This is a genomic window from Maribacter sp. UBA3344 (genome assembly GCF_002362375.1).
Classification (GTDB): Bacteria; Bacteroidota; Bacteroidia; order Flavobacteriales; family Flavobacteriaceae; genus Maribacter; species Maribacter dokdonensis.
In genome coordinates this window covers 115,344-173,014 of sequence record NZ_DERI01000024.1, presented here as the reverse complement: position 1 = coordinate 173,014, position 57,671 = coordinate 115,344, and the positions used below count along the sequence as shown (strand labels likewise).

Below are 57,671 nucleotides of genomic sequence, written 5' to 3'. Positions count from 1 at the left end.
TTTTCTTCCGTTGAATTTTCTTGTAGCTTTTGTTGTTTATCCTCAGACATAATCCTATGTTATATGCTTACAAGATAGTAACAACCCTAGTACTGGCAAAGAATTGATTACTCTTTTTAAATCTATTACAAAACCCAATTTGATAGGAAATTTCAATAAATAAGGTCTTGAGATGGTTGGTGAAGTGAATTGGGTACTTATTTATTCCAGATTTCCCAAGATTTTTCAGCTTGATATTCTAGCATGTTGTAACCATTACAAATGGTTGCCCCATTTGTTTTACCGGCTGTTAAGAATGCTGTTTCTTCAGGATTGTAAATGAGATCGAACAACAAATGTTCTTCGCTGATTTTTCTGTAGGGTATATTTGGTTTTTTTTCAATGTCGGGAAATGTGCCTACGGGAGAACAATTAATGATCAACGTATGTTCTTCTATAATATCATCCGTCAATTCATCATAGGTGAATCCATTATTTTTACCACTTCTGGAGACAAAAGAATAGGTGATATCTAATTCTTTAAGAACGTAGGCTATAGCTTTAGAAGCCCCGCCCGTACCTAAAATCAATCCTTTTTGATGGTGCTTTTTTAAATGTGGTTCAAGTGATTTTTTAAATCCATATGCATCTGTATTAAAGCCTTTAAGACCTTCTTTACTGACTTTTATGGTGTTCACTGCACCAATTTTTTTAGCTGCGGGATCAATGTCGTTTAAAAAATCCATGACCTCTTCTTTGTATGGTATGGTAACGTTCAGCCCTTTTACATTTTTAGTATTCTTGAAGATTGCTGGAAAATCTGAAATTGAGGTTAGGTCAAAGTTTTGGTAGACATGGTCGTTTAAGCCCATTTCTTCAAATTTCTTTTTAAAATACCCTCTTGAAAATGAATAGGAAATATTTTTTCCTATTAAGCCATAATTAGCTTTCTGTTCTTCTGTTTTTTCCATACCAATCTAAAAGTAGCAAAATACTAATACCGATTATTATAAAGAAAATCGCGATCCAATTTTCTACAATGGTCAAATCCGGAAGAAAACGCTCATAATTCATAATTATTTGCTTTCCATTAGAATCTAATATGAGGTTTCCGTCAAAATCTGTTTTATAAATTGTCTTTTTCCATGGCCAGACCACGCCTAATGATCCTGTGATAAAGCCAAGAATTGTTGCCGTGGTTACATGCTTGTAATGTTTTAATACATAGGTTAACAAGTGTGATAAGGTTACAAGGCCGGTTGCAGACCCCAAAGTAAAGACAGCAAGTATTTTTAATGTATGTAAACGCTCCGTATTGTTCGTAAAACTAAAATCACCGACCAATAATTCTGAAAATGTATCGTATAATGCGTTAACTGAATCTACTAATAACAATACGTAATTGCCTAGTAAGATTAAAATGAAAGAACCTGATAGACCGGGCAAGGTCATACCTGAAACACTGATCATGCCACATAAAAAGATAAATAGTAGATTGTCATTTTCTTTTGCCGGACTAAGAAAACTTATTGCAATGCCTACAGCTAGGCCAATGAACGCGGCGGTAAAGGTTTTCTTTTTCCAATAGTCGAAATCTTTACCTATATAATAGATGGATCCTAGTATCATGCCAAAGAATGTGGCCCAAACGTAGAGTTCCCGTTTCACTAGAAAATAATCTAACACTTTTGAAATGCTAAAATAACTTACCAGCATGCCAAAAATAAGCAATGTTAAGAATGAGCCGTTAATATAGCGGTAGAAACTTTTAAACCTGCCATTGACAAATAGCTTAAATGCTTTTGCATTTACTTTTTGTAAAGAGTAAATAAATTCTTCGTAAAAACCACCTACGAAAGCAACTATACCACCCGATACGCCAGGAACCTTATTGGCGGCGCCCATACAAAGTCCTTTAACAACCAAGAAAAATTTATCGGTAAAGGTACGGGGTGTGTTCATGTAGGTTATCGCATTACTTCTTTGAAGCGGATTTTTCCAATATAAAAATAAGGGAAAAACCGATGATAGCAGCTACGATGGCAAAAGTTAATTGATTGTCACCTTGAAAAGCAAAAGGTGAAATATTTTCATCAATTATGATTTCTTTTTTTCCAATTTGAATAATTTCTATGATGTTTTTCCAAGGCCATATTTTATTTAAAGAACCTAAAATAAAACCAGTTAACACCGCAAGTGTGGCATCTTTATAATTGGTAAACATCCATTTTAAGATTCTGGCAAAACTTAAAATACCAAAAGCAGCACCAAAAGCGAATGTAATAATAACGCCAAAATCTTTTTCATTGACGGCTTCTAAAACAGTTCTGTAAGACCCAAGTAATACTAGAATAAAGGATCCGGAAATACCGGGTAAAACCATTGCGCAAATAGCAATAGCCCCAGATAGGAAAATAAAGGGCAAGCTACCAGAACTTGCAGAAGGGGGTAGGGTCGTAATATAAAATGCACTTGCAGTTCCTACAACAAATAGTACAATGGCAAGTATATTCCATTTTTTAATGGATTTTGCAACGAATATAACACTTGCTAAAACCAAGCCAAAGAAGAAAGACCAAGTAGGTATAGGGTGCTCTTCTAAAAGCCAGGCAATTATTTTTGATAAAGAGAAAATACTGATCATCATACCTATGACCAAGGCCAAAAGAAAGTTGCCGTTCAATTTTTCCCAAAAACTTTTAAAGCCTTCTTCCTTTAAAACTTTTAGGGTCGTTAGATTGAGGTTGTTGATAGAGGTGATGAACTCTTCGTAAATACCTGTAACAAAAGCTATTGTACCTCCAGATACCCCAGGTACCAGTTCAGCAATGCCCATTGCCATTCCTTTTAAAGAAATTACGGTATAATCTTTAAGTTTTCTATTTTCCATATGGTGTAGAACCTTTTCTACTTGGTTTTATTGTATTTTTTTACAATTTCCTGGGTCCATTCAGATTTGCCATATTGAGGGAAATTTTCAGTGAACAGGTGAAGCTTTTTCTGTTTTATATCAATCTTTAAAGCATCCATTAGCATAATTCGTGCGTTTATAGGATCATTTGCCAATAGTAGATAACCTACAGATCTATATAACAATTTTAAACTTTCAGGGTAAAATTCCCTTCCTTGGGAAAGTATTTGAACAGCAGCTTCGGTTTCACCGTTGATTCTTACGACCTCTGCCCATTTTAGCCAAGTATCCAATTCGTAATTGCCTAAATCTACGGCTTGTTTAAAAGCAAAGTCAGCTTGGTCGTAATTCTCTAGCGCCATGTGTATTTTAGCACATTTTTTCCAATACTGTGGGTTTTCACCATCTATATTCAACGCTTTGTTAATATAGAATACCGCTTTTTCAAAATCTCTTTTATTGTAGTACAAATTGGTGATGGCCAACCAGCCTTTGTCCAATAAAGGATCTTCGTGAACTGTTTGGTAGAAATAATACTTGGCCATATCAGTATCCTTTAATTTTTCATAGCATTTTCCTATTCTTAAAAATGCATGTGAGGTTGGATCTTCAATGGATATGGTAGTTTCGTAGTTTTCTATAGCTTCTTTATATCTGCCTAATTTTTCAAGAACTTTGCCTTTTTCAAAATAAGCCCCAATAAATGTATCGTCTGAAATAATGGCAAAATCATATGCGGTCAAAGCTTCACTATACATTTCTTTATAGTAATACTGTTTGCCCAATTGGTGCCAAGCAACTTCACAATATGGATTTTTTTCTAAATAACCATTTAAATATACAATGGCACCTTCATAGTCTTCTAAGAATTCAAAACAGTATACTACATTATATAGCGATGAATAATCTTGCTCATCGAACTCTACACATTTCATGAAGCTTTCTTTGGCACTATCAAAGTTGTCCATAAATAAATACTCCATGCCCAAAAGGCTATACACATCAAAACTGTTATTGGTAATACTAAGCGCTTTTTGCAAAAGCTCTATTGCACCTTCATGATTATCCAATTTGGATAAAATATTGGCACGTTGTATATAAATTTCTTCGTTATGATTGTCAAGTAACTGCAATTCATCTAAAAGGGCTTCAGCCTTTTCCATTTGGTTTTCAAAAACCATCACCTCTACTTGAAGCAACTTAAGTTCAATAGAACCCGGATGTTGTTGCAGCCCAATTTTTATCCCCTTTTTAGCCAAGGAAATTTTACCATGGTTTAAATAGTGGTGTATAATATCTTCAAAATCTTCGGCATCAAAGAAGTAGACATCATCTGTCTTTAACATTGATTCAAATTTCGTAATTGGCTTGTCCGGTCTCTCGTTAGATTCTAACGCCATAGGCACTATTTAGTTTTACAAGATATATTAAAAGTAAGTGTTTGTAAGGGCTTTCAGCCATTGTGCCAATCTATATTATTAACAAATTAGTTAACAACATTGATTTACATAGCGTTAAGTAGCGCTAAAATAATGGCACATCCTTCTCTAATTTCCAATTCTGATATGGTCAATGGTGGAGAAATACGTACGGCCCTATTTTCAAACAATAGCCAAAATAAAATCAAATTTTTATCCTTGGCTCTTAGTACTAGTTCATTGGCCGTTTCTGGTGAATCCATAATTAGGGCCAGCATGAGACCTTTGCCTCTGACCTCTTTTATCTTTGGATGTTTTAAAAGTTCTTTAAAGAGTTGTTCTTTTTTTAATGTGTCTGCTATTAACGAAGAATTCAGTAATACGTTCAAAGTAGCTAAGCTAGATGCCGCAATTACCGGATTGCCGCCAAAAGTAGTTATATGTCCCATTTTAGGATTATCACTTAGACTGTGCATAATCTTTTTGCTTGCTGTAAAGGCACCTACAGGAAGACCAGATGCCATTCCTTTGCCAATTACAAGTATATCTGGCACACAGTTGAAATGTTCAAATGCAAACAGCTTTCCCGTTCTGCCAAAACCAGGTTGTATTTCATCCAATATTAATAATGCACCAACAGCTGTACAATGATCCTTAACTTTTTTTAAATAATTGTTCTCCGGTAAAATAAAGCCGGCACCACCTTGTATGGTTTCCAATATGACACAGGCCGTTTTGGTAGTGATCTTTTCTAAATCTTTTTCGTTGTTGAATTTTATATGGTAAACATCGGGCAAGAGTGGTCGGAAAACACTTTTGCGTTCTTCAAAATCCATTAAACTGAGGCTACCCATCGTATTGCCATGATATGCGGATTTTGCAGCAATAATTTCTGAGCGACCTGTATATCGCCGCGCCAATTTTAATGCTCCTTCAATAGCTTCCGTGCCGGAGTTCACCAGATAAGTTACCTCTAAAGGTGCAGGCAATTGTTCGGCCAATAGCTTTGTGTAGTCGGTTGCCGGTGATTGTGCATACTCACCATACACCATAACATGCATGTATTTTTCAACTTGATGTTTAATGGCTTCCACTACTTTGGGGTGACAATGCCCAAGTGTACAAGCGGAAACCCCCGCCACAAAATCTAAGTGTGCATTACCTGCTGTATCATAAATATAACTGCCATTTGCATATGAAACCTCCATTCCTAAAGGATACGGAGAGGTTTGTGCTTGGTATTTTAAAAAGTCCTTGTTCATGTGAAATATTTATTTCACCTTTTTAGGTTTTACAGATTTTTTGGGATCTGTTGCTTTGTCTTGCGCAGGTATGTTGTTGACAGGGTCAGATTCGTTTTGACTACGTTGCTGTTCTTCTGCATCAATATCAATGGGGTTGTCTATACCATTAATAACCACGAGTTTCAGGTTATTATCGTCTTCATCAAATATATCTTCCTTGGTTAGTATGCGCTCATCGCCACGCCATACAAATCCTTTTAATATTCTACTGTTTTCCGGTAAATCTTTTTCGGGGAAGATATCGCCATCTGGATCGGTGTAAAAGGTCAGATCTTCTATATCATTATCTACCATGGTGATTCTGATTTTACTGCAGACCGTTTTGTCAATTCCAATAAGTTCATCATCATCGTTATACATATAATATACCACCTCTGTATTTTGAACCAGATCAATTAGTTTTAGCTCGTTATCAATGAACTTGCCGAACAAATTAATTCCTTTAGCTTGATTGTAGCCTGTCATGCTTACACTGTCTAAAGAAATTATAAAGGCGTTCTTTAGTACTTTTAAAGAATCTAGCTTTTCGGTTTCCAAGTTCGATTTTAAATGAATACTATCGCCTGTCATCTGGTTGGCACCGTTCCAAATAATGGGGTTTTTTATCAATTGAGTAATGCCTGTCTTTTCCTCGGAATGAATACTGTCGCACTTACCGCTCAAATCTGTTTTGTAAAATTTTGCATTTCTAAACGCTCTTAGAACACGATCTTCTGGTTTGCCGGTGACCATTAAGGTATCTCCATGTACATACAGCGAATCTCTTTCTTGAACAGAAATAGAAACAGCTCTCTTGGTAGCGAAAACAGAATCTTTAGCTTTGAACACTTCTGCATAATGCGCTCTTATGATACCTTTGTTAATAGTATCTGTTACGGTAATGTTATTGGTGGCCGAAGCAAATTCTTGTACTTTGTTGAAGTACACACTGTCACCTTCAATAATACGATTGTTATAATCTATACGCGTGTTTTTGATACCATAGCCAGTTTCTACCTTGGTGTCGTAAAACCCTCTTTCACAATAAATTTTATACGTTTCTCCGTTTATGGTCGACGGCCCGTACATGTAAGCATTTTTAGAAGTTGTATAGTAATCTAGCTGTTCAGAATCTAAAGTGTATTCCGGGTTTTGAACATGAACACTATCTAAGAACTGATACTTTTTGAGTTCCATAAAATACTTGCCAATTTTACTAGTCAATGTATTTGCGGAATCAACTACAGTACCATTATCTTGATAAAATGCTTCTTGTTTTTCACGATCTAAGCGAAGGGTATCTGTTCTTAACGTCATGTCAGAATTAGTAAGAACTACATTACCCCAAGCCTTTGCCAGTTTTACATCGCCCAAATAGTTGATTTTTTTACTGGTCATTTTTATGGAGTCACCCTGTTTTAAAATGACATTGCCAATAGCTTCTAAACGGTTTTCTAATTGGTAGTAAATTGCTACATCGCACCACAGATCGGCACCTTGGTGTTCAAATTGTACTTGGCGTGTATCTTTACTGAATATAGAGGCGCCTGGGTATTCAGCTTCGTTTTTAGTGAAGTTGGCACCGTAAACAATATTAATTTGCTTGGGTTCTTCTTCATTGCCATCTTGCTGGGCAATACCAAAAAAAGAACAGGCAAAGAACAAAAGAACAACTGAATAAATCTTTTTCAACCTAAAAATTTTTTCAAAAATAGGATATTTTAAAAGAGCCTTACCATGGTTAAGATACTTTTGACATTTACTTGTGCAAAAGTGACTTTTGTACAAAGCAATTTATACCGTGTTATTATTTATAATCCAGGTCAGAAATTATATCATTTTTAAAACACCTCTTATGTATCCTACAGATTCTGACAGTCCATAAATGGCGTGGTTGGCGTCTTTCTCATATTCTATAGCAACAATACCGGCATAATTAATCTTCTTTAAAGTACTTAAAATGGCAGGTAAGTCCATTTTGCCGTGGCCTAAAATGGTTTTTTGACCTTTTTCTATTGGCGCATCTATATCCTTTATGTGGACATCAAATAATTTATCTTGATATTTTATAAGTTCTTCTGCCGGGTCAAGTCCTAGCCTAAAAGTATGACCAACATCTATGCATAGACCTATTCTGGAATCTAAGCCCTTAATTTTTTCATAGACACTTTTTGGGGAGGGAAAAACTACATCCTCCGGACCGTGATTGTGTATGGCCAATTTGATACCCGTCTCTTTTACCTTTTGCTCTACCAATGGTAATAAATCATGTTCCGGTGCTCCAATAATCATAGGCAAACCTGCATTATCAGCATAATTGAAATAGGTTTCCACATCTTCAGGTGATTTCATATAAATGACCCCACCGCCATATAAATTGAGTCCCCTTGCAGTAACTTTTTCACGTATAAAGGTGAGTTCTTTCTTGTCTGCTTCGTATGGTAAATGAAAGCTTTTAAAGGCTACATCTTTTAAACCTAAGCGCTCTGTGATATCTATGAGTTCATCTAAGCTATATTTTCTAAGTGTATAGGAAGCCAATCCAATGCTAAGTTGATGATTGGTATTGTTTGCTGTTTTTTTACTGTTCGAGTTAGCTGTAAAAGATGCAGTACCTAGTGCCAAAGCTCCTAATCCACTGGTTTTGATGAAATTTTTTCGTGATAAAGCCATACTTTAAAAATTGGTTAATGGTTTTTGATTCTTTTTAAATTTCTGCCCAAAACCCGAGTTGCTTGGTTCAAACGGCTCATCTAATATTACATTTACTCCTTCCTTAGGGATATTGTCCTCTTTGCCTAACGCCCAATATATTCCGTTCATGGCAATTTTGCGCATTACGGGAAGTTTAAAATCATAAGGGTGACCAAGGGTAGTGAAGAATACTCTTGCAGGTTTGCCAGAAGTTCCAGTATAGCTTTTTGTCCAAGCAACGGGGTTGTCCAAAGAAAATTGGTCTAGTTTGCCATTCATTTCGTGTTGAGATTTGGTGGAATGCCCCATTAAAATAGGTTTACTATCGCCCTGCAATTTCCAATCTCCGCCATCAACATGGTATAACCATGAATATGCTTCAAATTCAGAAAAGCCGTTTAAAATTGGATTATCACTTTTACCTTCTTTAATTGAAATATCCGTGACAGGAAATTTGCCATCATCAAAGTGACCATGGTGCGTAATCCATTGTTGCCCAAAAACTTTTGCGGGCCATTCTTCATTATATGTTGTTAAAGTAGAGTCATTATCATATTTAAATGCATGGGTAGTTGTTCTAAAACCCACAATTGGTTTGCCCGATTCTACATAATTGGTTATGTAATTTAGTTCTTTTTTAGGTAGGTTTCTAAAACGCATGAATACGACCATTAAATCAGCAGTTTCCAAAGCTTCTAATCCTTCAATATGGTCAGTTCTGTTGGGGTCAATAAATCCTGAGCTGTCAATAGAATAGGCAATGGAGACTTTTGCGCCTAATTCTCTCTTTGCCAATTTTGCCAACATAGGAAACGTTTCCTCTGACCTGTACTCTTCCTCGCCAGTGACAAAAACAATGTGTGGAGCTTTAATTTCTTCTGAAATGATTTCTTTTTTACTTTTTGTTTTTTCACCACAAGCTATTAATATGGTTAAAATTAGTAATGTAGCATATTTGAATTTCATATGGTCTCTATTTTATTGAATCAGTTCATAGGATGCTCTTGTAACAACTCGTCTGCGGTATAGAACTTATTACGGTCTTTAGTGGCTTCCCTAATTTCTTTTACCTTGTCAGGATCGATGACCGATGCTTTATTGCCAAATGAATTTCTAACATATGTTAGTACAGCAGCAATTTCATCATCATTTAACAGCCCTTTGAAAGCCATCATGGGTACTTGACCTTTGTAATGGTTGCCCATGATATTCATTGGTCCGTAAAGTCCGTGAAGTGCTAATTTTATCAATCTTTCTTCATTGCCCAAAACCCATTCTTGCCCCACTAGTGTTGGGTAACCGGCTTTTTGTAATCCGGTACCGCTTTCTTGATGACAAGTTATACAGTAACCCTCGGTTTCATATATTTTTTTTCCTTTGGCAAAAACTTCTAAATCTGCACCCTTTAAATGTGATGCTAATAATTCTTCTTTATTAGTTTTTAGGAAGTTACCTGTTAATCTAGTTTCCGCAAAATTGAACGCATCGGTCATCCATTCATCTAGTGGATGTTGTTTTGCGACTTCTAGAATTTCCATTCCTTCAGATTTTGGCAACCATGATGCTGCTGTTATAGCTTCTAACCTAACTCTACCGTGGGAGTCATTTGCAGCACTCTTCAGTAATTCTTGTGCATTGTTCAATTGATGCCCCATATACCTTGTGACCCTAACTGCGGCAGATCGTACTCTGTGGTCGTTAGATTTTAACAATGACTCCAGTAATGGTTGGTCTACCTTGTTCATTCCCCAAGATACCCACAAACCCTCTATCCTATGATGTTCATAATTGGGGTCGTTCTTATCTAAGCTGGTAATCCAAATTTTTAAATAGTCCAATACCTCTGTCGCATTTCTTCCCCTTAATTCCCTACGGGTTCTATAGCGTGTTCTGTATTCTGGCAATTTTAAATTCTCAAAAAGTTGGGATATTGTTGCACCATCAATTTGTGCAGGTATTATCAAAGGTCTAGAAGGGTAAGTAATCCTATAAATTCTACCATGTACATGGTCACGTAATGGGTCACGGGCATTGTGTTGCATGTGTCCAATTAATACATTATGCCAATCTACTAGATAAAGTGAACCATCTGGAGCAAATTCTAGCTCAACCGGTCTAAAATTAGGATCAGTGCTTGTTATTAAATCTTGTCGGTGTTTGGTAGTATAACCGGTGCCGTCTTCTAACATTCGGTGTTGTTTTAATCCTAGGAAGCCAATGGAATTGGCTAGTAACATATCGCCCTGTATTTCTTCCGGAAAGTGGCTGCTTGAAACAAATTCCAGACCAGAAGTTGGTCTTACACGATGTGCTTCTTCGATCAACTCTTCCGTTAACGGTGATGAAATTCCGTAGATGGGCTTTAAAGAACTGGGCATCATCCAATTTACTTTAGGACCAGAGGTGTGCAAAAAGAAATCTTGCCCCCAATCATCAAAAGCAATACCCCACGGATTAGGAACAGGCACTTGCAAGGTTCGCTCCAAATGTTTACGCTGTGGATTATATCTATAAAACCCACCGTTGGTAGCACGTACCGGACCGTATGAAGTTTCTACGTTGGTGTGAAGAAATATGCCCTCTGACATATAAAAAGCGCCAGAAGGGTCTGCACAAAAAGCAGAAATGGCATGATGGGTGTCATGATCATCAAACCCGCTTAGTATAGTTTCTATCGTATCAGCTTTATCGTCACCATCAGTGTCTTTAAATAATTTTAGGGTAGTGCCTTGGCTTACATAAACACCTTCCGCAGAGAACTCAAATCCAATGGGTAAATGTAAGTTCTCGGCAAATACTGTTTCCTTATCAGCTTTGCCATCGTTATCGGTATCTTCTAAAATAATAATCTTGTCGTTTGGCTTGGCATCGCCCGGTCTGTAATGTGGATAAGAGGGTAGGGTAGCAACCCATAAACGACCTTTGTTATCAAAGGAAATTTGTGCAGGATTTGCCAAATTGGTGAATTCCTTTTCCGAGGCAAACAATTCTATTTTATAGCCCTTTGGTACGGTCAATGTTTTTAGAGCTTCTTCTCCGTATTTGTAATGAATAGCATCTCCTTCGCTCAAATTATAATTGCTGGTTACTGGGGGCAATTTGCTTGTTAATGCATCTGCAGCTTTAAGGTTATATGTATTTCCCTGTGCTGCCACCCAGATAGCAGTATCTCTGATCGCTGTTAATTCTCTTGTTTTTCTTATTTCATACGGATAATTGTCTGGTCCGTAGGGTGCGTGTCTTCTGCCAAAAACATGCACGCCATTGGGTATCTTATAATCATTGTGCCAATAGAAATTTTTTTCTAGAACAGCTTCTTTAATTGCTTCTCTCTTATTTTCTAGTTTTACGGAAGTATTGCCGGTAAGTTGATCAGCTAAGAATTTGGCAAAAGTTTCATAGCCTACTTTATTCATTTGTGCGCCATCAATGGTGAAATCATCATTGGTATTTTTAAACCATTTTTTTGATGCTTCAAAAACGTTAATAAAAGGTATGTTGTTTGCTTTTGCAACTTCGCTCATTGCAGCAGTATATAAATTTAGATTCTTATTCTCTAATTGACCATTAGGGACATCTATATGGTCTGATAAGTCTTCAAAAGCAATAGGGGAAATCAATACCAATTGCGGTGCAGTGGTGCCATTATAGCGTTGTTTTAATGAATGCTTTATGAATGCATCTAATTCTTTTTTGTAATTATCTAAACCTTCAGCGCCTTCAAATGATTCATTGTAACCAAAAAAGGCCAGGACAATATCAGCTTTAAGACGAGTTAGCCATTCGTCTGGCGTTTCAAACTCTCCTTCACTTCCAGAATTTTGTGCAAGTTCTGTTTGAAAATTCTCTGCACCGGGAAAAGCCCATGGGGAAACGCGACCAGAATGTGGCCTAAAGCCTGGGGTGTCTCCGGCATCGCACATATTTCTTATAAAAAGGGAATCTGTAGGATAACGCAAATGAAATTCTGTTTCTAAGCTTCCATACTCCATCATTCTAGATCCCAAGTTATTTCCTATAAGGACAATTGAAGAATGCGGTTTTATGTCAATTATTGGAGGAGTACTTTCTTTACAGCTTTCAAGGATTAGAATGCCTTTGAACAGTAGAATACATCTAAAGATGATATTAAAGATTTTTGACATTGATGAAAAGGTTGGTGGTGGTATGTTCTTTTAAAGATAGGTATAAAAAAACCACTCGAAAGTGGTTTTTTATGATATAATATTGATTAGAAGTTTCTATAATCGCCTTGTAAAAATGCATTTGCTTCTTCTTCGGCAAACTTGGCATTTTCACTATCCCAGTGCAATACTTGGTTGGGGAATCTACCGGCAATGACACCTAATAATATAGTTTCCGTTAACCTTGATGCATATGAAAATGGTGCTGTAGTGGTATCTGTACCTAGACAAGCATCTACAAACTGATGATAATGTTTAGGACCTTCAGTATCATAATTACGAATAGGTTTGCCCATATTGTTCGCTTTTTCCACTGCTTCTATTTCTGCGGAAATGTCTACGTATTTACCGTCTACTATTTTTTTAGGTAGTTGCATAAAGTGAGGTAGCAATAACCTTCCTTTTTCTCCAATGAACATAGCACCTTGATCTGGTAGTGTGCCTTCATCTGCAGTTTTAGTTTCTAAGGACATTTTATCTTCCATACTATCCTTGGAACTATCATCTTTGGCGAATATATTTTCCGCACCCGGTAAAATTAAATCCTCATGATCTTTTGGTGCACCGGGACCGTCGTACCAAACCCATTTTAATGTTTCTGTAGTAAATTCAGTTTGTGGAAACTCATAGGTTACTACATTGTTTTGAGGAAAGCCAAACCCATTAGGTTCCCTGCATTCATTTTTTATGGTTTTGGGTACCTGTAAAGCCAGTGCGTTATAAGGGGTGTCAAAAATATGAACTCCCATATCGCCCAATGTTCCACAACCATAATCAACTAGTTTTCTCCAATTCCCAGGGTGGTAAAAACCTTCTTTATATGGTCTCTCTGCTGAGGTGCCCAACCATAGATTCCAGTCTAACGAATCAGGAACCGGGTCAGAACCTGTAGGTTCAGGTCCGTCATAACCCCAATCTTTTGGGGACCATGCACGAACCGTGTGTACCTTGCCTATAATACCAGATTGAATCAATAAGGTGGCAAGTTTATAGTCATAAAATGAATGAACCTGAATTCCCATTTGAGTGACCAATCCTTTTTCTTGAGCTAGTTTATTCATAGCCCTGGCCTCTGATACATAATGGGTGAGGGGTTTTTGACAATATACGGGTTTGTCCATTTCCATTGCCATCATAGAAGCGGGAGCATGGGTGTGATCAGGTGTAGATACAACTACTGCATCTATTTCATCACCCATTTCTTTCAACATTACTCTGTAATCTGTATACGTTTTTGCATTTGGGTGAAGTTCTTTTGCTGCAGCCAGATTGTTGGCGTCAACATCACAAAGTGCAGTGACATCCACTTTATTGTGAGATGAAATGGCTTTTAAGTCTTCTGCCCCCATATTACCTACACCAATATGCGCCGTACGTAATCTGGTCAGTTTTTTTACTTCTTTTTTACAAGACCAGAGTCCAGATGGTAATAATACAAATGTGGACAATGCCGCTGCGTTCTTTAAAAAGTCTCTTTTGTTCATTGGTGTGGTGGTTATAATTTTTTGATTTTTATATTTCTGAACCAAATAGGGCTAGAATGATCTTGAAAACCGATATAGCCAGTTTTAAACTTGCCGTAATCTTCGCTGTTTTTCCATTTATCTGAATTCTTTTTTTCGTACCAGGCTTCATCCCATGGAACAAAGGAAACTACTTTTTTACCGTTCAACCAATGTTCTACCTGGTCTGGGGTGAAAATTATTCTTGTAGTATTCCATTCGCCAACAGGGTGCAGAATTTTCCCTTCAGGGTCTGCTGCGTGCATGGCATAATCAGATGCGGTCTGTTGTAATGGCTTTAGTTCTTCCGGGTTGTCAGTATACCCTAAACTTAAATTGTAATCTGTAAGGTCGTGAATGCTTGCGTAATTTTCGTCATCTATCAATTGGTATTCAGGAGCAACTTCCGGTGGGCTATCATACCCTTCTTTTAAATGGTAGAAAATGCCACTGTTACCACCCTTTGGTAGTTTCCATTCTACGTAGAGTTCAAAATTGTCAAATTCTTCAGCTCCATATATAATATCCGTGCCGCCGGTGTAGTCTTGTTCCTTACCTAATTCGGTGTCAAATTGTAGTTCTCCGTCTTTTGCTATCCAGCCAGGTGGTAATTCTTTTCCGTTATAAGCTCGCCATCCTTTTGTAGATGTGCCATCAAATAGGGTGATCCATTCGTTTTCGGTTTGTTGTTGGGTAACGGTTTGTTCTTCAGCTTTGTCTTTTTTTTCTGTTTTACAAGCTATTGTCAATACAAGAAAAAAAAGCAAAGTTGAGCAGGTGGTTTTTTTCATTTTTTTGAGTTGTCGTTAAGTTGTTGTTGAATTGTAAAATGTAAATTTTACATAAACTTGAAAATACAAAAAAAAAGAATGGCGATAAAGGTATTTCCCTATATCGCCATTCTCAAAAGTTGAACAACCTGTTCTAGCCGCTTAATGCTTATCTTAGAATTGTCTGCGTTCTATCTGGACCCACAGAAACAATTTTAATAGGCACTTCTAATTCTTTCTCTAGAAAATCTATATATGCATTTAATGCTTTTGGTAATTGATCGGCAGAGGTCATTTTGGTTAAATCTTCTTTCCAACCATCCATTTCAGAATAAACGGGAGTTACATTCTCTGCTTCAATGTTATATGGAAAATGCTCTATTTGTTCACCTTTGTAATTATAAGCGGTACAAACTTTTAGTTTTTCAAATCCACTAAGAACATCTCCTTTCATCATCATTAGCTCAGTTACGCCATTAACACGAACCGCATATTTTAAGGCAACCAAATCTAACCATCCACAACGTCTTGGTCTACCGGTAGTAGCTCCAAATTCATTACCTACACGGCCCATAGTTTCACCATCCTCGTCAAAAAGCTCTGTAGGGAAAGGACCGCTACCAACTCTTGTTGTATACGCTTTAAAAATACCTTTTACCTCTCCGATTTGATTAGGGGCTACACCTAAACCTGTACATGCTCCTGCTGCAGTAGTATTTGATGAGGTTACAAATGGGTATGTACCAAAATCAATATCTAACAATGATCCTTGTGCACCTTCCGCCAATATTTTTTTACCCGCTTTTTGAGCTTGATATAGATATTCTTCGCTATCTATAAAGGTCAATTTTTTCAATTCTTCTACAGCTTTGAAGAAATCTGATTCTAGCTCAGCCAAATCATATTGAATGTCTACGTCATAAAAGCTGATCATGGCTTCATGCTTATTGGCTAGGCTACGGTATTTATCTTTCCAGTCGTTTAATTCCAGATCACCGATACGCATACCGTTTCTACCGGTCTTATCCATGTATGTAGGACCAATACCTTTTAAAGTAGAACCAATTTTTGCTTTTCCTTTAGATGCTTCTGAGGCTGCATCAAGTAAACGGTGGGTAGGTAAAATTAAATGTGCTTTTCTTGAAATGAATAATTTAGAATTTACATCTAAATTAAACTTCTTTAATGCATCTAATTCTTTTTTAAAGATAACAGGGTCTATAACCACCCCATTACCAACTACGTTTACCGCATTTTTGTGAAAAATACCTGAAGGAATAGTGTGTAAAACATGCTTAATACCATCAAATTCTAAAGTATGACCGGCATTTGGTCCGCCTTGAAAGCGAGCAATAATGTCATAATTTTCGGTTAATACATCAACTATCTTACCTTTTCCTTCGTCACCCCATTGTAGGCCTAACAATAAATCTACTGCCATCTAAATATTATATACTTGGTTAGTCTTATTTTATTTCTTTTTTACCTGCATCTTTGGCAGGAGTATTTTTAGTCCCATAAAAATATAGGGAATGTGTATTTATCTTAATATCAAAAACTTCTTCAATTGTTTTTTTGATAGATTGTATTCTAGGGTCGCAAAATTCCATTACTTCACCCGTATCCGTTAAGATTACATGATCGTGCTGACGGTCAAAGTATGATTTTTCATATTGCGCCTGGTTTTTACCAAATTGATGCTTGCGAACCAATTTACAATCTAATAGAAGTTCAATGGTGTTATAGAGAGTTGCCCTACTTACACGATAATTTTTATTCTTCATTTTGATGTAGAGTGACTCTATATCAAAATGCTCATCACTTTCGTAAATTTCTTGTAGAATAGCGTAGCGTTCGGGTGTTTTTCTATGTCCTTTGTCCTCTAAAAAGGTAGTGAAGACGTTTTTTACAATTTCTTGATTTTTATCAGAAGACATATTTACTGCATTAATGCACAAAGGTACAGTTAAATTTTAATTTCCTTTTTCTAAATACGGGTAACTTTATCAATACCGTTGATGTTCATAAGATTATCGGTCAATTTTTTCAAGACAGCTTTGTTTTTGACTACAACCGTAATCTTACCTTTAAAGGTGCCACCATCTGTACTGAAATTTAAATTTCGCATATTTACGTGCATAATATCAGAAATAACTTCTGTTATATCACTGACCAAACCTAAATTGTCAATTCCCGTCATTACAATATCTGCTTGGTATTCTTGTTGAGAAGAATCGATCCATTTTGCGCTAATAATTCTATACGCGTAATTAGATTGTAACGATATGGCATTTGGACAGTTCTTTTTATGAACTTTAATTCCTTCTGAAACACTTACAAAACCAAAAACATCATCACCAGGAATAGGGTTGCAGCATTGAGATAGTTTATACTCTAGTTTTTCTTCTTCTTTACCAAAAACCAGCATATCATACTTAGATGTAATTTCATCTTTGTTGATGTCTTCCGGTGTTGGAGATTTGCGCATTCTGTTCTTGAAGAAACTAATGAATGCATTACTGTAAGATGATGCAAAGTCTTTAATCATGGCATTGTCTATGGAGCCAATGCCTACACGATAGAATAAATCTAAACTTGTCTTTAACTTAAAGAAGGTCACCATTTTGTTTATGGAATCTTCATTAAGCGTAATCTTTTGAGATTTTAGTTTACGGCGTAAAATCTCTTTTCCATCTTCGGCTACAACTTTTTTCTCTTCTCTAAGTACAGATTTAATTTTAGCACGGGCTCTGGCAGTAGTAGCATAATCTAACCAGTTTTGATTTGGTTTTGCCTGGTCAGATGTAATGATCTCTACTTGGTCTCCACTTGAAAGGGTGGTATTTAAAGGTACCAGTTTGCCGTTTACTTTAGCCCCACGGGTTCTCATGCCCACTTCAGTGTGGATATTGAAAGAAAAATCTAACGGTGTAGCGCCTTTAGGTAAAGACCTTAATTCTCCTTTTGGGGTAAAAACAAAAATTTCTTTTGAATATAGGTTTAGCTTAAATTCCTCTACAAAATCAACAGCATTGGTATTTGCATTTTCCAAAGCTTCTTGAAGTTTGTTCAGCCAAACTTCTATTCCTTGTTCTTTTTGGTCGCCATGTTTGTATTTAAAATGCGCCGCATACCCTTTTTCGGCAATTTCGTGCATTCTTTCACTTCTGATCTGTACTTCTACCCATTTGCCTTTTGGTCCCATAACGGTAATGTGTAGGGCTTCATATCCGGTAGATTTAGGAGATGATATCCAATCTCGCAATCTAACGGGGTTGGGGGTAAAGTGATCCGTAACTATAGAATAGATTTTCCAAGCTAAAAACTTCTCGTTCTGTAAGTCAGATTTGTAGATGATTCTTATGGCAAACTTGTCATAGATTTCCTCAAAAGTGACATTTTGGGCAATCATCTTTTTGCGCATAGAGAAGATAGATTTCATCCTCCCTTTAATGATATAGTTAAGCCCTTCCTTTTTTAAAGAATTATCTATAGTGCCAGAAAATGCATCAATATAGGCTTGCTGATCTTCTTTGGTGTCTTCTATTTTATCCTTGATGGAGTTGTAGACTTCCGGTTCCGTATACTTTAAACTTAGATCTTCTAGCTCTGTCTTAATGTTGTAAAGACCAATTCTATGTGCAAGAGGAGCATAAATGTACAAGGTTTCAGAGGCAATTTTCACTTGTTTATGCTCTGGCATAGAATCCATAGTGAGCATATTGTGATAACGGTCGGCTATCTTTATGATGATAACCCTAACATCATCATTTAAGGTCAAGAGCATTTTTCTGAAATTCTCCGCTTGTTGGGAGATGTTCATGTCTTTTTTTAAATGAGATATTTTTGTGAGTCCATCAACAATCCGCGCCACGGTTTCACCAAACATACGATCAATGTCGTCTAAGGTATACTCTGTATCCTCAACAACATCATGTAATAGGGCAGAGGCAATGGAAACCGCATCAAGTCCAATCTCCGAAGCTACAATTTTTGCCACCGCTATGGGGTGAAAAATATATGCCTCGCCAGATTTTCTTCGCTGGGTTTTGTGCGCATCAACAGCTACTTCAAAAGCGCTACGTATTAGTTTTTTATCCTCATCGGTTAAGGTTTGATAACTAATTCTAAGTAACTCTTTGTACTCTTGAGCTATGAGCTTGTTTTCCTCTTCTATTGCTGCCTGTGTCATACTAGATTAAAAATAAGATAATCTTAAATGATGGGCAACAAAAATTATGCCTTTAAATTACGAATGCGATCGATTAACGGTGGGTGGGAATAATGCATAAATACATATGCCGGATGTGGAGTTAGGTTGCTAAGACTGTTTTTTGATAACTTCTTTAGTGATGCTACCAATGGTAAAGCTGCGTAAGTTTGTTTAGCATAATCATCTGCTTGATATTCAAATTTTCTTGAAAAATGATTCATTAGCAGTCCTGTAATCTCAGAAATAGGGCTATAAAGTATACCAAAGCCGATCAAGGCGGCATGAAAACTAGGTCTGTCAACACCAATTGCCAATGATACTTCTGGATTGTTTATGAAAAGTGATAGGATTAATAGCATAACCCCCGTAAGTAAAACTGAAGTCGCCAAATTATAAATGATATGTTTTCGTTTGTAATGACCTATTTCATGTGCCAAAACGGCAACTATTTCTTCTTCCTCTAAATCATTGATCAAAGTGTCATACAGAGTTACGCGCTTTTCTTTTCCAAAACCAGAAAAATAGGCATTGGCTTTTGTTGAGCGCTTAGATCCGTTGATTACAAAAATATTCTGAAGGTCAAAACCAACTTCTGCGGCATAGTTTTCAATTTTACTTTTTAAACTACCGGCTTCCAAAGGTTCTTGTTTGTTAAATAACGGCACAATAAGTTTGCTATAAAATAAATTCATGAACAACGTGAAAATGGTAATCAAAGCCCAAGTGTAGAGCCAGAAATTTGTGCCGGCCCATTGAAAAAACCAAAGAATCAGAGAAAGTATTATACCACCAACGATTATGGTCATTAGCCACTGTTTAAGCTTGTCTATGAAAAATGTCGCTTTTGTTGTTTTATTGAATCCAAACTTTTCTTCAATTACAAAAGTTTGATAATGAGAAAAAGGTAGGTTAAGGATGTCACTACCTATCATTATAATTCCGAAGAAAATCAATGCTTGGACTATACTGTAGTTACTAATGTTTTGAGCCACTTGGTCAACCCAGGCAAAACCACCAAATAGTAAGAACGCTAATATTAATACTAGGGAAAATACAGAGGTAATAATTCCGAATTTATAATTGGTAAGCTTATAGGCTTGAGACTTTTTGTATTCTTCAGCGTTGAATACATCGGCAACTTCTGTGGGAATAGGGTCTTTAAAACGCTTTGCGTTTAAATAATTCATTACCGTGGCAAGTATAAATTCACCTACCAGTATAAATAGAATACAATAAAAAACAATCGTTTGGTCCATATAGCGTAATTGAAAACGAAAACATTAATAGAAAAAGTATAAAATGCTATGTGTTTAATTTACGTTGCCGTTTTGCTTCAAATATAAGTATTGCTGCAGATACCGAAACATTCATAGAATCTATTTCACCCTCCATGGGTATAATGATATTTTGGGTGGAATTTTGCAACCATTCATTGCTGAGACCAGAGTGTTCTGTGCCAACAACTATGGCAGAGGGTTCTGTAAAACTAACGGTAGAGTAATCTTTGGAGGCAGTTAGCGCTGCACAAAAAACCTGAAAGCCCTCTTTTTTTAAGTAGGAAATAATTTCACTAGTACTGCCCGTTTTTACGTTTCTAGAAAAAACACATCCTACACTTGATCGTATAATATTTGGATTATAAAGATCGGTCTTTGGGTTGGCAATTAAAACCGCATCAAGATTAGCAGCATCTGCAGTTCTAAGTAAAGCGCCTATGTTGCCCGGTTTTTCGGGTGCTTCTGCAATTAGGATCAGTGGGTTCTTTGTGTTGAACTCTAAAGATGAAAGTTGGTGGTCTTTACTTTTTGCAATAGCTATTACACCTTCGGTAGTATCTCTGTATGCTAATTTTTTATATACATCTGCACTAACGGATATTAATTGATCTGCATTAAAAGTAGGTAAGAGGTTACTATTCTCTATAATGTCTTCACAGAATAATACTGACTCTATAAAGTAACCGGCACCAATAGCAATCTGCAGTTCTCGCAAACCTTCTAAGACAAAGAGTCCGGTTTTTTTTCTTTCCCTTGATTTTTCTTTTAGTACCAAAACCTTTTTTATCAAAGGGTTTTGTGCGCTGCTTATATGTTTTGTTACCTGCATGTAGTACAAAAATAGTTCAATTTGGTAAGTACTTCATATTTTCTCGACTAACGATTTTTAAAACAATAAAAACAGAATTAAAATGATGAACAAACTTTACCTTTTGGTCTTGGCCTTAGCAGTATTTTCATGTAAGCAAGCTCCTAATAAAGAAAAGGCTGCAGCCCCTGTAGATGAGGTTGTGAAAATGGTAGATTCGGATAAATATCCAACTGAGTTGAATAAAGTTTTTGAAGCTCATGGAGGATTAAAAGCATGGAAAAGTTATAAAACTTTAATTTTTGAAATGCCCAAAGAAGGTTTCAATGAAGTTCAAACTATTGATCTTCACAAGAGATTCGATAAGATATCTACACCTGCTAATACTATAGGGTATAATGGAAAAGAAGTTTGGCTTTTGGACAAAACTGGTGATTATGAGGGTAAACCAAAGTTCTATCATAATTTAATGTTCTATTTCTATGCTATGCCATTTGTATTGTCCGATGATGGTATAAAATATGAAGAAGTAGATGCTATGGTTTATGACGGTGTGTCTTACCCAGGTTATAAAATTTCTTATAATGCAGGGGTTGGGTCATCTTCTACGGATGAATATTATATTCATTATGATGCAGATACGTACCAAATGAAATGGTTGGGCTATACCATGACTTATTTTAGTGGTGAACCATCGGACAAAATTAGTTGGATCAACTATGCTGAATGGAACAAAGTTGATGAGGTGTTATTGCCTAAGTCAATTACTTGGCATAAAGTTGAAGAGGGAAAGGTTAAGGAACCTGCTAAAACCGTTAATTTTGAAAACGCAAGTATATCTACTCAGGCACAGCCAAAAGGGTTTTATTCCAAACCTGAGAATGCTGTAACGGTCCAGTAGGTCTTTTCTCAAAATCATATAATTTTTTTAAAATAGGTGCCATTTTTATGGCACCTTATTTTTTATGCCTAACTTGGAATTTATCTAATTTTAGACGGATATGAATGTACTTTTTTTCGGTATTACCAAAGACATTGTGGGTAGTTCTGAGATTAACTTTAATGACGAATTAAAGCCGGCTAACGTTGGCTCGTTAAAGAAGAGATTAATAGATGCTTACCCTGAGTTTTCAAAGCTGAATTCGCTAGCGGTTGCCGTTAATAGCGAGTATGCAGATGATACTTTGGTTTTGACCGGTAATGAGGAAATTGCAATTATACCACCTGTAAGCGGAGGCTAATGAAGAAAGTAATAGAAATTGTTAATGATATAGATACGGCAAAGGTATATGCAGAGTTGAGCGATGCCAAAAGTGGCGGAATTTGTGTTTTTGTAGGTGCTGTACGCGAGTTTACCAATAATGAAGAAGTGGTTGCCCTGGAGTTTGAAACGTACCAGGCAATGGCATTGAAAGAGATGGATAAAATTGCGGATAAAGCTTTTGAAAAATGGACTTTGAACAAGGTAGTCATGCGACATGCCGTAGGTGAAAAAGGGGTTGAAGAGCCCGTTGTTGTTGTAGGAGCATCTTCTGCGCATAGGGATGCTTGTTTTGAGGCATGCAGGTTTTTAATAGATACACTAAAAGAAACAGTTCCTATATGGAAAAAAGAGAAATTCAAAAATAAATCTGTCTGGGTTTCGGCACATCCGTGATTTTTGGAAAAGAGAAGTTAGAAAATAGAGAATAGAAATTAGATAAAAGAGTAAAGAGATTGGAGTATAGATGTTATTGAACTCGAATTTGATTCTTGAACTTGTATTTTTAAAAGTATGTTAGTAGATAACCATAATAGAGCAATTAATTACCTGAGATTGGCAGTGACAGATCGTTGCAACCTGCGTTGCAATTATTGTATGCCAGAAGAGGGGATAAACTTTGCTAAAAATGATAAGTTGTTTACTATAGAGGAGCTTGAGAGGTTAAGTAAAATTGTGGTTTCACAAGGAATAGATAAGATAAGAATAACTGGTGGTGAACCTTTTGTACGCAAGGATCTCATGGTTTTGCTGAGAAGCTTATCTAAATTAAACAGTCTAAAAGATATCTCCGTCACTACCAACGCTACTTTAATAGGTCCATATATAGATGAATTAAAGCAATTGGGCATTAAGAACATTAACGTAAGCATGGATGCCATTAATCGTGAGACTTTTGAACGAATTACACGTCGCAATCAGTATGATGTTGTATATAATAACATGATTCGTTTAATAACCGAAGGGTTTAATGTTCGTATCAATTTTATTGCGTTAGATGGTCAGAATACAGATGATATTTTACCCATGCTTGAACTAACTAAACATTACAATGTTTCGGTTCGCTTTTTGGAAGAAATGCCTTTTAACGGTGGGTCTAAAGAATTTCAGACTATAAAGTGGGATTTTAAAACTATCCTAGGGCATATTAAAAGCGCACACCCAGATTATTATAAATTGGAATCTCCAAAGACATCAACGTCTATAAATTATAAAATTCCAGGTTTTAAAGGAACTTTTGGAGTAATTCCATCTTTTAGTAGAACATTTTGCGGTAGTTGTAATCGTTTAAGAATTTCGGCAACAGGTGATGTTATTACTTGTTTGTATGCTAAAGCAAGCGCAAATCTTAGAGATATAATGAGAGCGGATGATATGGAGGAAAATATCAGAAAAGAAATTTTAAAGGCTGTAGGCAGTCGTGCTAAAACTGGTTTTGAGGCGCAAGAAAAATATAAGGACGTATTCAGTAATTCAATGACTTCAATAGGCGGCTAATGCAGAAGAAATTATCACATATAGATGAATCTGGGAGTGCTACCATGGTAGATATTTCTCAAAAAACAGCATCGGTACGTACTGCCATTGCTAGTGGTACTATACAATTTCCTTCAGAGGTTTTTAAATCTTTGTCTGATCAAGATTTTGTTGGTAAAAAGGGAAGTATTGTGCAAACTGCTGTTATTGCAGGTATACAAGGTGTAAAGAAAACGTCTGAGCTTATACCTCTTTGTCATCAGATAAATTTGTCTAAAATCAATATCGATATCACTCCTTCTGTAAACGCTTTTCAAATAACATGTACTGTAAAATGTAATGAGAAAACGGGAGTGGAAATGGAGGCATTAACTGGTGTATCAGTTGCTGCTTTGACCATATATGATATGTGTAAGGCACTTTCTCAAGATATTGTAATCGGTACAATTCAACTAGAACAAAAAACAGGAGGAAAAAATGATTTCCAAAGATAAGTTATATGGGCTAGTGCTATCCGGAGGGAAAAGTACTAGGATGGGAGAAGATAAGGGTTTGATCAAATATCATGAACTTCCACAACGTGAGCATTTATATTCATTGTTGAATGAGGTTTGTGACCAAACATTTTTAAGTATCCGCAAAGACCAAAAAGATGAAATTTCAAATGCTTTTGATACCATAGTTGATAAAGATGAGTTTCGCGGACCCTATAATGGTTTGCTTTCTGCACATAAAGCCCACCCAGATGCAGCTTGGTTGGTTCTGGCCTGCGATCTGCCTTTAATGGATAAAAAAGCTTTGGAAGAATTAATAGCATCAAGAAATACGGGCAAAATAGCCAGTGCTTTTGCCGACAAGCAAAACCCGTTGCCAGAACCGCTTTGTGCTATTTGGGAGCCAGAGGCTCTAAAACAATCGGTCGCCTACTTAGAGGCGGGCAATGGTTCATGTCCTAGAAAATTTTTGATCAATGCAGATGTTCATTTGGTATTCCCAGAACATAAAGAAGTATTGTTAAATGCGAATTCCAAGGCAGAATATGAAGAGGCATTGCTAAAAATTTCATTATGAACCAAGATCGTTACCAGAGGCAAATCACCTTAGCGGGTTTTGGAATTGAAGGGCAACAGAAATTACAGAAGGCAAAAGTACTGGTAGTAGGTGCTGGCGGTCTAGGTATTCCTGTATTAACTTATTTAAATGCCATGGGGGTAGGTACCCTTGGTGTTGTAGATGCAGATGTAGTTTCATTATCCAACCTTCACCGTCAAGTGCTGTATACAGAAGCTATGGTGGGTATTTCTAAAGTTGAAGCGGTTAAAAGTCAATTATCTGCCCAAAATTCATCTACCGAAATACGAACATATCATACTTTTTTGACTGTTGATAATGCTCTTAAAATTATTGAAGGATATGATATTGTTGTTGATGCTACAGATAATTTTCCGACAAGGTATCTTATAAACGATGCTTGTGTTATATTGAATAAACCATTTGTCTACGGGGCTTTGCATGCTTTTGAAGGGCAGGTAAGTGTTTTTAATTATAAAGGCGGACCAACATATCGTTGTTTGTACCCTACCATGCCGGCTGCCGATGCTGTACCCAATTGTAATGAAAACGGAGTCTTGGGAATTTTACCGGGAATCATTGGAAACTTACAGGCATTGGAAGCAATAAAAATAATAACGGATCTAGGGGAAGTTTTAACTGGTATTTTACTTTTGTGTGATACACTTACCCAACGTACCCAACGTATTAGATTTAAGTTACAGCCTGGTCATAATGAGATTAAGGTTCTGGAGAAAAGTTATGAATTTAACTGTGATTTACCATTAAAATCTATTGAAGCCAATGCCCTTCAACAGCTGCTTTCAGAAGGGGCTATTGAATTGTTAGATGTTCGTACACCAAAAGAGTATCAAAGGCAGCATATTAACCAAGTTAAGCACATACCTCTAAGCGAGTTGACAGATAGAAGTAGCGAGTTGAATTTAGAAGAAACTGTATACGTTATTTGTCAGTCTGGCGTGCGCAGTAAAAAGGCAATAGCCACGCTGCAAGAACTATATCCTGGTAAAGATTTTGTAAATGTGGTCGGAGGCATGAACCAGATGAAAAATTATGTTGATACCTATTGAGCAATTACTGCTATTATGTGTTGGTTTTTTTATCATAGCTACCTTATATTCTTCGGTCGGTTTTGGTGGTGGATCTAGTTATTTGGCGCTATTGACTCTTTTTTTGACCAGTTTTTTTGCCATTAGGTCCATAGCATTGGTTTGTAATTTGGTGGTGGTTTCCGGTAGTACCTATCTTTATTTTAAAAATGGACATGCAAAATTCAAGGATTTTCTGCCGTTTGTGTTAACTAGTATTCCTTTGGCATATATTGGAGCTACCTTTCGTCTTAAGGAAAGTGTGTTTTTTATTATTCTTGGGTGCTCCCTTATCCTTTCAGCTTTATTCTTGGCTATTCAGACATTTGAATTGAACAAGACAAAGAAAGAGGTACATGACTATCCAAATTATATGAGTTACTTATTAGGTGCTGGAATAGGTTTTTTATCTGGATTGGTAGGAATTGGAGGCGGTATTTTTTTGGCTCCGATCTTAAATCATTTACGATGGAAAAAGGCTATTAAAATTGCTGCCCTTGCTAGCTTCTTTATATTGGTCAATTCTATCTCTGGTTTACTTGGTTTAATTACCAGCAATGCACTTTCATTACCTTTAAAAGAAACCATATGTTTGGTTATAGCTGTTCTTCTTGGGGGGCAATTGGGTATTCGCATTAGTTTAAAGAAGTTTTCTGCCAATGGAATTAAAAGAGTAACCGCACTTCTTGTCTTTGTGGTGGGTGTAAGGGTATTGTTGGTCAACGGTTTAAGTTTGTTTTCATCTTGATTTGATGATGTCCATTTAATAGAAGTTTACATTATAATTTTACCTTTAATTCTATGATTGCATTTAAAGAAGCATTTGAAAAAGTAATTGATCATCGCTTAGACTTGGGAGCAGAAAAGGTGAAGCTGATAGACAGCTTAAATAGAGTTTTAGCTGAAGATGTTCTTGCGGATCGTGATTTTCCACCTTTTGATCGGGCTACCAAAGATGGTATTGCTGTTCAATTTTCAAGTTTGTTGGAAAACGGGCATGCTTATACTATAGAAGGGGTAGCTGCGGCAGGTGTTGCCCAACAAACTTTAAATGATACAAGTAAATGTTTAGAGGTTATGACGGGTGCGGTAGTTCCTAAACATTGCGATACCGTGATTATGTATGAACATATCACTATTAAAGATAACAAGGTTACCATTAACGAAATAGTTACCAAAGGCCAAAATATTCACTACAAAGGCAGTGACGAAAAGGCGGGTGCCGTAGTTCTTTCTAAAGGAATTAAAATTACACCTGCTGAAATAGGTGTTTTGGCTTCTGTGGGTAAATCTGTAGTCAAGGTAAAAGTGAACCCGAACATTTGTACCATAGCAACCGGTAATGAATTGGTTGAGGTTTACCAGTTGCCAGAACCGCATCAAATTAGAAAATCAAATATGCTGACCATTGAAGCGGCATTATTGAATAGTAAAATACCTTCAAGTTCGTTACACCTTTTAGATGATAAAGAAAGTATTAAAACTGCATTGGAGAAGGCGCTGATTAAAAATGACGTTCTGTTATTAAGTGGAGGCGTATCTAAGGGTAAGTTTGATTTTATTCCGGATGTTATGGAATCCCTTGGTGTAGAAAAGGTGTTTCATAGGGTAGCACAAAGACCCGGGAAACCTTTTTGGTTTGGTGTACATGCTAAATTAAAGACTGTGGTTTTTTCATTTCCCGGTAATCCTGTCTCTACTTTTGCTAATTATCATCTATATTTTTTACCGTGGTTGTATGCTTCTTGGGGTATTCAGATAGAAAATTTGTATATTAAGCTAGGTGTTCCTTTAAAAATAGTACCGCCATTAACTAGATTTATACATGTAAAAACGGAGTTGAAAGAAGGAGTTGTTTGGGGGGCACCGGTCATAGAAAATGGCTCAGGTGATTTAACCAGTTTGACCAAGGCCGATGGTTTTGTTTGTTTAGAGCCAAAGGAAAATGCTTATGAAGTAGGAGAGGTGGTACGCTTTGTAAAGACCAGATAATAACCAATTAAATCTTTTGATATGAATCCAATATTAAAAAACGTTTTGGCTGTCGTTGCCGGAGTTATTATAGGCAGTGTGGTGAATATGGGAATAATTATGATAAGTGGTTCTATTATTCCACCACCTGAAGGAGGAGACATTACTACTATGGAAGGGTTAAAGTCAACAATGCATTTGTTTGAACGCAAACATTTTATCTTTCCTTTTTTGGCACATGCGTTAGGTACATTGGTAGGAGCTTTCGTAGCCGCTAAAATAGCTGCTGGTAAAAAAATGCTTATGGCACTTTTGGTAGGGTTGTTTTTTTTGATAGGAGGTACGGTCAATATAGCTATGCTTGGCGGACCAATGTGGTTTACGGCTTTAGATATTATTGTAGCCTATATGCCAATGGGATATTTAGGATATGTGCTAGCTAAGAGATAATTGTATAGAATATACTAAATAAAAGAGGCTGCCCTGAATAAGGCAGCCTCTTTTGTTCAATGTTGTAATTGGGAATTATTTGCCTTCGTATTTACCCATGTAGCGTTTCCAAAGTTCAGTTTGGTGTGTCTCTAAAGAAACTGTTCTGCCGTCTATGAAAGCGTGGGTTAAAATGTTTCCGGCCATATCAAGAGCATCACCTTCAGAAATAAATAGAGTAGCGCTCTTACCGTTTTCTAAAGTACCATATTGGTCATCAATACCTAATATTTTAGCTGTATTTCCGGTCAGTAGTTGAACGGCTTTTTCCTTGTCCAACCCCTGTTGCGCGGCTTGACCCGCATAGAAAGGTAAATTCCTAGTTTGAAAGTTTACCGCGTCTGAATTTTGAATTCCCACTAATAAACCAGCATCTACTAACAATTTAGGAAGTTTGTAGGGAAGGTCATAATCATCATCATCAAACACTGGAAGATTATGCGTATACTGTACTAAAACAGGAATATCATTACTCTTTAAAAATTCGGGAATTTTATAAGCATGGTATCCCCCGATCAATACAACTTCTTTTACACCATTTGTTTTTAAAGTGTTTACAGCGTCTATAATTTGCTTTTCGTCATCTGCATGAACATATAGTTTTTGGGTACCGTCGAAAATACCTTTCATAGCTGCATAAGCGGGGTTTACTTCTTTAGGAGTAGTCTTGCCATAAGCTTGTGAATTTTTAAGAAAGGTAGCAATGGCTTCTATTTCTTCCGCGTAGTCTTTATTTGGATGGTAACCCGGGTCTTCACCTGCCCACCAACGACCTTGCTTAAAGGTACTTGGCCAGTTTAAATGAATACCGTCATCAACCTTTATAGCGGCATCTTCCCAATTCCATGCATCAAATTGTACAATACTTGAAGTGCCTGAAATTAAACCTCCAGAAGGTGCTATTTGCCCAATTAAAACTCCATTGGGTCTCATGCTTTCTACTACTTTAGATTCTGCATTGTAAGCTATTAAGCTTCTAACATGTGGAATAAAATCGCCAATTTCATCTTCATCTTTTGAAGCTCTCACGGCATCGATCTCAACTAGTCCCAATGTTTTCGCTGGCGCTATAAAGCCAGGATAAACATGTTTGCCTGTTGCATCTATTACTTTGCCTTTTCTTGCAATTCTCATTTTAGAATCACCCACAAAAGTAATCTTGCCATCTTCGAACATTATAAGTGAACTTTCAATGACTTCGCCATTACCCAAATGAGCCGTTGCTCCTTCAATGGTAATAGCTTCGGTTTGTTTATTGCCCGGTGTCTGTTGCGCTATAGTCGGTAATACCAAGCCAAGGGCAATGATCAAGGTTATTAATTTTTTCATTTTTAAAGTTTTATATATTTTGAATACTTCTTATACTATTAAAGGCTTTCGCAAGTGAAATCTCTTTTGACACTTTGTTTAGGACCTTGGGTTTTTTTACCACTGCTTTTTTCTTTAAGCATCATAGTGACCAATTCATTTCTTTCTTTTTTTATGGCCTCACGATTTTTTTTGTCGGTCTCTAAATCAAAATAAGTAATACCCTCGATCATTGTTTTTTCGGCTTTTGAATAAACCGATAACGGATTGCCGGACCACAATACCAAATCAGCATCCTTACCTTCTTTAATACTACCAACACGGTCATCTAGGTGTAATAATTTAGCAGGGTTTATGGTAACCATTTTCCAAGCTTCCAATTCCGTCATGCCACCATACTTTATAGTCTTGGCAGCTTCTTGGTTCAGCCTTCTTATCATTTCTCTATCATCACTGTTTATGGCAGTTACAACCCCTTGTTTTTGCATAATTGCCGCGTTGTAAGGTATAGCATCATTTACTTCGAATTTATACGCCCACCAGTCACTGAACGTTCCTGCGCCAACACCATGTTCCGCCATTTTATCGGCTACTTTATAGCCTTCTAGAATGTGGGTGAACGTATTGATTCTGAATCCAAAGTGCTCTGCAACTTTCATCATCATATTGATTTCACTTTGTACATAGGAGTGGCAACTTATAAAGCGTTCACCGTTTAATATTTCGGCTAGAACTTCCATTTCCTCATCATAACGATATGGCTCACCATTTTTCTTTTTGGTGTCATATTCCTTGGCTCTTTGGAAATAGTTCATGTACAGCTGTTCTACACCCATACGTGTTTGAGGAAAACGCGAAAAACTACCCCAGTTACTTTGTTTTACATTTTCACCAAGAGCAAACTTTATAAATTTAGGTGAATTGTCATAGATCAAGCCATCAGCTTCTTCTCCCCATTTTAATTTTAATATAGCCGATCTACCACCAATAGGATTAGCGGAACCGTGCAGTAACTGTAATGAGGTAACTCCACCAGCAAGTGATCTGTAAATACCCATATGCTCTGGGTCTACGACATCTTCCATTTTAACTTCTGCTGAACTGTTCTGACCGGATTCGTTTACCGATAACGCCGCAATATGGCTATGCTCATCTATAATACCAGCGGTTAAATGTTTGCCTGTAGCATCTATTACCGTTGCGCCACCTGCACCTAAGTCTTTACCTATTTTTACTATTTTACCGTTTTTGACCAGCACATCAGTGTTTTCTAAAATACCTGCTTCTTCACTTGTCCATACCGTAGCATTTTTGAACAAGGTATTTTGAGCCTTTGGTTTAGCGGCAAAGCCATACCCAACATTAGGGAAGGTTACCGGTACCACCTGTATAGATTTGTCAGCTTTCTCTTTATCAGTTTCTTTTTCGTTAAAAGATTTTGATTTGGTCGCCGTAAATTTAGATTCGGTTCCGTCTGGTAAAACCAATCGCCCAGATAGGTTATCCGATGTATTGGTAACGGCACTAATCATTCTATAGGTTTTTTCACCCTTATCTGTAGCGAATGAAAGGGTTACCCAATTGTTGTCATATGCAATTTTTGAACTTAGTTTGGTCGTATCTTGCTTAACTTCAATTTTAGGTTTTGAAATATCTCCTGAAATAACTACGTCATAAGATTTTCCTTGAACCATTAATTGGTAATCTCCACGAATGTCTTTAACGTCCATAGCGTTGATAACGCTTTTTGTTCCCTGTACCCAGTTTTCATATAAGGTGGTAGTTTTGTCAAAAATGTCGCCAGATGAAATTAAAAAGTTGGCAAGGTAGCCTGTCTTTAATGCCCCTATTTCATTTGATTTTCCTAGAATTTCTGCAGGAACGGTTGTTAGCGCTTCTAATGCCTTGGTCGATGAAAGACCATAATCTATTGCTTTTATCAATTTCTCCTTAAAATTAGCCGGAGATTTTAAATCATATGTAGTAAGCGAAAATTTTATTCCGTTATCCGCTAACACTTTTGGGTTAGATGGGGCTTGGTTCCAGTAACGCATATCCTGTAAAGAAACATAGTCAACCGCATATGGGTTAGATACATCATACGCATCTGGAAAATTTATTGGTATAATGAATTTTGCATTAGTGGCCTTAATTTCCTCAATACGTTCAAACTCGTTTCCACCGCCTAAAATAGTGTACTGTACACCATAACTATCGCCAATTTTATCGGCACGTAAGTCGTGCGATTTGTCCTTGGCTTCAATAATCTGAACCAAACTTTTATTACTGTTCAATGCTTCTAAAGAAAGATCTGTTGTGGTGGCGTTCCCTTTAGCATACCAATCTGCATCACTATACATTTGTCTTAATAATGCTAATGTTCCCATTAGTGAACTTGGGTAAGATTGTGCTTTAGTGATACTTCTGCTTAATGAAAAATATTGCGCAGAACGATCGTCTAAAATTCTATTGGCATTGGTGCCCTTTCCATTTAAAGCTATAAGCACACCTGTACCTCTGGCAATACCATCATGTATGTGAGAGTTAACTACACCAAAACCAGCTGCTCTAAGTGTTTTGGCTTCCTTATCATCATATGTGAATTTTTCTATTGCCTTATTTTCTGGCATAATATGATCATTCCAATAATATCCTTCTCTAGAAGGTTCATATTGGGTGGATCTTCCACGACCTGGTTTTCTTTTGGCTTGTTCTACCCCAAATTTTGAGTATACATCTATAAATGATGGATAAATTGATTTACCTTGCAAGTCAATTACCACGGCATTTTTAGGAATATTGACATTGCTTGATGCATTGACCACTTTTCCATGTTGGATCAATAAAGTTCCTTTTTCGATTACTTGTGTTGGAGTTACATAGATTTTAGCGTTGGTAAAGGCGGTATAATTGTTATTGTTGACCTTTACTCCGGCATTTTCCGGAAAATAATCTTGGGCAGTTAAAAATGAACCATACCCGAGTAGGCATAGTGCAAAGAATAGTTTTTTCATTACGTTTGGTTTGAATTAGTATTCTAAAAATACACGGATTATACACTAAATACGGTGTATTTCACTTTTGTTTAACAGTTGAAATATCCGTAATTAGGAATAATGATTATTTTCTTAATATTTTATAAAATGACCCGAAATAAAGCTCTAAGATCACGAACTTTTGAAGGTAGATTAAAGCGGATGGTTTTTGTGGTAAGCAACCAAAAATAGAACCACCGCGTTATAGCTTCTTATACCTTCTTTTTGATTGTTAGCTTTTAAAAACGTATCAAAAATTGATTTAAAGACGGGTTCCATAGGGTTTTCATAAGAATTCCAGAAAATGGCCATTTCTTGAAAGTTCTTTTTTACACCATCATTCAGCGCCAACATAATTCTGTCAAAATCTTCTTTATTAGTTCGCCTAACATCGTTTAAACAATAGCCAAGGGCATAGGCGTAGGCAGCATATTTAAAATATGGATCTTTGTTGTTAGATGTGACCAAGTAGCCAATAAAGTTTGTTTCGTTTTCAGCGGAATACCCCAATTGATGTCCTACTTCATGACCTGCAACAAAAGGAAATCTAAAATTGGGCAATAGGTCATTTACCTGAGCTTCGTTCGTGAATGGATTTAAATACCCCGCATAACCCATATACGTGAGTCCGGTACTGAACAATGATTTTTTCAAACTAGGATGGTTATAGGTAAGAAACGGATGAATAGTTTTAAGGTGTTTATAGCCATCTATGGTTTTGTTGAATATCTCTTTTTGTGAGTAGGGAATCTTTACCGCTAAGCTAGAATCTTTGGTAATGAATACTTGAGATTCATTGGTCTTTTGAATCAATAATTCTGTAAACTTTAAAAGGTCGGTATATTCTTTATTAGGGGTAAGTTGTAATTTATGGGATAAGGGTTCCCTGTAGTAGTTCATGCCCCACATAATATGAAACGTAAAATAAACAACGGCTAGTACCATACCCACGTTTTCCAAGAATTTCAACTTATGTCGCCAAATGTGTTTTCTTTTTCTAACTAAATAAAACAAGACAAGAAATGTCAATTTGAAATATAAAAGGTCACCAATGGAAAAAGGAATCCATCCAAATAAAAGCCTGAAGAAATTAGAGATAACGGGGTAAATGCCTGTGCTATAATATTGTTCAACTAAATCTGTGCGGGTAGCAAGCCATTTCACAACAATAATTTGAGGAATTATAGTTAAGGCAACGGAGGTTTTAAAGGATATCTTCATTAACCCAAAAATAGCGAAATCCTTTTTCTATGAGTACTTTTGTGGGATCTAACCATGAAAATTGTAGAATGGAAATCAATAAACTAGAACCCACATCTGTTTGGGGGAATTTTTCCAAGCTTAATGCAGTGCCAAGACCATCTAAAAAAGAAGAAGAGGTAATTGCGTTTATGCTGGAATTTGGAAGTAAACTGGGCTTGGAAACTTTTTCTGATGAAGCAGGTAATGTTATTATTAGAAAACCGGCTACCGAAGGTATGGAAGGTAAAAAGATGGTCACCCTTCAAAGTCATTTGGATATGGTGCATCAAAAGAATGCGGATACTGAATTTGATTTTAATACCCAAGGCATAGAAATGTTCGTTAAAGGAGATTGGGTTAAAGCAAAAGGTACTACGTTGGGTGCTGATAATGGTATGGGCGTTGCCGCTATTATGTCGCTTTTAGAAAGTAATTATATACCTCACCCACCACTAGAAGCTTTGTTCACTATAGATGAAGAAACGGGTATGACGGGTGCATTTGCTTTAAAGGAGGGAGTTTTAAAAGGGGAGATACTCTTAAACTTAGACACTGAAGAGGACGATGAAATTGATATTGGTTGTGCCGGAGGAATAGATGTGACCGCTACTAGAACATATAATGAAAAAGAGGGCACACATGGCGATGCGGGATTTCAAATTACCGTTAAAGGTTTAACCGGTGGTCATAGTGGAATGGATATTCATAGGGGCAGGGGTAATGCCAATAAAATAATGAACCGTTTACTATACTTGGGGTTAGACCATAATGTACGCGTTAGCTTTTTAAACGGTGGTAGTCTAAGAAATGCTATACCCAGGGAAAGTGTTTGTAAATTGAATATTGTACGTAAACAGGCAGATAGTTTTTTAAAGAAAGTAAAAGAACTGTCCAATGTTATCATTCAGGAGCTAAAAGAACAAGAGCCGAATTTGATTATTGAGATTGAAGATATAAAACCAGCTAAAAGAGTGATGGGTCTAGGTGCGCAAGAAAAAATGGTCAAAGCCATTTATGCAGCACAAAATGGTGTGTATGCCATGAGTGGGGCAATTGATGACTTGGTAGAGACTTCAAACAATATTGCCAAGGTAAAGGTAGAAGATGGTAAGATAACCATTGGTTGTTTAACCCGTTCTTCGGTAAATTCGGCAAAATTGGATTTAGCCAATTCTTTACGATCGGCGTTTGAATTAAGTGGATTTGATGTTGAATTTAGCGGAGATTACCCTGGATGGAACCCTAATCCTAATTCTGAGATTCTTACTGTAGTAAAAGATACATATGTAAGTTTATTTAAAGATGAGCCTAGAGTGGTAGCTTGTCATGCAGGTTTGGAGTGTGGTATTTTAGGTCAAAATTATCCAGAAATGGATATGGTCAGTTTTGGTCCAACTATTTTAGGGGCGCATTCACCAGATGAGCGTGTAAGTATAACTTCTGTTCAAAAGTTCTGGAGTTTACTTTTAGAAGTTTTAAAACGTACCAATTAGAAATTCTATTTTAAATAAAAAAGCCCTTTAGTGATATCACTAAAGGGTTTTTTTTTTCTGAGAAGTTATTACTCCGTTAAACCTGTTATTTCAAGATCAAAGATCAAATCTGCATTTGGCGGTATTGGTCCGCCACCTTGTTCACCGTAGCCTAAATGAGACGGAATAAATAAACGTACTTTATCACCAACCTTCATGCTTAAAAGACCTTCTCTAAAGCCCGCAATTAAACGAGATTCAGGAGAATAGTCCATTGGTACCGGCATGTAGCCACCACCTTGCAATCTTCTTTCATCGAAAGCACCATATTTTTCTGCTATTTCTTGATAGTTACTGTCAAATAAGGTACCATCCATTAAATACCCGGCATACATAACATTGACTTTATTACCAATTGCTGGCTTTTCTCCGGTACCGTTTTCTAAAGTCAACACCTTAAGTCCGGATGGCAACGTTTTAGCTTTTGCTTTTTGAGCATCTATTGATGCTGCAAACTCATCTTTTATTTTTTGCACTGCAGCTAATTTCTCAGCTTTTTCTTTTTCTATGGCGGCCAGTCTATCTTCTTCACCATCAAAATAATCGGTCATAATCTGTACAGCATCGAACTTACGAGCTTCTTTACCATTGCGAATTATTTCTATAGTGTTCATAATAACCGGTTCTACCGGTTTGTTGCCTGCTCCTACAGGTACATTGGCAATTGAATCCACGACGTCCATACCTTCCACGACCTCACCAAAAACAGAATGCTTGTTGTTTAACCAAGGTGTTTCTTTATGTGTAATGAAGAATTGACTACCATTTGTTGCGGGTCCTGAATTTGCCATGGACAAAATACCTTTTCTGTCGTGTACCAAAGAATCATTGAACTCGTCCATGAATTTATATCCAGGGTTTCCGGTACCTTGACCTAATGGGTCGCCACCTTGAATCATAAAGTCTTTCATGACCCTATGGAAGGTTAAACCGTCATAATACTTTTTGTCTTTGTACTCTTCGCTCACAAAAGTATTTGTACCCTCTGCCAAAGAAACAAAGTTTGCGACGGTAACGGGTGTTTTCTCTTGCTCTAGGCGAACAATGATATCGCCCTTAGAGGTTTTGATATCGGCGAATAAACCGTCACCTAAGTCTGCTCTTTTGCTAGTCTTACAGCTGGTCATAATTAAACCGATAACTGCAAGCAAATACATTTTTTTAATCATAATGGTCATTTTAATTTACTGTATTTTCTTGTTGTTTTTCTATTTGTAAAATTGTTATGGTAGACTTAAGGGGAACGTTACTGCCAATTTTATTTTCATCGCCATGATAACCAAAGGCTATGGAGGAAGGAAACAAAAACGTGGCGCGCTCCTTTTCTTTTAGCATTTTAACGGCATCACGTAAGCCAAGGAATAATTCTTGTTTATCTACCTTGTAATTAACAACACCAATATCTTCCTTAGAGTATATGGTGTCATTGTCCAATGTTAATATATCATAAGTAAATACAACCAAATCGTCCGTTTTAGGTGTGTAGTCACTTGTTTCATTTACTGTTAAATAATGATACCACGAGCCAGATTTGCTATGATCATAATGTTTTAATGAATCTAACTCAATAATCGCCTGAATTTTCTTTTCTTCGGCTTCTAGCAACTTTCGGCTTCGTTCTATAGATGCCTTAAAGAAGCTTCCGCTTTTGGTCTGTACCGGTTTTCTTGGTTCAGGACCATCACAACAGCTAAATAGTACAGCTAAAAATAGAATAGATAATATTCTCATGATTGTAATTGATTCTTATACAATGGTAATAACGCGGTAAATTTGGCAATGGTATCTGCTATATTGTCTTCACTTCTGCCTCCTGCGGCGTTTGTGTGCCCGCCACCATTAAAATGTTTTCTTGCAAAGTCGTTGACAGAAAAATCGCCAACGGACCTAAAAGAAATTTTAAAAATTCCTTCTTCTTTATTCTCAATAAAAATTACGGCAAATTTAATACCGTCTAAGGTTAAACCGTAGTTTACAAAACCTTCTGTATCTCCTTTTTGGTAATTGTATTTGTCCAGTTCATCTTGGCTCAAAGTTATATATGCCGTAGCATATTCGTTTAAAATGACCATATTCTTTAACGCACAACCTAATAAATGTAGTCGGCTTGGGGAGTTGGTGTCATAAATTCGATGATGAATTTCTGTGCCTTCAGCACCCTTGTCCATAAGGTCTGCTACAACTCTATGTGTATTACTTGTGGTTGCTGCAAATTTAAACGAACCGGTATCTGTCATAATTCCCGTATAGATACAGTTTGCCATATCTGGGGTAATGCTATTTTCATCACCTAGTTGATTAATGAGTACATATACCATTTCACAAGTAGAGCTCATGCTTACATCAGAATACATGATACTGGCATAGTCAGAAGGTTCTTGGTGGTGGTCTACCATCACAAAAGTAGCCTGCGCCGACTCTAAAATTTCGCTCATTTGACCAACGCGACCTAAGTGGTTAAAGTCTAGCGTGAAAACTATATCCGCTTCGTTGATTACTGTCTTGGACTGAGAATTTTCTCGTTCAAAATTTAATATCTGTTGTGCCCCGGGCATCCATTTTAAAAATTTTGGAAAGTCGTTGGGCGCTACAATAGTTGCTGAATGACCATTGTTGGATAAATAGTGCCAAAGTGCCAATGTAGATCCAATGGCATCACCATCAGGATTTTTATGTGGTATAATAGCTATTTTCTTTGGTGATGAAAGTAGCTTTTTAAGGGCGTTCAAGTGCTCTAAATTCATGGCGGCAAAGATACAATTTAATAATATAGGCTTTAAACGGAATACCTTAATTTTACCCAGACTTAACTATTTTACATGAAAAAAATTGCTTTTTTAATTTGGGGTATTCTGCTCGTTTCTTGTTCGTCTAAAAAGAGTTTAACTGAAAAAAAAGACTTTGTAATTGCATTTGGATCTTGCAATAGGGTTGATTTGCCTAACCTTTTGTGGGATGATATTCTTAATACAGAACCAGATGTATGGATCTGGGGCGGGGATAACATCTATGCAGATACAGATGATATGAAAGCTTTGAGGGCAATGTATAATCAACAAAAGAATGAACCTGGTTATAAAAAACTGGCTCAGACAACAGATGTTTTAGGCACATGGGACGATCATGATTATGGGTTGAATGACGGAGGTGTTGAGTTTAAGGCTAAAGATGCCAGCCAGCAAGAGTTTTTGAATTTTATGAACGTACCTGAGAGTAGCGAGTTGCGAAAACGAAAAGGGGTATATAATTCCAAAAATTATGTAATTGATGGTCATGAGGTCCGTATTATACTTTTAGATACAAGATATTTTAGAACACCACTTACACCAGATACCGAAACGGACAAGAGAATTAAACCAAATGAGTATGGTGTAGGTACTATTTTAGGTGATACACAATGGAACTGGCTAGAAAAGGAGTTGCAAAACTCTACTGCGGACTTCAACATTATTGTAAGTAGTATTCAATATCTATCTCAGGAACATGGTTTTGAGGCATGGGGGAATTTTCCGCATGAAGTGGATAGGCTGGCAAAATTAATAGAGGATACTAAGCCTAAAAGTGTTGTTGTGTTATCTGGAGACCGCCATATTTCTGAATTTTCAAAAATCAAAATAGAGGGTATAGATTATCCTTTAATTGATTTTACCAGTAGTGGGCTCACTCATGCGTATAAGGAATTTTCTGGTGAACCTAATAAATACAGAGTTGGAGAGGTAGTTTATACCGAAAGTTTCGGAATATTGGAATTTGATTTTAAGGCTAAAACGGTTGATTTTAAAATAATTGGTGATAACGGAAATGTGTTAGGGCAATTAGAACAAGTCTATGAATAGTTGTGAGATATGTGGAAAAACGTATTTTTGCGCAAAAATTAAGATATGAGTACGAATAGAACGTTTACAATGATTAAACCAGATGCCGTTGAAAACGGACATATTGGGGCTATTTTAGAAAAAATTACTGCTGCTGGTTTTAAAATCGTAGCGATGAAATATACACAGTTAAGTTTAAGGGATGCACAAGAATTTTATGGTGTGCATAGAGAGCGCCCTTTCTTTGGTGAATTGGTAGAGTTTATGACCAGAGGACCTATTGTAGCTGCAATTTTAGAAAAAGAAAATGCAGTTGAAGACTTTAGAGCTTTGATCGGTGCTACAAACCCTGCTGATGCTGCAGAAGGTACTATACGTAAAATGTTTGCTACCAGTATTGGTGAAAATGCCGTACATGGTTCTGATAGTGACGAAAACGCGGCTATTGAAGGTGCTTTTCACTTTGCAGGAAGAGAAATTTTCTAAGACAATATTTTTATGAATTAAAAAGCCAGTTCTAAAGAACTGGCTTTTTTTGTCTTATTCAATTATAGATGTTTATCTAAGTATCAATTTCTTCACTACTTCTTTTCCAATTTCTTCATTGATCATTCTTACTATTTTAGATTTGCCTAGGCTTAGCTCTTCGCGCAATACGGAAGAACTTAAAGAAACATACAAGGTGCCAAATTTCAACTCAATCTCTGTAGTATAGTTGTCTACACCGTTACCCATTAATTTAGCCCATGCAGCTCTTGCATCGACTTTGTCTATTCCTTTTTCTAATTTATTCTTTTGAATAAATGCAGAAAGTGCCTCTTTCATTGAAGTATTTTCGTTTCCTCTGCTTGCCATTATGGGGTTATGTTTATAGGTTCAAATCTATTATATCTATAGGTGACACCTTCGCTATTTTTTACCGAAAAACTTTTCTCATCTAATGAGGTCAACACTTCTTCCCATATGTTGGAATCGTTAGTGTATTTCATAAAAATAGAGTCATTAGAAATTCTAATAAAAAAAGCTTCGGCGTCGTTTGAGGTTTCAAAGGTGCCATTAAATTTTGGATCTACTTTTTTCCTAAATCCTGATAACGAATCTAACTTTATATAGTCGACCGTACTATTAATTGAGTATTCTTTTTTTGCTCCATCTACGAAGGTAACTTCTTTTATTTCCCAATACCCATTTAGCAAGTGTAATTTGTCTTTGTCAACTTTAGCACCGCAAGAAATTAGAAATAGAGAGAGAATAAGAATAAGCTTTTTTATCATTACAATTTAAATATTTTATAGGATTGATGAATTTTTTTAACAATGCTCTCGGTACGGTCGGCGTGGGTGTCACTAATGAATATTTGCCCAAAATTCTCATTGTTCACCAATGTAATGATATGGGAGACCCTATGTTCATCTAGCTTGTCAAAAATATCATCAAGAATTAAAATAGGAGTTGTACCACTTTGAGATTTCATAAAATGAAATTGAGCAAACTTAAGGGCAATCAAATATGATTTTTGTTGGCCTTGACTTCCGAATTTTTTGATGGGGTATTGGCTGATCTCAAAGCTGAGGTCGTCCTTGTGGATGCCCACACTTGTATATTGTAGAGCGCGGTCTTTGTCTAGATTTTTGTTTAATAGCGTAAGCAAATCATAATCTTTTAATTTACTTTCATAAGAGAGGGAAACATCTTCAGAATTGCCGGTAATAGCTTTGTATTGTTCTTGAAAAATAGGAATAAATGCTTCTAGGAAAGAAGTTCTTTTTTTATAGATTTCAGAACCATAAGTATGCATTTGCTCATTATAAACTGCCAGGGTGTCGTTATTAAAAGTTCTATTGGCCGCAAAATATTTTAAAAGTGCATTTCTTTGAGAAACAACCTTATTGTACTTAATGAGGTTTTGTAAATACGATTTATCTGATTGAGAAATGACTCCGTCAATGAATTTTCTTCGTGTTTCGCTTCCTTCAATGATCAAATCCCTGTCTGCAGGAGATATGATAACTAGCGGCAACAGTCCTATATGGTCTGCAAAACGTTCATAAGCCTTACCGTTACGCTTAATTATTTTCTTGTTGTTTTTTTTAAGGCTGCAGACAATTTTCTCTTCTCTACCTTCTTTTTCAAACGTACCGTCAATCACAAAAAAATCTGACCCATGTCTTATGTTTTGAGAAGAGACTGGGTTGAAATAACTTTTTCCAAAAGACAAATGATAAATAGCATCTAAGATGTTTGTTTTACCTATACCATTAGCGCCTACAAAACAATTTATTTTTGCATCAAAAGCAAGTTCTTTAGATTCAAAATTTTTATAATTGATCAGTGATAATTGTCTCAGCAGCATTAAAAATTTCCGATTTTAGATTTGGTAGGATGAAAACTAGCTTAAAATATCCAAAAATAACGAATAAATACACTTTGCGATTTCAATAAAACCATTATTTTTGCGCGATCAATAAATTTACAGATGGCAACATATAAGAAAAGAGGATATAAACCTGAAACAAAGGCTGAACAGCAAGAATTTGATGAACAGGAAAGCACAACAGCTGAGGTTTTTAGTTCTTTGGATGAAGGAGCTTCAAGGTCAGAAGAGTGGGTTTCTAAGAATCAGAACTATATTTTAGGTGCCATTGGGTTAATAGCTATTAGTGTTTTGGCATATTTGGCGTACAATCAGTTTGTTGAAAAGCCAAAGGAATCAAATGCGGCAAATGAAATGTATTATCCGCAGCAATATTTTGACCAAGCTTTAGTAGCGACCAGTCAAAAAGATTCATTGTTTACTTTGGCTTTAGAAGGAGCTGAAGGTAAATACGGTTTCTTGGATATCATTGAGGAGTATAGTGGTACTAAAGCTGCAAACTTGGCAAATTACGGTGCAGGTATGTCTTACTTGAATATGAACAAATATCAAGAGGCTATCACTTATTTAGAGGATTTTAGTTCTGACGATGCTATTTTAGGTTCGTTGGCCAAAGGAGGTCTAGGAGATGCTTTTATGCAATTAGACCAACCTTCCGATGCTTTAGGGTATTATGAAGCTGCTGTAAAACATAGCGGTAATGAATATACAGCTCCTAAATTTCTATATAAAGCAGGTATTACTGCATTGGAAATGGGAGAGAAGGATAAGGCTTTGGAGTTTTTTGAAAGAATAAAGAACGATTTTCCAAAATCAGAAAATGCTAGTTCAATAGATGCGTTTATTGGTATAGCTAAAAGTGCTGAATAATGGCAACAGAAAATAAAAATTTATCGGCATACGATAAGGCAACAATCCCAAACGCGAACGGACTTCGGTTTGGGATTGTTGTTTCAGAATGGAATTCAGAGATTACCGAAGGTCTGTATAATGGTGCTATTGATGCATTATTAGAATGTGGTGCCCAACGTTCAAATGTTATTCGCTGGGATGTTCCTGGAAGTTTTGAACTTACTTTTGGTTCAAAAAAAATGATACAATCCCATAAAGTAGATGCTGTGATTGCCATTGGTAGTGTAATACAAGGTGAGACCAAGCATTTTGATTTTGTTTGCGATGCCACTGCGCAAGGCATTAAAGACCTGAACGTGATTACAGATGTGCCTGTTATTTTTTGTGTGTTGACGGATAATAACATGCAACAAGCTATTGATCGTAGTGGAGGTAAACATGGTAATAAGGGCACAGAGGCAGCTATTGCAGCAATTAAAATGGCTGTTCTAGGCAACTAAGGTTTCCGGTCTTTTATTTTTAATCTGTTTCAAACTATTTTAGAGGTAACGGTTGACAGCTTCAACTGTTAACAAATTTTGGCATTCCTATTATGCCCTGTTTTTCTATTTTAAGTAACTTTGAGGTTATGGGGATGTTGAGTAAAATAACAAAGTTGCGAAAGAATAGGCGGTTTGAGTATAACCCCAGATTTTATGATGATAAAGGAAAAGGGAATCCTTACAAAATTGAGCCTAAATTTGACCAATTTCGCAGTACACTGAATACATCTCGAGGTTTAAAGAGGAAAATCAACAGTGCCATAGAAGATGCTAAAAGAAAAGGTGATCGCAACCTTAAGATGAGAATGGTTATCATTATAGCTGTGTTGGTTTTGATTTTTCTTTATATAATTGATTTTGACCTCTCAATTTTCTTTTCTTCATAATGGCCGATATTATTAGACTTTTACCAGACCATGTAGCAAACCAAATTGCTGCTGGTGAAGTGGTACAACGCCCATCATCAGTAGTTAAGGAGCTGATGGAAAATGCCATCGATGCCGGTGCAACCGATATTCAACTAATTATAAAAGATGGTGGTAAAACACTTATTCAAGTAGTTGATAATGGTAAGGGTATGAGTGGTACAGATGCCCGTTTGAGTTTTGAACGCCATGCAACGTCAAAAATTCAAAAAGCTGAAGATTTATTTAATTTGCATACCAAAGGCTTTAGGGGAGAGGCACTTGCATCTATTGCTGCTATTGCCCATGTAGAGATGTTGACCAAAACCGAAGATGATGATATTGGTACAAAAATTAAGATTGAAGGTAGTAAAATTGTTTCACAAGAAGTAGTAGTTGCTCCAAAAGGGACTTCTATGTTGGTGAAGAATTTATTTTTCAATATTCCGGCTAGAAGAAATTTTTTAAAATCTGACCAAGTCGAGTATAGACATATTACCGATGAATTTCATAGAATTTCATTGGCACACCCTCAGGTAGCATTTAGTTTTTATAATAACGGGAGTGATGTTTTTCAATTGCCGGCCAATGAATTCAGAAAGCGTATAGTTCATATTTTTGGTAGAAAGACCGACGAGAAACTGGTTCCGGTCGAAGAGGAAACTCAGGTAGTAAAAATATCAGGATATATTCTAAAACCAGAATTTGCTAAAAAGAGTAGAGGAGAGCAGTTTTTCTTTGCTAACAACAGATTTATAAAAAGTCCGTATTTACATCATGCAATTTTAGGTGCTTTTGAAGGAGTGATAAGACCAGGAACGCATCCTGGTTATTTTTTGAATTTAGAGGTGGATCCAGGTACAATCGATATTAATATACATCCTACAAAAACAGAAGTTAAATTTGATGATGAGCATACGTTGTACGCTATGTTGAAATCTACCGTTAAGCATAGTTTGGGGCAATTTAACGTTGTGCCAGCGCTTGATTTTGAACAAGACCAAAACTTAGATACTCCGTACTCTTATAAAAATAAGCAGGTTGGTATTCCGCAGGTAGTTGTAGATGCTTCATTTAATCCGTTTGAAACAACTGTTAAAACATCAAAAGGAAATAACAGTACAGGTAATTATAAAAAACCAAAAGTTGAAGGTTGGGAAAATTTATATGCGGGACTAGAAACCAAGGTAGAAAGTAATGTTAGTCATTTGGAATTTGAATCTGAGGTAGTGAATAGCAGTATCTTTGATGATGAAAAAGAATCTATTGAGCCGACTACTACTACGTTTCAATTGCGTAAAAAATTTATAATTACGACTATAAAATCTGGAATGGTGGTTATAAATCAGAGCAGGGCACATCAACGGGTGCTTTATGAAAACTTTTTAAAGAACATAACTATTAAAGAAGCCGTAAGTCAGCAGTTACTTTTTCCGTTGACTTTGTCATTTTCACCTGGTGAAATGAATATTTTAAGGGAAATTAAAGATAACCTTTGCACTGTTGGTTTTGTATTTGGTGATTTGGACGATGAGGGTGTTGAGATAAAAGGAGTTCCTGTTTTGGTCGCTGAGAGCGAAGTACAAATGATCATGGAGCAGTTGATGTCAGATTTTCAACAAGAGGTGCCTGGAGATAGTTTTTCCCAAAGTGATATGTTGGCAAAGACATTGGCAAAAACCCTGTCTGTAAAAACAGGGGAATCATTAGACGAGTTTTCTCAAGTAAAGTTGGTCAACGATTTATTTGCTTGTAAAGAGACTACATTAAGCCCTTTTAACAAAAAAGTATACGTAACCATTACCGAGAATGATATTGAACGAAAATTTATATAGATGGGAAGAATAACAGAAACTATAAAGCATTTACTGATTATTAACGTGCTATTCTTCATTGCCACACAGTTGTATGGGGAACAAATGTATGAGTTGTTTTCTCTTTATTTTCCTAAGAACGAGCATTTTCAACTATGGCAAATAATTACCCATATGTTTATGCATGGGGGTTTTATGCATATTCTTTTCAATATGTATGCGCTATGGGCTTTTGGTTCGCCTTTGGAGCAAATGTGGGGCAGAAATAAATTCCTGTTCTTTTATATATCAGCTGGTTTAGGTGCCGCTTTAATACATATAGGGGTGAACTACTATTATTATAATGAGGGTATGAGTGCTTTAATGGAGGCAGGCTTAGCTGAAAGTAGTATTCTTGAAATCATTAATAGCGGTCAGTATAGTACAGAATGGTACAATATAGCGGATCGTTCAACCATAGATAATTTCTTAGGGGCGTTCAATACACCTGTAGTGGGTGCTTCTGGGGCTATTTATGGTATTTTGGTAGCTTTTGGTATGTCTTTTCCAAATAGTGAATTGTTTTTAATTTTCTTACCGGTACCTATTAAGGCTAAGTTTTTTATTCCCGTTTTAATAGCATTAGATTTGTTTTCTGGCGTTACCGGGTATAGTTTGTTTGGTCAAGGAATTGCCCACTTTGCACATGTTGGTGGGGCACTCTTTGGTTTCTTGATGATGTGGTATTGGAAGAAAAATCAGTTTAATAATAATAGGTGGAACTAAAGTATGGCTCAACCAGATTTAAAATATCAATATAGTAGGCTAAACATTGCCGAAAAATTAATTGTTATTAATGTCATTGTATTTCTAATAAATGCGTTGGTACCTTTTCTCTTAGGCTTATCCGGCAATAGTATTGTTAAGTGGTTTGAACTGCCAAATGATATTGTAGATATTGCTTTTCAGCCATGGTCTATAATTACCTATTCTTTTTTTCATGGTGGTTTTGGTCATTTATTTTGGAATATGCTTTTAATTTATTTTGTTGGACGCATTTTCTTAAATCTCTTTGATGCAAAACGATTTCTTAATGTTTATGTATTAGGAGTTATTCTTGGGGGATTGTTTTTTGTTTTGGGTTACAATATTTTTCCGGCATTTTTTAATACAAATGCCTATCTAATTGGTGCGTCTGCAGGGGCTAGTGCTGTCTTGATTTTTATATGTACCTATCTACCCAATCAAGAGGTTAGAGTTATATTTTTTAATGTGAAGTTGTGGATTGTGGGCGCAGTCGTGGTGCTTAGTGATTTAATACAGTTGCCGATCAGTAACTCAGGAGGACATTTAGCGCATTTAGGTGGTGCGTTTTTAGGGTATTTATATGCTAGTCAATTGGCAAAAGGAAATGATATTGGTTCTGGTTTTTCTAGGTTTATGGATAGTATAGCAAACATGTTCAAAGGGACAGGAAAGAAGTCCAACATGAAGACCGTATATAAGAAAGAGAATACATCAAAATCTAAATCCACGGTCAGTGATTATGATAAGAAATCTCATCAAAAGAAAATAGATGCAATTCTAGATAAAATAAGTAAATCTGGCTATGAAAGCTTATCTAAGGCTGAAAAAGATTTCTTGTTTAAAGCGGGAAAAGAAAATTAAGATGAAGAAATTATCTTTTTTCAATAAAATCATGTGGTTTTTAAACGTGATTACAACTCTTACTTTGTTTTTAGCGTGTATAGTACCTTATACCTCAATTGCTAGTTTAGCCTTTATTAGTTTGGCGGTGCCGGTTTTGGTGTTGTTCAACATGTTGTTTTTTTTATATTGGCTAATTGGTAGAAAAATCAATATGTTATTGTCGCTGTCCGTATTGATTTATGGATATATCACCTTGGGTTCCTTTATCGCTTTTAATGGTAGAAGTAATGAGAAACTTGAAGAAGATACCATTTCTCTACTTAGTTATAATTCATTGGGTTTTCATAGTAAACATCAAAATGAATGGGAAAAAATCACTAGTCCTGACGTGGTGCAGTTTATAGAAGGCGAGAATCCCGATATTATTTATTTTCAGGAATTTGAGCCATTTTATCTCAAAGATGAAATGCTGAAGGATTATCCGTTTAAGGCTAATAAATTTGAAGTTAAAAACGGAGAGTCTAGTAAAAATTTAGCTATTTTCTCTAAATATAAAATCATTGGAAATGGAGAGTTGGATTTTCCCAATACCTTCAATGGTGGAGTGTATGCTGATATCGTATTTAAAGGGGATACGATTCGTTTTTACAACCTACATTTAGAATCGTTGAGCATTAGACCTAACTACATTAAAAAAGAAAGATCAGACAAGCTATTTGTACGATTAAGGGATTCTTTTGATAAGCAAGAAAGACAATCTAATTTGGTGAAAGAGCATATAGAAAGCAGTCCATATCCGGTTATTGTTGGCGGAGATTTCAACAATACGCAATTCTCAAAAGTGTATTTTAATATCAAAGGAAATTTAAAAGATTCCTTTTTGGAAGCGGGTCATGGTTACGGGGAAACCATCAAGTTTTGGAAGTTTCCTTTTAGGATAGATATGATTCTAACAGACCCTTCATTCGAAGTTGTGTCACATAAAAATTACAAGATCAATATATCTGATCATGAGCCAATTATGGCTACTGTTAAAATCCCTTAGTAATAAAAAGGCAATCAACTACATCTGCCAATATATGTATGAGCAGTGCCGCACCAATGATTCTCGTTTTCTTATAAGTAAATAATAAAATGTAAATGGCTATCGCCCAATAGGTATGTAATGGGTGAAAATCAATACTGCAGCGGTTAGAATCAAACATTGGTGTAGCCAACAGGTGATCAACATCTATAATAATACCGGATAAAAGAATTACTGCAGACCAAAATTTGTTTTCACGGTAAAAGTAGATGGCAATGACAATCGGTACTAGAAAATGAATGCCATAATGTGCTATAAACCTAAGCATTATCCTTATCGATAAAATCTCTTTGGAGATATTCTATAGAATTTGGTCCCATGTTGAAAAGCAGGTCTAAAATGCTTAAATTAGGTATGAAACCATGACGGTCACCAAAAACCTGAGTATAAGGTTCTATAGTGAGGTTGTGTTTTAATTTGGCATTGATCAAGAATCTAAGATCTTCATGTTCACTTAGGGAAACTTCAAATTCTTTTGTAGATTCTTTGGGCATTTCCATTTGTAAACACTCGAATATTGTTTCTATTGTTTTTAGATTGTAATCTAACAACTTATCATATGGTTGGTCATATAATTGCTTAATCTCGTCTTCGTAAAATTCGAAGAACGGAGATGTTCTGTAAGCAGTTTGTAGGGTGCGCCAATGTTGCCTTTGCCATGGATAGGAATTGTCTATTAAAACATCTTTATACTTCTGCCTGCCTTGTTCTTTACCAACATGAATAATCGGTATGCTTAAAATATGCTTGCCGCGATCATTTGAAATGTAGGTTCTATTTCTAAATGTCTGCTTTTGATAATTATCATGTACTTCCCAACATGTAGGTTCATGCAGAACATAGCTAAACGTTAGTATATTTGGAAAGTATGAAGGATGAATTACTTTCATCTGCCTTATTTAGTGCTCTTATTACGTTTCCAGAACCAATTACCAACTAGATAGGCAATTAATAGTATTAAGAAATACTTAAAATAAGATTGTGGTTCTCCGTCGCCATTTACTGTGGTAAAAATACGATCCCATCTAGGTCTCCAATTGGAAATGCCTTCGGTAAAGTTGTCAAAACTCATCCAAATAAAGATAGGGGTGCCCACAATATGATTTTCAGGCACATAGCCCCAAGCTCTACTGTCTTCAGAATGATCCCTGTTGTCTCCCATCATCCAAAAATAATCTTGTTGAAATGTATAGCTGGTCGCAGGTTGTCCATTGATGCTAATTTGATTTCCGGATATAGAAATTTCATTGTCCTCATATTCTTCGATTATCTTCTTATATAATGGAAGAACTTTTAAATTTAAAGCTACAGTAGCACCTTTCTGAGGAATGTAAATAGGACCTAATTGACTATAGTTCCAAGGATAGTCAGGACTTTGAGGAAACAAATTGATCCCTCGTCTACCTTTTTCTGTTACTTGTTGTACAACAGAATCTATGTTGGAATCTTTTCTTAGTGAATTGACCATTTCCGCGGTTAGCGGAACTGTACGCTCACGATCGGTAATTTCTTTTAACGATAATCTGTATTTGGAAATTAGGTTGGCAGGAATTCCGTTTGCTTTGGTAAATAATTCAATTTGTCCGTTTTCACTTTGGTTAAACCCAATAATGTAGTTTCTAATTCCATTAACTTGTTCTTGGTTTAAGGGGTTTGATAGGTATTTTCGTGTAAAATCCGTAATGCCTAAGTTGTCCAAAGCTCTTGATGAAACCCCTTTTGAGCTGTAAATAGTGTAGTCAAATTGAGGTTTAGCACTTTTAGGTAGTTCTAATTGCTTGCCGTTTATAAAGACGTAACCATCACGGACTTCTAATGAGTCCCCTGGAATACCCACACAGCGTTTTACGTAGTTGGATTTTTTGTCAATAGGTTTGTCTACACCTTTTTCCTTTTTGAAGAAAACCCTAACTGTATCGGCAGGCCAACTAAAAACTACAATGTCATTTCTTTCTACTTTGGTAAATCCTGGTAGTCTAAAATAAGGGAGTTGTGGCTTTTTTAAGTAAGATGGCACACCTAAAACAGGAAGTGTGTCGTGAACCATTGGCGCAGCAACCGTCGTCATTGGTGTTCTTGCTCCGTAATGAAACTTGCTAACAAAAAGAAAATCACCCACCCTAAGCGTGCGCTCTAATGAACCTGTAGGTATTACATACGGTTGTATAAAATAGGTGTGTACCAAGGTGGCCGCGACAACAGCGAATAAAATGGAACTTACCCACTCTCCGGCAGCCGTTTTAGGTTGTAAAGATCTGTCTTCTATGTAAGTTACTTCTAAGGCATAATTTACATAGTAAATATAAAAACCTAGCGTTAGAACTACTATCCATGTTTCTAACTTGCTATTTCTGCCAAAACTTCTAATGGTTTCCACCCAAATAACAGGAAACATTAAAAGATTTATAATTGGTATGAACAACAAGATCACCCACCATTTTGGTCTATTGATGATTTGCATTAAGACAATGGCGTTATAAACAGGTATTGCAGCTTCCCAAGCTTTTCTACCGGCTTTAACGTATAATTTCCAAGTTCCTAAAAAATGGATAACTTGTACAATGAGAATAAATATAATCCATTGAGTGCCGTTCATCTTCTTTGTTTTTTATTGAAATAGTTTGAATTATGATAAAATGCGCTAGATATCAATAATCCATGAGTCTTAAAGATTTATTTTTGTTACGTTTTTAACCAAGGTTTAACACATCTCTCATTGAGAATACACCTGTTTTTCCAATAATCCATTCTGCTGCGGTTACCGCACCCAAAGCAAAACCTTCTCTGTTATGCGCGGTATGTTTTATCTGAATGCTATCAACAACACTATCATAGGAAACGGTATGTGTTCCTGGAACCTTGCCAATTCTTTTTGATGTAATTTTCAATGTTTCAGCAGACGCACTATCTAGTTTCCATTCCTTATAATTGGAGTTTGCAATAACCCCTTCAGCCAAAGTTATAGCTGTGCCACTGGGAGCATCTAATTTTTGCGTGTGGTGAATTTCCTCCAATTCAGCCTTGTATTCTGGTATATTCTGCATCATTTTAGCTAAATAATTATTCAGCTCAAAAAATATGTTTACACCCAAGCTAAAATTAGAAGCATATATAAACGCTCCTTTTTTATCCTTACACAAACTAACGGCATCTTCATAATGATCTAACCAACCCGTTGTTCCGGATATGACCGGTACATTGTTATTGATACAAGTAGTGATGTTATTGAAAGCAGCGCTAGGCATGCTAAAATCAATGGCAACATCCATTACGCTAAAGTCAATGTTTTCTGTATTTTCATCAATTTTGGCTACTATTTCATGACCACGATTCAAGGCAATTTGCTCTATCATCTGACCCATTTTTCCGTATCCGAAAAGTGCAATTTTCATTCTTAAAATTTTATAATTAATGCCATGCCGTAATTTGGACTATTGGTTACTTGATTAAAATCCAAGTAAGGCTCAAAGTCTATACTGAGGTCATCGTCAATATTAAACTGTTTTAAATGTGCGTCAACATTAGCATCTACAATATTTAGGGCGTATAACCCTATAGCTGCAACCAACCAAAGGTCACGGTCATTTTGAAAACGTTCTTGTTGGTATTCAAGGTCATCTAAGTCCAAATCTGGGTCTGCACCTTCTGGGTTATCTCCATTGATATCATAATATTCATCATCTGTAAACCCGGCCTGCCTTCTTTTAAAGGCAGTTCTAAAACTTTTGTACTGATTGTTATTCCATGTATAAGCGTATATACTGCCGCCAATGGCTCCCCAAACAATTGGAACTTTCCAGTATCTCTTGTTATAGATTTGTCCCATACCGGGTAGTACGGCAGAGTAAAATGCAGCTTTACTAGGGGCTAATGGTTTAAATTCTCTTTCTACCTTTTTCAAGGCAACAGAATCTTTAATGACTACCCCTTTTTTGGCAAGGTCTGCCTGTACGCTATCTATTTCGGTTTTAGGTATAGAATCTTGCTCCTCTTGTGAGAAGGTGAAATTTATAAATAGTAAAAGTGTACTAAATAATAAAAGATAGTTACGCACCTGTTATCAATTTTTTGATACGGTCAAATTCCTCTTGAGACTTAAATGGTATGGTTATTTTTCCTTTGGCATTATCGGTAGATTTAATATCTACCTTTACGGATAAGGCATCCGTTAATTCTTTTATCCCTTTTCTAACAAATACAGCTGGATCGTTCTTTGCCTGTTTTTTGACCTCTGTAGGGGCTTCTGCCTTAGAATGATATGCTTTTACGGCGCTTTCGGTATCTCTAACAGAAAGGTTGTCAAATATAATTTTCTCGTAAATTGAAATTTGATCTTCTTTTTTCTCAATATTGACCAAAGCCCTACCATGCCCCATACTTAGAAAACCATCGCGCATGCCTGTTTGAATAATAGGGTCTAGCTTTAAAAGGCGTAAATAATTGGCAATAGTAGATCTTTTTTTACCAACACGTTCGCTCAATTTTTCTTGTGTAAGATTTATTTCATCTATTAAACGCTGGTATGAAAGTGCTATTTCTATAGGGTCTAAGTCTTGCCTTTGTATATTCTCAACCAAAGCCATTTCCAAAGACTCTTGGTCATTGGCAATACGTATGTACGCAGGTATAGTTTCTAAACCTAATAGTTTAGAAGCACGAAACCTTCTTTCACCTGATACTAGCTGAAATTCATTAAAACCTAGTTTTCTAACGGTAATTGGTTGTATAACCCCCAATTCTCTTATAGAAGTAGCTAGTTCCTTTATGTGTTCGTCATTGAAATTTGAACGTGGTTGAAACGGATTTACCTCTATATGGTCTAAATCCAATTCAATTATATTTCCAACAACTTTATCTGCATTTTTGTCAGATGCTGTGTTTATGTCATTCTCCGGATCTTTTAAAAGAGCCGAAAGTCCTCTACCTAAAGCTTGTTTTTTAGTCGCTTTTGCCATACTTAAACCGTCTGCTTATTTTTTTTGACTATTTCATTAGCCATGTTCAAATAATTTGTTGCCCCTTTACTGGCAGCATCGTATTTGATAATACTTTCACCATAACTAGGAGCTTCACTTAACCTAACATTTCGTTGAATTACGGTGTCAAATACCATATCTCCAAAATGCTTTCTTACTTCATCTACCACTTGGTTAGATAATCGCAACCTTGAGTCGTACATCGTCAACAGCATACCTTCAATGTCCAATTCAGAATTATGTAGTTTTTGTACGCTCTTAATTGTATTCAACAGTTTGCCTAAACCTTCAAGTGCAAAGTATTCGCACTGTATAGGTATTATAACTGAATCTGCAGCAGTCAATGCATTTAAGGTCAACAATCCTAAAGAAGGAGCACAATCAATTAAAATATAATCATAATCGTTCTTAAGGTCCGTAATGGCCTTTTTCATCATGTATTCGCGCTCATCCTTATCTACCAGTTCAATTTCAATGGCAACAAGGTCAATATGTGCCGGAATAAGGTCTACATTGGGTGATGTGGTCGGTATGATCGTCTCACGAGCACTTTTGGTGTGTTCCAAAAGTTGGTAAGAACCCAATTCAACCCCATCGACATCTATACCAAGCCCAGAAGTAGCGTTCGCCTGGGGGTCAGCGTCTATCAATAATACCTTTTTTTCCAATACACCTAGCGAGGCAGCTAAATTTACTGAGGTAGTAGTTTTGCCTACACCTCCTTTTTGATTGGCTATAGCAATAATCTTGCCCATGTTCAAAGTAAGTTAGGTGGTAAAAATACAATTATTTATGAGGCTAATGAAAGCTTTTTGTTAACACTAAGTGAATAAGCACTCACTTTTCATTAATTATGCGTTAAACTTTTAGTTTTGAAAAGGTTAAGACTTGGTGTAACATAAAGTATTTAGAAAGTGAAAAACTTATTAAAATGATATGAAAATTATTTTTTATCCTTAAGTTTTAAACTATCCTCATATTCAATAAGATAAATTTCTTCGTTTTTTTTCTTAAGATAATACTCTTCTCTGGCAAACCGTTCCAACTCATCTTCGTCAGATAATTTTTCTATAATCTTTTTATCCTTGGCAATTTCTTCTTTTAAAAATTCTTGTGTTTTCTCAAGCTTCTTAATTTCTTTTCTTAACTCTAGGTGTATTAACAATGAATTGGTGTCAAAAAAAAGCATCCAAACAACAAAAACGGTCAAGACCAACACATACATGTTGGTCATGATCTTAAACCATTTTTTTTGTTTTAAATCTTTGAATGCCATTATGACTGCATTATTTTTTCGTTGATGATACTCTTTACAATTTCAACGGCTACTGTATTGTATTTATTATTAGGTATAATAATATCAGCGTATTCTTTGGTAGGCTCAATAAATTGTTCGTGCATTGGCTTAATGACCGATTGATATTTTTCAAGGGTTTCATCTAAATTCCAACCACGTTCGTTTACATCTCGTTTTAGTCTTCTGATTAATCGCTCATCTGTATCTGCATGAACAAATATTTTGATATCGAACATTTTACGAATAGCAGAATTGGTCATGATTAAGATACCCTCTACTATGATAACTTTTGTAGGGTGGGTAAGTACAGTTTTTGCGGTTCTGTTACATTCAAGAAAAGAGTAGACTGGTTGCTCTATTGATTCTCCGTTCTTTAAGGCGATTAGGTGTTGTTCCAATAAGGCAAAGTCAATGGAGCTTGGGTGGTCAAAATTGGTCTTTCGTCTATCTTCTAATGATAAATGAGATAGATCGTTGTAATAAGAATCTTGTGAGATTACACCAACTTCTTCATTGGGCAATTCATTGATGATTTGATTTACTACCGTGGTTTTTCCACAACCGGTTCCACCAGCAATACCTATAACGAGCATACATTGAAATTTAATGCAAAAGTACATATTTGAATTTCAAAATTACCTAAACTTAAAAATCAACTTTTAATTAACATTGCTTGCATGGTTAAGCCGTATTTTTGCACAATGCAGAATGAACAAGTAAAGCCAAATTTTGAATTTGTAGCCTTAATGGCTTCTTTAATGTCAATTGTTGCCTTAACAATTGATGCCATTTTACCGGCTATGGCAGACATAGGTATAGCTATCAATAGTTTAGACCCAACCCGGAATCAACTATTGGTAACCATGATATTTTTGGGATTGGGGGTAGGTCAACTTTTTTTCGGACCACTGTCAGATAGTTTAGGTAGAAAGCCCATTGTTTATTTAGGTTTTACGGTATTTCTTATTGCTAGTGTTATTTGCTTGTTGGCTCCCAATCTTGAAATTATGTTGGTGGGGCGTATTTTGCAAGGTATTGGGTTATCTGCTCCAAGAACAATCAGTATATCTATAATTCGTGATACTTATAGAGGAGATTACATGGCAAAAATCATGTCATTTGTTACGGCATTTTTTATTTTGGTACCCGTAGTGGCTCCTGCAATAGGTAAAGCGGTAATGGAATATACCGGATGGGAAGGAATTTTTTATATGCAATTGTTTTTTGCCCTTGTAGTAGGTATCTGGTTTTATAAAAGACAGGAAGAAACGTTGAAACCCCAATATAAAGTGCCATTTTCTTTTCATGTTTTTGTTAGAGGTGCCAAAGAGATTTTTAAATATAAAGAAACTGTTTCGTGTACCATGATTTCGGGTTTGATCACAGGATCCTTCTTAGTGTACTTAAGCTCTGCGCAACACGTGTTTGAAGAACTTTATGGTTTAACAGATACATTTCCATATGTATTTGCAGGTTTGGCATTGTCCGTTGGTTTTTCAACATTAATGAACGGTACATTGGTTTTGCGTTTTGGTATGCGTAATCTCTCTTTTGCCGCACTGGTTGCCTTTACGGTAATTGCTTTGTCTTACAGTTTACTGTTCTTGAATTCTCAAAACCCGAGTATAACGATACTATTGATATTTCTTTCGTTACAATTTTTATGTTTAGGTTTTATCTGGGGTAATATGCGATCTATTGCTATGGAGCCAATTGGGCACATTGCAGGAATAGGTGCTGCCATAACAGGATTCATTTCTACAATTCTGTCCATTCCTATTTCTATATTTGTTGGAAGTTTTATTGAGGATTCCGTTTGGGCACTGTTTGCTGGTTTAGGGGTATGCGGCTTAATTTCGGTAGTGTTGTTTATGTCTTTTAAAACCAGGCCCTTGTTCGCAAATAATCATGCCTTCTCTAAGTAATCTTTGTAAAAGCGTCGTCTAATTGTTGCTTGAGGTTTAAATTTTTAGAGTTTTTGTTATCTATACGCTTTTTATGGCTTTATGTACGTTAATTGGTTGATTTTCAGAACTGTGAATTTATATTGTGAATGTTATGTTTTAATAAATAATAATGTTTACAGCTATGAAAAATCCTTTTCTCTATGTGCTAATACTATGGCTTGTTTTTGTAGCATGTAAGAATAGGGGAAATACGCACGATATTTCAAACAGACCTTTTATAGCTTGTGCGCCTATTACAACAGATTTATCTTGGTATCAATCTGATAATATGGCTCCATTGATCGATGGTTTAGATGTAATGGAGTTTCCTGTAACTACTAATGATAGGCTGGCTCAAAAATATATTAATCAAGGCATGGTATTGGCTTATGGATTCAACCATGCAGAAGCGGCAAGGTCTTTTTATTATGCAACTAAATTGGATCCTGATTGCGCAATGGCATACTGGGGTTTTGCCTATGTTTTGGGTCCAAATTATAATGCGGGCAAGGAGCCGGATAATTACCAAAGAGCGTATGATGCTGTTCAAAAGGCAAAAGAATTAGCGAGTAAGAATGCATCTCAAAAAGAAAAGGATTTAATTAATGCCTTATCCAAAAGATATGTTCAATTCCCGGTCGAGGATAGAAGTGAACTTGATCTAGAATATTCAAATGCGTTACGGGAAGTTTATAATAAGTATTCATATGATACAGATGTAGCTGCCTTATATGCCGAATCTATCATGGATATGTTTCCTTTTGATTTGTGGGATGAAAATGGAATTCCAAGAGAAAGAACAAATGAAATTGTTCAAGTTGTAAATAAAGCTTTGGAAATAGATCCAAAACACCCGGGTGCTCATCACTTTAAAATTCATATGATGGAAGCATCGTTACACCCAGATGGAGCCTTGGAAAGTGCTAAAATTTTTGACGAAGGTCTGGTGCCTGGAGCTGGACACCTAATTCACATGCCTTCTCATGTATATATAAGAACGGGTGATTATCATAAAGGTACTTTGGCAAATTTGCGGGCTGTGGTAGTAGATAGCAATTATGTGGCTGCTTGTAATGCCCAAGGTGCATACCCAATAGCCTATTTTCCCCATAACTATCATTTTTTGGCTGCTACCGCTGCGTTGGAAGGAAATAGTAGTTTGGCGTTAAATGCTTCGTACAATGTAGCAAAACATTCAAGTACTACCTTAATGAAAGAGCCGGGCTGGGGAACACTGCAACATTTTTACACGATACCGTTTTATATTTGTGTAAAGTTTGGCAAATGGGAAGAAATATTGGAATTGGAGAATGAGGTACCTTCTTTAAAATACCCTGCCGCAATTCTTAATTATGCACGTGGTATGGCTTTTTTAAGTTTAGGTGAAATGGAAAAAGCAAAAAAAGAATTATACTCTTTGGAAACT

General features: G+C 36.2%; 56 protein-coding genes (2 of these 56 cut by a window edge). 21 read left to right on the top strand and 35 right to left on the bottom strand.

The features are described 5' to 3' along the window. The 17 genes from B2Z27_RS15270 to B2Z27_RS15190 all read right to left on the bottom strand — a co-directional run. A protein-coding gene (locus B2Z27_RS15270) for a DUF349 domain-containing protein (RefSeq protein WP_286814286.1) crosses the window boundary here: on the bottom strand, nt 1-50 show its start. The gene continues 1,969 nt to the left of window position 1, outside the view; the window shows 50 of its 2,019 coding nt (coding positions 1-50); its start codon is at nt 48-50; its stop codon lies beyond the left edge, outside the window. A gap of 147 nt (nt 51-197) precedes the next feature. Continuing rightward, entirely contained in the window at nt 198-950 is a 753-nt protein-coding gene (locus B2Z27_RS15265; protein WP_286814285.1) for a shikimate dehydrogenase family protein, read from the bottom strand. Next, on the bottom strand, nt 922-1,941 hold the full coding sequence (locus B2Z27_RS15260; RefSeq protein WP_058103365.1) for a DUF368 domain-containing protein: 1,020 nt from the start codon (nt 1,939-1,941) through the stop codon (nt 922-924). The genes B2Z27_RS15265 and B2Z27_RS15260 overlap by 29 nt, the downstream gene beginning before the upstream one ends. Nucleotides 1,942-1,954: 13 nt before the next feature. Next, on the bottom strand, nt 1,955-2,869 hold the full coding sequence (locus B2Z27_RS15255) for a DUF368 domain-containing protein (protein WP_286814284.1): 915 nt from the start codon (nt 2,867-2,869) through the stop codon (nt 1,955-1,957). Between the two features lie 17 nt (nt 2,870-2,886). Then, complete coding sequence (locus B2Z27_RS15250; protein ID WP_058103363.1) at nt 2,887-4,290, bottom strand: tetratricopeptide repeat protein; 1,404 nt, start codon at nt 4,288-4,290, stop codon at nt 2,887-2,889. A gap of 104 nt (nt 4,291-4,394) precedes the next feature. Further along, entirely contained in the window at nt 4,395-5,570 is a 1,176-nt protein-coding gene (locus tag B2Z27_RS15245) for an aspartate aminotransferase family protein (RefSeq protein WP_286814283.1), read from the bottom strand. Nucleotides 5,571-5,579: 9 nt separating this feature from the next. Further along, nucleotides 5,580-7,292 carry an OstA-like protein gene (locus B2Z27_RS15240; protein ID WP_414673379.1) on the bottom strand — a complete coding sequence of 571 codons (1,713 nt, stop codon included), beginning with the start codon at nt 7,290-7,292 and terminating at the stop codon, nt 5,580-5,582. Between the two features lie 129 nt (nt 7,293-7,421). Further along, entirely contained in the window at nt 7,422-8,264 is an 843-nt protein-coding gene (locus tag B2Z27_RS15235) for a sugar phosphate isomerase/epimerase family protein (protein ID WP_286814282.1), read from the bottom strand. Between the two features lie 3 nt (nt 8,265-8,267). After that, on the bottom strand, nt 8,268-9,251 hold the full coding sequence (locus B2Z27_RS15230) for a ThuA domain-containing protein (RefSeq protein WP_286814281.1): 984 nt from the start codon (nt 9,249-9,251) through the stop codon (nt 8,268-8,270). 20 nt (nt 9,252-9,271) lie between these two features. Then, nucleotides 9,272-12,430, bottom strand: a complete 3,159-nt coding sequence (locus tag B2Z27_RS15225; RefSeq protein WP_286814280.1) for a PVC-type heme-binding CxxCH protein — start codon at nt 12,428-12,430, stop codon at nt 9,272-9,274. A gap of 86 nt (nt 12,431-12,516) precedes the next feature. Further along, the gene (locus B2Z27_RS15220; RefSeq protein WP_414673378.1) at nt 12,517-13,818 is read right to left on the bottom strand and encodes a Gfo/Idh/MocA family protein; all 1,302 of its coding nucleotides are present in this window, start codon (nt 13,816-13,818) and stop codon (nt 12,517-12,519) included. 146 nt (nt 13,819-13,964) lie between these two features. Further along, nucleotides 13,965-14,762 (bottom strand): 3-keto-disaccharide hydrolase, encoded by a 798-nt coding sequence (locus tag B2Z27_RS15215; protein WP_286814278.1) that lies wholly within the window; start codon nt 14,760-14,762, stop codon nt 13,965-13,967. A 148-nt stretch (nt 14,763-14,910) separates the two neighbouring features. After that, the gene (locus tag B2Z27_RS15210) at nt 14,911-16,182 is read right to left on the bottom strand and encodes an adenylosuccinate synthase (protein ID WP_058103356.1); all 1,272 of its coding nucleotides are present in this window, start codon (nt 16,180-16,182) and stop codon (nt 14,911-14,913) included. 25 nt (nt 16,183-16,207) lie between these two features. After that, nucleotides 16,208-16,678 carry a Fur family transcriptional regulator gene (locus B2Z27_RS15205; protein ID WP_058103355.1) on the bottom strand — a complete coding sequence of 157 codons (471 nt, stop codon included), beginning with the start codon at nt 16,676-16,678 and terminating at the stop codon, nt 16,208-16,210. Between the two features lie 50 nt (nt 16,679-16,728). Then, nucleotides 16,729-18,933 (bottom strand): RelA/SpoT family protein, encoded by a 2,205-nt coding sequence (locus B2Z27_RS15200; RefSeq protein ID WP_071341747.1) that lies wholly within the window; start codon nt 18,931-18,933, stop codon nt 16,729-16,731. A 44-nt stretch (nt 18,934-18,977) separates the two neighbouring features. Then, nucleotides 18,978-20,210, bottom strand: coding sequence for a M48 family metallopeptidase (locus B2Z27_RS15195; protein WP_286814277.1), 1,233 nt, complete (start codon nt 20,208-20,210; stop codon nt 18,978-18,980). Between the two features lie 46 nt (nt 20,211-20,256). Further along, nucleotides 20,257-21,060: a TrmH family RNA methyltransferase gene (locus tag B2Z27_RS15190; protein WP_286814276.1), complete on the bottom strand. Its 804-nt coding sequence runs from the start codon at nt 21,058-21,060 to the stop codon at nt 20,257-20,259. 82 nt (nt 21,061-21,142) lie between these two features. On the opposite strand from B2Z27_RS15190, the gene B2Z27_RS15185 reads away from it, so the two are divergent. The 10 genes from B2Z27_RS15185 to B2Z27_RS15140 all read left to right on the top strand — a co-directional run bounded on the left by B2Z27_RS15185 (nt 21,143) and on the right by B2Z27_RS15140 (nt 28,356). Then, complete coding sequence (locus tag B2Z27_RS15185) at nt 21,143-21,940, top strand: DUF6503 family protein (protein ID WP_286814274.1); 798 nt, start codon at nt 21,143-21,145, stop codon at nt 21,938-21,940. A 100-nt stretch (nt 21,941-22,040) separates the two neighbouring features. Then, nucleotides 22,041-22,280, top strand: coding sequence for a MoaD/ThiS family protein (locus B2Z27_RS15180; protein WP_286814273.1), 240 nt, complete (start codon nt 22,041-22,043; stop codon nt 22,278-22,280). Continuing rightward, a complete protein-coding gene (locus B2Z27_RS15175) occupies nt 22,280-22,696 on the top strand; it encodes a molybdenum cofactor biosynthesis protein MoaE (protein ID WP_058103349.1) in 417 nt (138 codons plus the stop codon). Before B2Z27_RS15180 ends, B2Z27_RS15175 begins: the two co-directional genes overlap by 1 nt. A 117-nt stretch (nt 22,697-22,813) precedes the next feature. Then, nucleotides 22,814-23,797 (top strand): GTP 3',8-cyclase MoaA, encoded by a 984-nt coding sequence (gene moaA / locus B2Z27_RS15170; protein ID WP_286814272.1) that lies wholly within the window; start codon nt 22,814-22,816, stop codon nt 23,795-23,797. Next, a complete protein-coding gene (moaC, locus tag B2Z27_RS15165; protein WP_286814271.1) occupies nt 23,797-24,270 on the top strand; it encodes a cyclic pyranopterin monophosphate synthase MoaC in 474 nt (157 codons plus the stop codon). The genes moaA and moaC overlap by 1 nt, the downstream gene beginning before the upstream one ends. Further along, entirely contained in the window at nt 24,254-24,847 is a 594-nt protein-coding gene (locus B2Z27_RS15160; RefSeq protein WP_286814270.1) for an NTP transferase domain-containing protein, read from the top strand. The genes moaC and B2Z27_RS15160 overlap by 17 nt, the downstream gene beginning before the upstream one ends. After that, a complete protein-coding gene (moeB, locus tag B2Z27_RS15155; RefSeq protein WP_286814269.1) occupies nt 24,844-25,917 on the top strand; it encodes a HesA/MoeB/ThiF family protein in 1,074 nt (357 codons plus the stop codon). Before B2Z27_RS15160 ends, moeB begins: the two co-directional genes overlap by 4 nt. Beyond that, the gene (locus tag B2Z27_RS15150) at nt 25,901-26,683 is read left to right on the top strand and encodes a sulfite exporter TauE/SafE family protein (RefSeq protein WP_286814268.1); all 783 of its coding nucleotides are present in this window, start codon (nt 25,901-25,903) and stop codon (nt 26,681-26,683) included. The genes moeB and B2Z27_RS15150 overlap by 17 nt, the downstream gene beginning before the upstream one ends. A gap of 53 nt (nt 26,684-26,736) precedes the next feature. Beyond that, nucleotides 26,737-27,927 (top strand): molybdopterin molybdotransferase MoeA, encoded by a 1,191-nt coding sequence (locus tag B2Z27_RS15145; protein WP_286814267.1) that lies wholly within the window; start codon nt 26,737-26,739, stop codon nt 27,925-27,927. Nucleotides 27,928-27,948: 21 nt separating this feature from the next. Next, nucleotides 27,949-28,356, top strand: a complete 408-nt coding sequence (locus B2Z27_RS15140; protein ID WP_286814266.1) for a hypothetical protein — start codon at nt 27,949-27,951, stop codon at nt 28,354-28,356. A gap of 75 nt (nt 28,357-28,431) precedes the next feature. On the opposite strand, the gene B2Z27_RS15135 is transcribed toward B2Z27_RS15140, so the two are convergent. From B2Z27_RS15135 to B2Z27_RS15125, 3 genes are all read right to left on the bottom strand, one after another. Further along, nucleotides 28,432-29,724: an amidohydrolase family protein gene (locus B2Z27_RS15135; protein WP_286814265.1), complete on the bottom strand. Its 1,293-nt coding sequence runs from the start codon at nt 29,722-29,724 to the stop codon at nt 28,432-28,434. Between the two features lie 38 nt (nt 29,725-29,762). Next, nucleotides 29,763-32,717 (bottom strand): amidohydrolase family protein, encoded by a 2,955-nt coding sequence (locus B2Z27_RS15130; protein WP_286814264.1) that lies wholly within the window; start codon nt 32,715-32,717, stop codon nt 29,763-29,765. 174 nt (nt 32,718-32,891) lie between these two features. After that, nucleotides 32,892-33,959 carry a DUF3810 domain-containing protein gene (locus B2Z27_RS15125; RefSeq protein WP_286814263.1) on the bottom strand — a complete coding sequence of 356 codons (1,068 nt, stop codon included), beginning with the start codon at nt 33,957-33,959 and terminating at the stop codon, nt 32,892-32,894. Between the two features lie 29 nt (nt 33,960-33,988). Here B2Z27_RS15125 and B2Z27_RS15120 point away from each other — a divergent pair, with 29 nt between their 5' ends. Further along, nucleotides 33,989-35,473, top strand: coding sequence for an aminoacyl-histidine dipeptidase (locus B2Z27_RS15120; protein ID WP_286814262.1), 1,485 nt, complete (start codon nt 33,989-33,991; stop codon nt 35,471-35,473). Between the two features lie 68 nt (nt 35,474-35,541). Here the strand turns inward: B2Z27_RS15120 and B2Z27_RS15115 are convergent, their stop codons facing one another. From B2Z27_RS15115 to B2Z27_RS15105, 3 genes are read right to left on the bottom strand one after another with little or no spacing between them, the layout of a single operon-like run. After that, nucleotides 35,542-36,678 (bottom strand): peptidylprolyl isomerase, encoded by a 1,137-nt coding sequence (locus B2Z27_RS15115; RefSeq protein ID WP_414673382.1) that lies wholly within the window; start codon nt 36,676-36,678, stop codon nt 35,542-35,544. 13 nt (nt 36,679-36,691) lie between these two features. Next, nucleotides 36,692-37,243 (bottom strand): gliding motility-associated peptidyl-prolyl isomerase GldI, encoded by a 552-nt coding sequence (gene gldI, locus B2Z27_RS15110; protein ID WP_071341761.1) that lies wholly within the window; start codon nt 37,241-37,243, stop codon nt 36,692-36,694. Beyond that, nucleotides 37,240-38,256 carry a DHH family phosphoesterase gene (locus tag B2Z27_RS15105; protein WP_286814260.1) on the bottom strand — a complete coding sequence of 339 codons (1,017 nt, stop codon included), beginning with the start codon at nt 38,254-38,256 and terminating at the stop codon, nt 37,240-37,242. The genes gldI and B2Z27_RS15105 overlap by 4 nt, the downstream gene beginning before the upstream one ends. Nucleotides 38,257-38,331: 75 nt before the next feature. On the opposite strand from B2Z27_RS15105, the gene B2Z27_RS15100 reads away from it, so the two are divergent. Further along, entirely contained in the window at nt 38,332-39,348 is a 1,017-nt protein-coding gene (locus B2Z27_RS15100) for an alkaline phosphatase D family protein (RefSeq protein WP_286814259.1), read from the top strand. A 45-nt stretch (nt 39,349-39,393) separates the two neighbouring features. Next, nucleotides 39,394-39,813, top strand: a complete 420-nt coding sequence (locus tag B2Z27_RS15095; protein ID WP_071341764.1) for a nucleoside-diphosphate kinase — start codon at nt 39,394-39,396, stop codon at nt 39,811-39,813. Between the two features lie 72 nt (nt 39,814-39,885). On the opposite strand, the gene B2Z27_RS15090 is transcribed toward B2Z27_RS15095, so the two are convergent. Genes B2Z27_RS15090 through recF form a run of 3 tightly spaced genes read right to left on the bottom strand, consistent with a single transcriptional unit; the run spans nt 39,886 to nt 41,680 of the window. Continuing rightward, nucleotides 39,886-40,182, bottom strand: a complete 297-nt coding sequence (locus B2Z27_RS15090) for a DUF721 domain-containing protein (RefSeq protein ID WP_058103334.1) — start codon at nt 40,180-40,182, stop codon at nt 39,886-39,888. Then, nucleotides 40,182-40,601, bottom strand: coding sequence for a lipocalin family protein (locus B2Z27_RS15085; protein ID WP_286814258.1), 420 nt, complete (start codon nt 40,599-40,601; stop codon nt 40,182-40,184). The genes B2Z27_RS15090 and B2Z27_RS15085 overlap by 1 nt, the downstream gene beginning before the upstream one ends. Then, the gene (gene recF, locus B2Z27_RS15080) at nt 40,601-41,680 is read right to left on the bottom strand and encodes a DNA replication/repair protein RecF (protein ID WP_058103332.1); all 1,080 of its coding nucleotides are present in this window, start codon (nt 41,678-41,680) and stop codon (nt 40,601-40,603) included. Before recF ends, B2Z27_RS15085 begins: the two co-directional genes overlap by 1 nt. 123 nt (nt 41,681-41,803) lie before the next feature. On the opposite strand from recF, the gene B2Z27_RS15075 reads away from it, so the two are divergent. The 6 genes from B2Z27_RS15075 (at nt 41,804) to B2Z27_RS15045 (ending at nt 47,987) form a co-directional block, all read left to right on the top strand. Next, nucleotides 41,804-42,571, top strand: a complete 768-nt coding sequence (locus B2Z27_RS15075; RefSeq protein ID WP_286814257.1) for a tetratricopeptide repeat protein — start codon at nt 41,804-41,806, stop codon at nt 42,569-42,571. Then, nucleotides 42,571-43,053, top strand: a complete 483-nt coding sequence (gene ribH / locus B2Z27_RS15070) for a 6,7-dimethyl-8-ribityllumazine synthase (protein WP_286814256.1) — start codon at nt 42,571-42,573, stop codon at nt 43,051-43,053. Before B2Z27_RS15075 ends, ribH begins: the two co-directional genes overlap by 1 nt. A gap of 427 nt (nt 43,054-43,480) precedes the next feature. Next, nucleotides 43,481-45,334: a DNA mismatch repair endonuclease MutL gene (gene mutL, locus B2Z27_RS15060; RefSeq protein WP_286814255.1), complete on the top strand. Its 1,854-nt coding sequence runs from the start codon at nt 43,481-43,483 to the stop codon at nt 45,332-45,334. Next, nucleotides 45,335-46,078 (top strand): rhomboid family intramembrane serine protease, encoded by a 744-nt coding sequence (locus B2Z27_RS15055; RefSeq protein ID WP_286814254.1) that lies wholly within the window; start codon nt 45,335-45,337, stop codon nt 46,076-46,078. A 3-nt stretch (nt 46,079-46,081) separates the two neighbouring features. Then, nucleotides 46,082-46,960, top strand: coding sequence for a rhomboid family intramembrane serine protease (locus tag B2Z27_RS15050; RefSeq protein WP_058103326.1), 879 nt, complete (start codon nt 46,082-46,084; stop codon nt 46,958-46,960). Nucleotide 46,961: 1 nt separating this feature from the next. Continuing rightward, nucleotides 46,962-47,987, top strand: a complete 1,026-nt coding sequence (locus B2Z27_RS15045) for an endonuclease/exonuclease/phosphatase family protein (protein WP_286814253.1) — start codon at nt 46,962-46,964, stop codon at nt 47,985-47,987. On the opposite strand, the gene B2Z27_RS15040 is transcribed toward B2Z27_RS15045, so the two are convergent. From B2Z27_RS15040 to udk, 9 genes are all read right to left on the bottom strand, one after another. Further along, nucleotides 47,974-48,294 (bottom strand): DUF6122 family protein, encoded by a 321-nt coding sequence (locus tag B2Z27_RS15040; RefSeq protein WP_058103324.1) that lies wholly within the window; start codon nt 48,292-48,294, stop codon nt 47,974-47,976. The genes B2Z27_RS15045 and B2Z27_RS15040 overlap by 14 nt on opposite strands. After that, nucleotides 48,287-48,916 carry a WbqC family protein gene (locus tag B2Z27_RS15035; protein WP_286814252.1) on the bottom strand — a complete coding sequence of 210 codons (630 nt, stop codon included), beginning with the start codon at nt 48,914-48,916 and terminating at the stop codon, nt 48,287-48,289. Before B2Z27_RS15035 ends, B2Z27_RS15040 begins: the two co-directional genes overlap by 8 nt. 5 nt (nt 48,917-48,921) lie before the next feature. Further along, nucleotides 48,922-50,622, bottom strand: coding sequence for a signal peptidase I (gene lepB, locus B2Z27_RS15030; RefSeq protein WP_286814251.1), 1,701 nt, complete (start codon nt 50,620-50,622; stop codon nt 48,922-48,924). Nucleotides 50,623-50,716: 94 nt separating this feature from the next. Then, nucleotides 50,717-51,418: a 4-hydroxy-tetrahydrodipicolinate reductase gene (dapB, locus tag B2Z27_RS15025; protein ID WP_074673099.1), complete on the bottom strand. Its 702-nt coding sequence runs from the start codon at nt 51,416-51,418 to the stop codon at nt 50,717-50,719. A 2-nt stretch (nt 51,419-51,420) separates the two neighbouring features. Beyond that, nucleotides 51,421-52,080, bottom strand: a complete 660-nt coding sequence (locus B2Z27_RS15020; RefSeq protein ID WP_244745430.1) for a DUF5683 domain-containing protein — start codon at nt 52,078-52,080, stop codon at nt 51,421-51,423. Next, on the bottom strand, nt 52,073-52,981 hold the full coding sequence (locus tag B2Z27_RS15015; protein ID WP_058103319.1) for a ParB/RepB/Spo0J family partition protein: 909 nt from the start codon (nt 52,979-52,981) through the stop codon (nt 52,073-52,075). The genes B2Z27_RS15020 and B2Z27_RS15015 overlap by 8 nt, the downstream gene beginning before the upstream one ends. Before the next feature lie 2 nt (nt 52,982-52,983). Beyond that, nucleotides 52,984-53,757: a ParA family protein gene (locus B2Z27_RS15010; RefSeq protein ID WP_058103318.1), complete on the bottom strand. Its 774-nt coding sequence runs from the start codon at nt 53,755-53,757 to the stop codon at nt 52,984-52,986. A gap of 188 nt (nt 53,758-53,945) precedes the next feature. Then, complete coding sequence (locus tag B2Z27_RS15005; RefSeq protein ID WP_058103317.1) at nt 53,946-54,278, bottom strand: FtsB family cell division protein; 333 nt, start codon at nt 54,276-54,278, stop codon at nt 53,946-53,948. After that, on the bottom strand, nt 54,278-54,892 hold the full coding sequence (gene udk / locus B2Z27_RS15000) for a uridine kinase (RefSeq protein WP_058103316.1): 615 nt from the start codon (nt 54,890-54,892) through the stop codon (nt 54,278-54,280). The genes B2Z27_RS15005 and udk overlap by 1 nt, the downstream gene beginning before the upstream one ends. 108 nt (nt 54,893-55,000) lie before the next feature. Here udk and B2Z27_RS14995 point away from each other — a divergent pair, with 108 nt between their 5' ends. Together B2Z27_RS14995 and B2Z27_RS14990 are read left to right on the top strand one after the other, a co-directional pair. Beyond that, on the top strand, nt 55,001-56,224 hold the full coding sequence (locus tag B2Z27_RS14995) for a multidrug effflux MFS transporter (RefSeq protein WP_286814249.1): 1,224 nt from the start codon (nt 55,001-55,003) through the stop codon (nt 56,222-56,224). Between the two features lie 163 nt (nt 56,225-56,387). Beyond that, nucleotides 56,388-57,671 carry the 5' portion of a hypothetical protein gene (locus B2Z27_RS14990; protein WP_286814248.1) on the top strand. 435 nt of this gene lie beyond the right edge of the window, so the window shows 1,284 of its 1,719 coding nt (coding positions 1-1,284); the start codon lies at nt 56,388-56,390; the stop codon falls past the right edge of the window.

Coding starts and splice junctions, on each gene's coding strand:
- B2Z27_RS15265 (WP_286814285.1), bottom strand. CDS start 950: ATGGAAAAAACAGAAGAACAGAAAGCTAATTATGGCTTAATAGGAAAA.
- B2Z27_RS15260 (WP_058103365.1), bottom strand. CDS start 1,941: ATGAACACACCCCGTACCTTTACCGATAAATTTTTCTTGGTTGTTAAA.
- B2Z27_RS15255 (WP_286814284.1), bottom strand. CDS start 2,869: ATGGAAAATAGAAAACTTAAAGATTATACCGTAATTTCTTTAAAAGGA.
- B2Z27_RS15250 (WP_058103363.1), bottom strand. CDS start 4,290: ATGGCGTTAGAATCTAACGAGAGACCGGACAAGCCAATTACGAAATTT.
- B2Z27_RS15245 (WP_286814283.1), bottom strand. CDS start 5,570: ATGAACAAGGACTTTTTAAAATACCAAGCACAAACCTCTCCGTATCCT.
- B2Z27_RS15235 (WP_286814282.1), bottom strand. CDS start 8,264: ATGGCTTTATCACGAAAAAATTTCATCAAAACCAGTGGATTAGGAGCT.
- B2Z27_RS15230 (WP_286814281.1), bottom strand. CDS start 9,251: ATGAAATTCAAATATGCTACATTACTAATTTTAACCATATTAATAGCT.
- B2Z27_RS15225 (WP_286814280.1), bottom strand. CDS start 12,430: ATGTCAAAAATCTTTAATATCATCTTTAGATGTATTCTACTGTTCAAA.
- B2Z27_RS15220 (WP_414673378.1), bottom strand. CDS start 13,818: ATGGGGGCAGAAGACTTAAAAGCCATTTCATCTCACAATAAAGTGGAT.
- B2Z27_RS15215 (WP_286814278.1), bottom strand. CDS start 14,762: ATGAAAAAAACCACCTGCTCAACTTTGCTTTTTTTTCTTGTATTGACA.
- B2Z27_RS15210 (WP_058103356.1), bottom strand. CDS start 16,182: ATGGCAGTAGATTTATTGTTAGGCCTACAATGGGGTGACGAAGGAAAA.
- B2Z27_RS15205 (WP_058103355.1), bottom strand. CDS start 16,678: ATGTCTTCTGATAAAAATCAAGAAATTGTAAAAAACGTCTTCACTACC.
- B2Z27_RS15200 (WP_071341747.1), bottom strand. CDS start 18,933: ATGACACAGGCAGCAATAGAAGAGGAAAACAAGCTCATAGCTCAAGAG.
- B2Z27_RS15195 (WP_286814277.1), bottom strand. CDS start 20,210: ATGGACCAAACGATTGTTTTTTATTGTATTCTATTTATACTGGTAGGT.
- B2Z27_RS15190 (WP_286814276.1), bottom strand. CDS start 21,060: ATGCAGGTAACAAAACATATAAGCAGCGCACAAAACCCTTTGATAAAA.
- B2Z27_RS15185 (WP_286814274.1), top strand. CDS start 21,143: ATGATGAACAAACTTTACCTTTTGGTCTTGGCCTTAGCAGTATTTTCA.
- B2Z27_RS15180 (WP_286814273.1), top strand. CDS start 22,041: ATGAATGTACTTTTTTTCGGTATTACCAAAGACATTGTGGGTAGTTCT.
- B2Z27_RS15175 (WP_058103349.1), top strand. CDS start 22,280: ATGAAGAAAGTAATAGAAATTGTTAATGATATAGATACGGCAAAGGTA.
- moaA (WP_286814272.1), top strand. CDS start 22,814: ATGTTAGTAGATAACCATAATAGAGCAATTAATTACCTGAGATTGGCA.
- moaC (WP_286814271.1), top strand. CDS start 23,797: ATGCAGAAGAAATTATCACATATAGATGAATCTGGGAGTGCTACCATG.
- B2Z27_RS15160 (WP_286814270.1), top strand. CDS start 24,254: ATGATTTCCAAAGATAAGTTATATGGGCTAGTGCTATCCGGAGGGAAA.
- moeB (WP_286814269.1), top strand. CDS start 24,844: ATGAACCAAGATCGTTACCAGAGGCAAATCACCTTAGCGGGTTTTGGA.
- B2Z27_RS15150 (WP_286814268.1), top strand. CDS start 25,901: ATGTTGATACCTATTGAGCAATTACTGCTATTATGTGTTGGTTTTTTT.
- B2Z27_RS15145 (WP_286814267.1), top strand. CDS start 26,737: ATGATTGCATTTAAAGAAGCATTTGAAAAAGTAATTGATCATCGCTTA.
- B2Z27_RS15140 (WP_286814266.1), top strand. CDS start 27,949: ATGAATCCAATATTAAAAAACGTTTTGGCTGTCGTTGCCGGAGTTATT.
- B2Z27_RS15135 (WP_286814265.1), bottom strand. CDS start 29,724: ATGAAAAAATTAATAACCTTGATCATTGCCCTTGGCTTGGTATTACCG.
- B2Z27_RS15130 (WP_286814264.1), bottom strand. CDS start 32,717: ATGAAAAAACTATTCTTTGCACTATGCCTACTCGGGTATGGTTCATTT.
- B2Z27_RS15125 (WP_286814263.1), bottom strand. CDS start 33,959: ATGAAGATATCCTTTAAAACCTCCGTTGCCTTAACTATAATTCCTCAA.
- B2Z27_RS15120 (WP_286814262.1), top strand. CDS start 33,989: ATGAGTACTTTTGTGGGATCTAACCATGAAAATTGTAGAATGGAAATC.
- gldI (WP_071341761.1), bottom strand. CDS start 37,243: ATGAGAATATTATCTATTCTATTTTTAGCTGTACTATTTAGCTGTTGT.
- B2Z27_RS15105 (WP_286814260.1), bottom strand. CDS start 38,256: ATGAATTTAGAGCACTTGAACGCCCTTAAAAAGCTACTTTCATCACCA.
- B2Z27_RS15100 (WP_286814259.1), top strand. CDS start 38,332: ATGAAAAAAATTGCTTTTTTAATTTGGGGTATTCTGCTCGTTTCTTGT.
- B2Z27_RS15095 (WP_071341764.1), top strand. CDS start 39,394: ATGAGTACGAATAGAACGTTTACAATGATTAAACCAGATGCCGTTGAA.
- B2Z27_RS15090 (WP_058103334.1), bottom strand. CDS start 40,182: ATGGCAAGCAGAGGAAACGAAAATACTTCAATGAAAGAGGCACTTTCT.
- B2Z27_RS15085 (WP_286814258.1), bottom strand. CDS start 40,601: ATGATAAAAAAGCTTATTCTTATTCTCTCTCTATTTCTAATTTCTTGC.
- recF (WP_058103332.1), bottom strand. CDS start 41,680: ATGCTGCTGAGACAATTATCACTGATCAATTATAAAAATTTTGAATCT.
- B2Z27_RS15075 (WP_286814257.1), top strand. CDS start 41,804: ATGGCAACATATAAGAAAAGAGGATATAAACCTGAAACAAAGGCTGAA.
- ribH (WP_286814256.1), top strand. CDS start 42,571: ATGGCAACAGAAAATAAAAATTTATCGGCATACGATAAGGCAACAATC.
- mutL (WP_286814255.1), top strand. CDS start 43,481: ATGGCCGATATTATTAGACTTTTACCAGACCATGTAGCAAACCAAATT.
- B2Z27_RS15055 (WP_286814254.1), top strand. CDS start 45,335: ATGGGAAGAATAACAGAAACTATAAAGCATTTACTGATTATTAACGTG.
- B2Z27_RS15050 (WP_058103326.1), top strand. CDS start 46,082: ATGGCTCAACCAGATTTAAAATATCAATATAGTAGGCTAAACATTGCC.
- B2Z27_RS15045 (WP_286814253.1), top strand. CDS start 46,962: ATGAAGAAATTATCTTTTTTCAATAAAATCATGTGGTTTTTAAACGTG.
- B2Z27_RS15040 (WP_058103324.1), bottom strand. CDS start 48,294: ATGCTTAGGTTTATAGCACATTATGGCATTCATTTTCTAGTACCGATT.
- B2Z27_RS15035 (WP_286814252.1), bottom strand. CDS start 48,916: ATGAAAGTAATTCATCCTTCATACTTTCCAAATATACTAACGTTTAGC.
- lepB (WP_286814251.1), bottom strand. CDS start 50,622: ATGAACGGCACTCAATGGATTATATTTATTCTCATTGTACAAGTTATC.
- dapB (WP_074673099.1), bottom strand. CDS start 51,418: ATGAAAATTGCACTTTTCGGATACGGAAAAATGGGTCAGATGATAGAG.
- B2Z27_RS15015 (WP_058103319.1), bottom strand. CDS start 52,981: ATGGCAAAAGCGACTAAAAAACAAGCTTTAGGTAGAGGACTTTCGGCT.
- B2Z27_RS15010 (WP_058103318.1), bottom strand. CDS start 53,757: ATGGGCAAGATTATTGCTATAGCCAATCAAAAAGGAGGTGTAGGCAAA.
- B2Z27_RS15005 (WP_058103317.1), bottom strand. CDS start 54,278: ATGGCATTCAAAGATTTAAAACAAAAAAAATGGTTTAAGATCATGACC.
- udk (WP_058103316.1), bottom strand. CDS start 54,892: ATGCTCGTTATAGGTATTGCTGGTGGAACCGGTTGTGGAAAAACCACG.
- B2Z27_RS14995 (WP_286814249.1), top strand. CDS start 55,001: ATGCAGAATGAACAAGTAAAGCCAAATTTTGAATTTGTAGCCTTAATG.